Below are 57,671 nucleotides of genomic sequence, written 5' to 3'. Positions count from 1 at the left end.
GCTCGGGGCCGGCGCTCTGCCAGAGAGTGACCGAGCGGCGCACGCTGAGGGTCAGCGAGAGCTTGCGCAGCTCGGCGGCGGCGGGCGAGCGCAGGACGATCTGGGCGGTGCCGCCGGCGCGTCCGGGGAGCTGCTTGCGCAGCGCAGCGAGCAGCGGCTCGCGCAGGTTGAAGCTCGCGCCGGGCGGGAGCAAGGCGGCCTCGTGGTGCACGACGGTCGCCGGTGCGAGGCTGACGGTGAGCGCCGGGGGTCGCCGCGCGCCGGTCAGGGTGACCGCGGTGATCGTGCTCGCGGACGGGACGTAGTCCTCGGGGCTGTTGGGCGACGCGGGCTTGGTGACCGGCTCGATCATCAGGCGGCTGGCGGCGAGGCCGGGCAGCTGCACGCTGGCGCTGAGGCTGGTGACCGGGACGATCGCGGCTGGCGTGGCCAGCAGCCACGGGCCCGCGTCGGCGACCCGCAGGCGCAGGAAGGTCGCGGGTGCGCCGGCCTTGAGGGTGACGGTCAGCTTGACCAGGGCCCGGCGCGCGCCCCAGTCGAGCGTGAGCCAGGTGAGGTCGCTGGCCGGCGACCAGGCGCCGGTGCTGGCGATCAGGGTGGCGCCGCTGTGCAGCGCGATCGGGTCGCTGTCGTCGGGCACCTGGACCGTCAGGTTGGCGGCCTGCAGCTCGAGGCCAGCGGGCAGCGTGAGCTCGACGGCGGTGCCGTCATCGGCGACCGGCACGACGGCACCCAGCGCGAGCGGCACGCCGTTGCGGACGAGCTTCGTGGTGATCGTCGGCTGGGTCATGGTGGCCTACTGAAACAGCGAGGTCTCGAACAGGGTGGTGTCGAAGAGGCCGCCGAAGTACAGCGGGTCATTCGTCTCGGGAAGGGTCTCGACGATGTGGATGCCGGCGGTCGGCGCTGGCACGACCTCGCCGATCGGCTGCGCCTCGGCGAGCGGCAGGTCGACGCGAAGGCCCAGCGCGTCGCTGAGCTCGAGGGCCTCGCTGACCTGCGGCAGGGCGAGCTCGACGCGGGCCCGGATGCCGGCGGCGCGCCCGTAGTTCAGGGCCCACTCGAGCTCGCGCACGAACGCGGCGAGGCGCCGCTCGGGGCCGAGCTCGCCCTCGATCTCGAAGGCGTGGGGCACGTGGTCGGCCGGCACCCGCAGGGCGACCGACGCGGGCACGGACTCGTCCCAGCGCAGCTCGATGTCGGCGTCGGGGGCGGCCGGGACCTCGTCGGCGAGGGTGGCCAGCTTGACCAGATTGGGCCACGGCGACAGGAACGCGGCGAGCTCGTTGCGGGCCATCGCGTTGTAGATCCACGTGCTCTCGCCGGGCACGAGGCTCGGCATGCTCGAGTCGCGCTCGGCGACCGAGAAGCGGGCGCCGACGTGGTCGGGGCCGGTGAAGCGCGAGGTCTCGCCGTCGAACACGAAGGGGTTGGTGAGCAGCACCGGGGTGCCGGGCTGCGGGATGCCGTTGATCAGCGCGGGCCGCCGGTGGCGCAGCGTGAGGGTGTCGCCGTCCTTGACGACGCCGACGTAGATCAGGCGCAGGCCCGAGTCGCTGTGGATGAACACGGGCACGCGCGCGGGGCCGCTCTGCGGGCGCAGGCGCAGCTCTGGCAGCGCGGGGTCGAGGCCGCCGTTGGTCACGGTGAGCCGGCGGTTCGCCGGGACCTTGGCGAAGTGCACCGAGCTCGGCGCGCTCGGGTTGTCGATGAGGTCGACACGGACCTCGCGACGCTCACCGCCGGGGCCGCGGGCCATGAAGGTGGCGCGCGCGCTGCGGTCGGCGATGTTCCAGGTGATCGTCGGTGTGGCCTCGGCCTGGTACACGAGGGCGACGAGGCGGAGGATCGCCGGCGCGGTGGTCAGGCCGGCGCGGTGGATCGCCACGAACTCGACGAGGCGGCGGCGGAAGGCGTCGACCTGCTCGGCGCGGGCTGGCGGGAAGCCGAACAGCGCGCCGATGCGGCCGAGCTCGCTGGCAGCGCGGGCCTCGGGGGTCGGCGTGCGCCAGCCCTGCGCCAGGCTGTGCCAGCGCGAGCGCAGCAGGCGGCTGACGCCGTACTCGATCGCGCAGTCGTCCGGCTCGCCGCTCATCATGCGGGCGAGGTGGGAGCAGAGCTCGCCGAGGTTCGCGCCCTCCTGCAGCAGCAGGGGCAGCGAGGCGAGCATCTGGCGCTGGCGCTGCTCGCGGTTCACGCGATGACCTCCACGTCGCCGAGCGCGACCAGCTCGTCGGCGGCGAGCTTGATCTTCTTGGCGTCGCCGGGACCCTCCGTCGCGGTGACGCCGTCGCGGGTGGCGCTGAGGGCGGTGATGGTGATGCCGAGCGGGGTGAGGCGGCTCTGGAGGTCGACGAACAGGAAGTCGGCGGTGCCCTTGCTGCGGATGAAGGCGTTGTACTGCTGCACGACCTCGCGGACGCTGGCGCGGATCGAGTCGGCGTTGCCGGCCTTCTGGACCACCAGCTCGGTGCTGAGGGCGGGCCGGGTGAACCAGGTCAGCTTGATGTCGGCGGCCTCGAGCACGGCGGACTCGTAGGCGTCGACGTAGAGGTCGCCGCCGGGGAGCTGCGGGCGGGTCGCGAGGTCGACGCCCCGCAGGCCGAGGGTGCAGCGCTGGACCGCGGCGACAGCGACGTGGCTGAGCAGCGGGCCCTCGATCTTCTGCCGGCGCACGGCGGCGCCGGGCGAGAGGCCGCGGGCGGCGGCGACGAGGATCTGGCGCAGCTCGTCGGCGACGCGGGTCCGGGCGCGGTCGTCGAGGCCGGCGTCGACCAGCTCGACCTCGATCTGGGCGGTGATGTAGAGCGAGCGCTGGAACTCGAGCAGCACGCGCACGCCGGCCGGCTTGGCGTTGCGCAGGGTCTCCTCGACGCGGGCCCGGGCCTCGAGGTCCTTCTCGAAGCCGGGGTCGCTGATGATGACGCGCAGGACGCCGGGCGGGAGGTCGGCGGGCTCGCGGACCTCGACGTTGACGACGCCCTGCTCGCGCACGGCGGCGGCGATCGCCGGGGCCGTGCCGCGCTGGCTCTCGCGCAGGACGGTGCGCGCGCGGGCCCGCAGCTGCTCGTCGCTCTCGTCGGCCTGGCGCTGGCGCAGCGGCTCGATGTTCCGCACGGTCTCCACGCCGAGCACGGGGCGCGGCATGATCGTGAGGGTGTCGGGGTTGAGCAGCTGCGGCGCGGGCGGGCTGCCCTCCTCGCGCACCTCCTGCACCTCGGCGATTACGTGGGTCTCGCCGCGGGCCAGGACCACCTCCTCGACGGTCTCGAACAGCGGCAGCGGCTTGTCGGCGAGCACGCCGGTGACGCGGCGCCCGGCCGGGATGACGATGTCCTGCTGGGCCGGCACGGCGCGGCTGAACTGGACCTTGCCGGCGAGGCGACCGGCGCGGGCGCGCGTGACCCCGAGGATCGCGACGACGTTGTCGAGCGCGCTGGCCTCGGCGGTGTCGAGGAAGCCGGCCCGGTGGGCGGCGTCGAGGGTCGCGTAGAAGATCGCGAACTCGCGGGCGACGGCCTCGAGCAGGGTGCGCGCGACGCCGCCGACGGCGTCGCCGGGGCGGCCGGCGAAGCCGAGCAGCCGCTCGACGACGCCGGCGAAGCTGGTGTCTTTATCGTCGTAGATCGCGCTCATGAGGCCCTCGCACGGGTGCTTAGAAGTTGAGGTCCCACGACAGCAAGAGGCTCATGTTGGGGCCCTTGTTGATCACGGGGAAGGTGACGCGGTTGAACACGACCGGCGCCTCTTGGCCGACGCGGACCAGGATGCCGGCCTCGGTCAGCGGCAGCGGGTTGTCGGCGGTGCCGCCGTCGGCGATGGTCGAGCGGACGTTGACCCGCACCTGACCGCTGATGACGAAGGGCTCGGTCATCTCGGCCTTGGCCTCGCCGAGCTTGGTCGCGAGCCCGGGGTCGTCCGGGGTGGGCGCGGCGGTGCCGGAGCCGACGCCGATCGCCAGGGTGATCGCGCCGTTGGTCTTGCCGCCGAGCAGCTGGGCCAGCAGCGACTTGCCGCGGTTGGTGATCAAGTTGTGGACCACGTGCCGCTCGAGCAGCGCGCCGGCCGGGTCGCGCAGCTCGAGGGTGAGAACGCCTTGGATGCTGGTGTGCTCGCTGACCATGATGGGCTCCTCAAACGCTCACGCGAGGTCGACTGCGACCTCGATCTGGGTGATGGCTCCGGTGCGGGCGCGGACGGTCGCGGTGACCTGCACGGCCCCGGGGTAGGCGGCGATCGGCTCGACCTGCAGCGACTCGACGGCGGCGACGCGCGGGTCGCCGAGCAGCGCGTGGCGGACGTGGCGACGCAGCAGGTCGAGGTTGGGCCGGTCGAGGGTCTGACCGATGAGCTCGTGGATCCGGCTGCCGTAGCGCGGGTGGGCCAGGCCGCGCAGCTCGCCGCGCTGCACGAGCAGGCGCAGCGTCAGCGCCTGCGCGAGGTTGTCGAGGCCGGTGACCTGCTCGAGATCGTGGTCGCTCCAGACGATGTCAGCGCGGCCGTCTCCGGTGAAGATGACGCGCAGGTCGCTGCCGAGCTGGAGATCCTTGCTGCTGGCGTCGCTCATAGCAACCTCCCGGGGCCGACGGTCGCGCCCGGCGATGCGGGGATGCCGGGCGCGACCAGGGCCCGCTGCATCAGCTGGGCGAGCGCGTCGGCGATGGCCTTGCCGAGCGCGCCGGCGAGGTCCGGTGCGTTCTCGCCTTGCAGCTTGTTGCCGCTGCACAGACCGCTGGCGACGCCCTCGATCGCGCTGGCCTGCGGCGCGGCGCCGGTGAGGGTGCCGGGCGCGCTGGTGACGAAGCCGGAGATCGCGATCCCGGGGCTGACCATGACCTGCGCGGTGAACATCTGGATGCCCTGGGCGACGGCGCCGGCGATGACCTTGGCGAGGTCGGGGGCGTTCTCGCCGCGGATGCCCTTCGCGCTGAGGAAGCCGGCGGCGATCGGCTCGATGAGCGAGGCCCCGGGTCCACCCGCGGGCGGCGGCGCGAGCTGACCGGGACCCGCGGTCGCGCCGGCCCCGGGCGGCGGCGGAGCGGCGGCCGGGATGCCGGGCATGACCATGGCCTGGCCCATGAACAGCTGCAGCGCGGCGCCGCAGGTCTCGCCGATCGCCTCGCCGAGGTCGGGCGCGTTCTCCCCCTGCAGCCCCTTGGACTGCAGCGCCGACTTGGCGAAGCTGGTGATCTCGGAGCTCTGGGGCGCAGGCATGGCTTATCCCTTCGCCTTGACCGTGATGGAGCCGACCAGCGGAGCGCCGGTGAAGTAGCACTTGTGGGTCTTGTCGGTGATGACGCCGCCGCCGCCGGTGCCGAGGTCGACGTCGCCGGAGGCGTCGATCTTGGCGTTGGTGCACTTGATGTTGACGTCGCCCTTGACCTCGATCTTGAGGTCGGCCTCGCCGGTGATCTCGATGACGTCGTCCTTCTTGATCGTGACGATGTTCTTGCCGGCGGTGAGGACGATCGACTGGTCCTTGTCGATGGTCAGCGAGGCTTCGCCGGCGAGCGGCGACTCGACGCGCCACTCGCCCTCGGCGTGGATCGGCGGGCTGGCCTTGTCGGAGTAGAGGCGGCCGACGACGATCGGGCGGTTGGGGTCGCCGCCGACGTAGGAGACGTAGACGAGGTCGCCCTCGCGCGGGGCGCTGGCCATGCCGATGTGCGGCGTGGCGATCGGGACCTTGCGCAGCTCGAGGCCCTGCTCGCGCAGCTTGACGTTGCACTCGTAGTTGTGGGTGTCACCGTCCGCGTGCGGCATCGTGGCGGTGACGACGGCGATGTCGCCGAGGCGCAGGGCCTTGAGCTCCTCGCGGACGACGGCGCGGAGGATGTGCATCAGGTCGCTCACGGCGGGGCGCCTCCCTGGACCTGGTCGCGCAGGGTCCCGGCGGTGGTGACGAGGCCGGCGAGGGCGTCGCGCACGGGCACGACCTCCTCGGTGTAACGCGGCAGACCGGCGAGGACGCGGCCGACGGCGGCGGCGATCTCGGAGGCGGTCATGAGGATCGATCCGGCGGCGGGCGGGAGCCGCAGCGCCGGCTTGCTGCCGGTGGTGCCGAGGCCGACGATGGCGTCGATCAGGCCCTTGACGGTGTTGGCGATCCCGAGCGCCTTGGTCAGCGGCTCCTCGAGCTTCGAAAGCCACTGGTCGGCCTGCTGCAGCGCGGCGATGAGGCCGTCGAAGGCGGTCGTGAGGGCGCCGCCGATGCCGAACTGCTGGGCGAGGTCGGCGAGCGCGGCGACGGTGTCGGTCTTGAACAGCTCGTCGACGGCGACGATGAGCTCGTCGACGCTGCCGACGACGTCGCGCGGGGTGGTGCCGTTCGGACGCAGGAAGGGGGCGGCGCCGAGGCTGGGATCGAAGCCGGCGATCACGCCGCCGAGCTCGCTGGCGCGGCGACCGACCTCCTGCAGCTTGGCGAGGAAGTCGCTGCCGCCGGCGATCGCCTTGATGAGGCTGGCGGCGGCGCCGAGGTCGACGCCGGTGAGCTCCTCGAGCAGGTCGATGCCCTCGCCCGCGAGCTTCTCCATGAAGTCGCCGAAGCTGTCGGCGCTGGCGAGGTCGGTGATGACCGAGACGAACTTCTGGGTGTCGATCTGGCCGAGCGCCCGCATGACGCCGGCGAAGTCGCCGCCCGAGAGGGCGCCCGCGGCCTGCTGCAGCACGCCGCCGATCTCACCGGCGCTGAGCTGGGCGAGCAGACCGGGGTTGTCGGCGACGGCGCTGGCGATCGAGCTCGGGTCCTGCAGCACCGCGACAGCCCCGAGAGCGCCCTCGTTCCAGGCCGCGGCGTCGGCGTCGATGCCCGCGTCGACATCGGCCAGGCTGGCCCCGGCGGGCTCGGGCGGCTCGGTGTACTCGCGGACGCGGAGATAGAAGTGGTAGCGCTCGCGGTAGCCGGAGAGCTGGCGGACTTGCAGGTCCTCGATGAGCACGTCGGTCAGCGCGGCGCCGGCGATCGCGTCGGCGGCGAAGGCCAGCGGGCGCGCGTCGGTCTGGGCCTGGCGCAGCTCCTCGAGCGCGGCGTGCGGATCGTCGCCGAGCAGCAGGCCCTCCATGGTGACGACGACGGGCTCGCGTCCGAGGTCCTGGGCGACGCTGCCGGCCTGGCCCGGGCCGCGCTGCTGCACGAGGCTGCGGGCGTCCTGGGTGCGGATGTCCTGCAGGCCGGTGAGCTCGATGCTGCCGATGCGTACGGGCATGCCTAGAACTCCAGCCTGGTGGTGAAGCCGCGGACGCCGTCGAGCTGGTGACGCACGCGGCGGACACGCAGCGTGCCCCGCTCGAGGATCGCGGCGAGCGGGTGACCGTCCGGCAGCGAGGACAGCGTGATGGTGTCGGTGGGGGCGACCCGGGCGAGGCCGATGGCCTCGATGACGCCGCGCAGCGGTCGGTCGAGGGCGGCGGCGCGGCCCTTCGCGGCGTCGCCGACGGCGCTGCCAGTGCGCAGCGCCCCGTCCTGCACGAAGGCGGTGCGCGGTCCGCTGCTCGCGTAGCTGCGCGCGCTCGCCACGGTGGCGCTGCCCTTCACGCCGCCCAGATCGTCGGGTAGCCAGTGGGCCTTGTCGCTGCCCTGGGTGCTCGCGGCGCCCTCGCCCCACACCTCGACGCCCGCGCGGACCGAGCCGGAGCGCTCGAGCGCGGCGGACAGCAGATCGACGCCGTAGCGCAGCTCGACGCTGGCGCCCTGCTGATCGCCAGCGACGAAGTTGGCCTTGCCCTTGGCGTCGATGAACAGGTCGGCGCCCATGAGCTCGGCGAGGCGCTCGATGTGCCGCAGCACCGAGAGCTGGGGGAACACGACGTAGCTGGCGAGCTCGGGGCCGTCGGCGGCGCTGCCGACCTGGACCTTCGCCTGGCCGAGCAGGTCGCGGACGATCTTGCCGGGGCCCTGGGCCTCGTAGCTGCCGGTGAGGTAGGTGCAGGCCAGGCGCGCGCGGGCGTCGCTGGCGACGACGCGGACCCAGCTCTCGCCGACCTGCACGGCCTCGATCTCGCCGCTGAACACGTCGGACTCGCTGCCGTCGAGGCCGAGCGCGACGGTCAGCGGCTGGCCCGGCGCGGGCAGGCTGGCGCCGGCGGGGACGATGAGCTCGAGCTCGCAGACGCCGACGCCGTCCATGCCGGTCTCGCAGCGCACGCGCAGGAGCAGCAGCTCGCTGCTCGCCCCACCGAGCGCCTGCTGGTCGATCCGGATCGTCGAGGTGGGGACGTTCTGCGGCATCAGACCTCGACCCCGTGGCGACGCGCGGCGGCGCGGAGGATTTCGACCAGGACGTCCTCGAACTGGTGGCGATCGATCGCGGCGGGGAGCGACGCGGGGCCTCACGCCGCGGGCTCGGCTCAGCGGGCGTGGCCGGGGCCTGGGCGCCGCTGATCGGGACCGCGGGCGTGGCTGTCGCAACGGACATGTCGCTTGTGACATGTCCTTCGGGACTGGTAACGGCGGGCTGCGCGAGCGCCTCGAACTGGAGGGCGCGGCGCGGCGGCGCGACCTCGCGGGCCTGCAGGCGCAGCGGCGCGGGTGGCGATGGCTCGGGGCGAAGGGTCGCGGACGGACCCGGCGGGGCCGCGGGCGCGACGGGGGGCAGCAAGGCGATCGCGGGGGTCGCGGGGGTCGCGATCGCGGGGGGCGCGGGCGGCGAGGCGCTCACCACCGACTCGGCGAGGTTCGCCACGGCTGCGGATGTGAGGGTCGACGCGACGCTCGCGGTCGCGGGTGCAGCGGCGACGGAGGGCGGCGCGGCCGGGGCCAAGTCGACGCGCCGTGCGGGCGGAGGTGAGGGCGCGGCGCGCTGCAGCGGACGGAACAGGGCGGGCCGCGCGACGACGCTGTCGGCGGCCGAGGTCGCTACGGGAGCCGGGGCCGGCGCGAGCGCGGGGGGAGCCGGTACCTGCGTCGACGAGATCGACGCGGATGCAGCGAGCGGCGGCGCGGCGAGGGCCGCGGGCTCGGCCGACGACGACTCGCGGGGCAGCGCCGGAGCGGCGGCGGCGGACGCCGGCCGCAACGGCGCGGCGGGGCTGTGGACTGTGACCGACGACGCGACGGTGGCGGGCGACGTGACAGCGGGTGCCGGCGCAGCGAGCGACGCCGCGGCCGCGATCGACGACGCGATCGGTGCTGCCGCGACCGACGACGCGGCCGCTACGACGGGCGGCGCGATCGGTGCCGCCGCGACCGACGACGCGGTCACTGCGACGGGCGGCGCGACCGGTGCTGCCGCGACGGGCGGCGCGGCCGGTGCTGCCGCGACAGCCGGCGCGACCGGTGCTGCCGCGACAGCCGGCGCGACCGGTGCTGCCGCGACAGCCGGCGCGACCGGTGCTGCCGCGACAGCCGGCGCGACCGGTGCTGCCGCGACAGCCGGCACCGACTCACGCCGGTCGAGCGCCGCGGTCGACGCGGACGCGGTCGCTGCCGGTGCCGCGGCGCTCGACCGGATCGGCGACGCGGGCCCAGCCGCGACCTCGGATGGCGAGGACGCAGACGCCGAAGCACCGGCGTGCGACGGCCCGGAGGGCACAGCCGCGGCGAGCTCGGGCGGTACACCCGGCCATGCGCCGAGAGCGACGCGGAGCGGCCGCTCGAGGCGATCGAGCAGCTCCTGCGAGGTGACCGCGATCATCCTTCGCCCACCTCGATGATCACGGCGTCGGGGTACGCCGCGAGGCCGCCACGCCGCTGCGCGGGCGCGGGCGCGGGCGCAGGCGCAGGCGCAGGGGCCTCGAGGCGGTCGAGCAGCGCGAGGACACGATCGACCTCGGCCGCCGGGGCCGACCACACCTGCCCCGGCGTCCAGCCGAGCGCGCGACACAGGCGCAAGGTCACCTGCGCCAGCGCCTGCGAGCCTGGCCCTTCGGACATGTCGATCGCGGGCGTGTTGAGCTCCGTGACGGCGTCGAGGAGGGCGAGCGACGCGGCGGCGGGCGGCGCCTCGCGGGTGCTGGCGGCGATCATGGCCCGCAGGTAGCTGCCGAGCGCGAGCCGGCCGGTGGCCGGGTCGGTGCACGCGTCGAGGGCACGCGCGCGGTCCAGGCTGGACCACGCGCGCAGCCCGGACGGCGCCGACGCGGGCACCGGCGAATCGCCGCCGCTCGCCCACCACAACGCCAGCGGCGCGAGCTCCGACGCCGATGCGGCGTCGAGAGGCGGGTCGCTGGTGCGGGCGAGGATCTCGGCGGCGAGGCCGTCGGGATCGAGTCGCGGCGCCTGGCCGTCGTGGTGGGCGTGGCGGTCGAGCGCGGAGAGGTGGTCGTCGAGACACCAGGGCCGGAGCCGGACGCGATCGGTCGGCGATCGCTCGACCTCGAGCGCGGGGCCAGCGGCAGCGGCGACGCGCCGGACGGCGAAGCGCCGGCCGTCGATATCGACCGTCTGCCAGCCCTGGTCCAAGCCTTACTCCTCGCGGGCGCGGGTTGCCGTGAAGGTGTAGGTCGTGCTGACCGAACCACCCGAGCTCAGGCTGAAGGACTTGCCCTCGATGAAGCAGTCGTCGAAGGACAGGGTCCGCTTGGCACCCTCGGCCTCGTCGCGCTTGAGGTTGGCGACGATCTGGAACTTGCTGCGGTCAGTGAGGTGGGTGTCCAGCTCGGTGTTGGCCGACTGGACCACCAGCTCGCCCTGCACGGTGCGCAGGCCGAAGATGACGTCGACGCGCTCGTCGGTGCCGATGGCGCGGACATCCTGGCGCTCGGTGACGACGCGGTAGACGAGCGATTGAAGGCCCTCGATGGCGGTGCCATTGACGAGGACGCTGCTGCGATTCGCGGAGTAGATCGTGGGCATGGCGGTCGCTCCTCGTTAGACCTGGACCAGGACGGTGGCGTAGATGTAGTCGATGGCGCGCACGGGCCGGACGGCCATGTCGACGCGCACGATGCCCTTGGAGAAGTCCTCCTGCGACGAGTAGACGTCGACCTTGAAGGCGGGGTCCTTGCCGTCGGTGGAGGGCACGATGGCGCCCTCGCGCTGCATCTGCAGCAGCGCCTCGATCAGCTTCTGCTTGAGCGCGCCGCGGCCGTCGGCGTTGTTGAGGCGGCCGATGAACAGGTCGCCGATCATCTTCATGGTCCGCACGGCCCGGTCGGCCACGCGACGCACGCTGATCTGGTCGCCGTCGGTGGTGAGGCCGCGGACCACGATCGTGCCGCGGCCGCGCTCGGTGGCCACGGGCACGATGAAGGACTTGAGCAGCTCGGTCTGCTCCTCGAGCTTGAGCGCCCGCGCGAGCGGCCCGAGGCCGGCCAGCGCCTTGAAGGTGGGCGACTGGAAGTACGAGAGGTTGCCGACCAGGCCCGCGACGGCGCCGACGACCCCGTTCGGGGCGACCAGCGCGAAGCGGTCGCTGACCAGGTTCTCGACCGCCTTCTTGGCGTCGGCGACGGTCCACTGGGGCCCGACCTGACCGAAGCCGATGCGGCCCTTGGCGTCGCCGCTGAGGTTGTTGCAATGGGCGATGACCGAGCTGTAGATCGACACGACATCAGCCTGCTTGCTGAAGTCCTGGACCGCGGCGAGCACCGAATCGACGTCCGACTCCTCGATCAGGGCGTCGAGCGCCGTCTGGTAGTCGGCGACCGCGGCGTCCTTGCCCCCGGTGAGCGGGTAGGTGCCGGCCTTCGGCAGGCCGTCGGCGGCGCCGTCGAGGGCGACCAGCGAGAGGCCGTTCAGGGCCGCGGCGAGCTTGTCTGCGGCGATGTTGCGCAGATGCTCGATGGCGTCGCCGGCACCGCGGCGAACGATCGCCAGGTCGACCGCGACCACCGCGCTGTTCGCCGTCCGCTCGGTCACCACCACGTCGAGCGAGTTGGCCCACAGACCGCCGGCCCGGGCCTTCAGCTTGATCGCCGCCTTGTTGACGTCGCCGTTGCTGAGCGACGCGCCGGCCGTGAAGTTGGCGTTCGGCAGCGAGACGATCACGAGCTCCGACACGCCGTTGTCGATGGCTTGACGCGCCTCCGGGAGGCTCAGCGCCGTGACCTCGCCACACAGCTCGCGCACGCGATTCCAGCTGGCGGCGCGCACGGTGCCGACGCCGCCGGCCGCTCCCGTGAATCCTACGAGGCCGAGCACGCCGGACGGGGCGAGCTGCTGGGGTAGCACTTCCTTGACCACCGAGACCGACACACCTGGGATGATGAGAACCTTGCCCATGGACCCTCCAGCCTGACCACCGCGCAGCATCGGGTGCGCGCCCGCTCATTCCTTGCTCGCCTCACGTCGATCGTGAGCGCGAAACTACTGACAATCGAACGGTCGCAAGATAGGCCCGGAGCCGTCGCAGCGTCAATAGAAAATCGCTGGGTCGGTATGGGTGAATCTGCGCGGCGACTACTCTGCGCATATTCGCCTGGACTCATTGCGCGCATTCGCGGCGCGGATCGGTGCATGTCACAACATCAGGACACCGGGCTGCTGCTGCGAATCGCGCGGAGCCGTGAATGTGACATCGTTCGCCGCGCGTACCGACGCGGCTGGGCGAGCCGCCCCCGACCAAACGCACAGCCGATCGATCGCCACCTGCTCACGGCCCGACCTCGGACCGCCCCTGGCACTGGCCCCACTGGCCCCACCCCTCGCCCCACTGGCCCCACGTGAATCGCCGCGCCACGGAGCGGCTCCGTGGCGCGGGCGAGGCGGTTGCTACGAGGCAGCGGCCTCGGACTTCAACATCTCCTCGAGCACCTGGATCGCGCCGCCGATGCGCAGCAGGGTGTCGCGGACGTCTTGTTGGCGGGCCTCGAGGTCCCGGAGGACCTTCTGGCCGGACTCGAATTCGGACTTGAGCTGGTTGAGGCGCTCGCTGAGCTGATCTCGCATGGATACTCCTGAGGGCGGCACACTACCATGATTCCTCGCCGCCGCGGACCCGCGGGCCGGGGGCGAAGGTGAGCGGCACGGGGCGCAAGACCCTGCTCGCGACCGAGCCGCCGGAGTTGCGACCCCGACGGCTCACCCGCGCCGGCAGCGATGGTTCAGTTGGTCCGGCCGATGACGACGAGCGTGGCGAGTACGGTGTTGTCGCCCGAGGCGTTGGGGTCTGATTCGGAGCAGAAGGTCTTGACCGTCGCGCCGCTGGTGCCGTAGCTGACCACCGTGGCGAATGCGTGCTGGGGGATGCAACCGACGCCCTGGGCGGCGCCCCAACTGTTGAAGTTGACGTTGCCGTTGTTGTTGAAGAGGCTAAAGCCGTTGAACACGACGAAGGCCGAGAAGACCTGCACGAAGCCCATGCCGGCGTAGTTGACGAAGGTGTCCCGCGGCTGCGCGCCGTTGTTGATGGCGGCGAAGGTGTATTGATAGAATTGGATGTTGTAGGCGCTCGCGGTGACCTTGCCGGAGACGGCGAGGTGGCCGTTCACCTCGAGGCGATCCCAAACGCTGACGCGGCGGACGTTCGGGTCGTTCGATCGGTTGCCGATGATCATCAGCGTCTTGTAGGTGGCGGTGTCGTTGGAGATCTCGGAGCGGTTGGTGCCGCTCGCGGGGAAGTCCGACCAGCCCGACGTGAAGCGAAGGGCGTTGGCGTTGCTGCCGACCTCGACGAAGGTGTCGCGCACCGCCAGCACCCCGGTGAAGGCCGCGGACTGGCCGCCCTTGCCGTAGCCGAGGCTGGCGCCCTGGAAGCCGAACACATCGACGCAGTCGGTGCCGGAGTTCCAACGCAGTTGGTCGTACTGGTCGCTGACGCTGGCCCGCAGGTAGATCGGGTTGCCGTCCATGTGCAGGCCGCCGCCCTGGATCTGCACGCGGTTGAAGGGCTGCAGCGGGGTGCTGCCGACCTGCAGGCCCTTGACGGCGACGATCGGCTCGCTCACCGACAGCGCGCCGGTGATGTTGACCGGGCCGCTGTTGGTCGTCCCGGTCACCTTGAGCGCGGCCAGGTTGGCCTGGGTAGCGACGTTCAGGGTGGAGCTGCTGAGGTCGCCGAGGGTCTTGAAGGCGGCGGCGTCGACGAGGCCGTTGACGGTCAGACCTGCGTCCTGGCCCGGGCCGACGACGAGGCGCCCCATCACGTCCACGCGGTCCCACAGCGCGACCTTGCGGACACCGCCGGCAGATCGGTTGCCGACGATCATCAGCGCCTTGTAGGTGTTGGTGTCGTTCGAGATCTCGGACGCGTTGGGCTTGGTGTCGGTGAAGCCGGACCACAGCGAGGTGAGCCGGAGCGGGTTGCCGCCGCCGCCGGCCTCGACGTAGCCGTCGCCGGCGACCAGGCTGTCCTTGCCAGCGGGGCTGGCTCGCAGGACGCCGGAGACGACGGTGGTCCCGCCGACGCTGAGGGCCGGGCTGCTCGGCGGCAGCTTGTCGCCGGTGATGCCCAGCGTGCGGACCGTGTAGTCGGAGCCGGCGTCGACCTTGGCGCCGGTGACGGCGCCGTCGGCGATGCGGGCGGTGATCACGGCGTTGTCGGCGAGGCCCTCGGAGGTGAGCGGAGCGCCGGAGAATTGGCCATCCTTCCACTTCCCGTTGTGACTGTGCTCGATGTGCTCCTTGCGGAGCGCGAGCTGCATGTCATTCCACCGCTGCGCCGTGATGGGTTCGTTCGGCTTCGCCTCATTAAGCGGCTTGTTCTCGTTGGCCATCAGCTCCTCCGCTCAAACCTACGATTCACTCCGCCGCACGAATGCAGCGATCGGGAGGGAGGATAGAGCCGGACTTCCGCCCCAGGCAAGCGATACGTCCGCGCATCGATCGCGCGCGCGGCTCGATATCGTATGTGCAATGACGTGCATTGATGTGCATGGCTGCGCATGGGCGCGCGCCTCAGCGCGTGTGGTGATCAGCCGACATGGCACGATTCCGGGCCCTGAGCGACCACGCACTCCGCCGAATAGTGGATCCCCGGGCGGCGCGGACCTTCGCGCAGGATCTTGAACTCGAGGTTCTCGCCGTCCTGGCCGCACGCGGCGATCGCCTGGCCGTCCGGACCCGGGACGAGGGTCATGTCGTCGCCCTTGAAGTCGCTGCGGCCGCCCGGGTCGACCAGCGTGTAGAAGCACGCGTCGGCGTCGGCGGGCACGGCCCAGCCGTCGCCGGCGCGGACGCAGGCCGGGACCTCGACCTCACTGGCGTCGGGGAGCTCGGCGGTGACGAGGCAGTCGGGCTCGAGCAGCTCCGTCTCGGGGTCGCTGTCGGCGACGCAGGCCCCGGCGCACGCGGGCGCGAGCGCCTTCTCGATGCTGCGGGCGATCTGCTCGAGCGCGGGGCTGTAGTCGTCCTGGCAGATCGAGAACAGGTTGCGGGCGCCGTCCTCCCCGGCGAAGGCCTCGGCGACCTCGCGCTCGCGCACCGGCGGGATCGCGGTGCTGTTGCTGCCGTCCTCGCTGTTGGTGCAGCCGGGGGCGATGCCGAAGTTGATCGCCTGCTCCGAGCCGGGTTCGGCGGCGTGGTACTCGATCTCGGCCTCGCCGCGGTCGTAGCCGACGGGCACGCCGGTGATCAGCGAGACCAGGACATCGCGCGCCGCGGCGCCGCCGTCGCCCGCGGGCTGGCCGGTGGGCTCGCCCGAGGTGCCGCGCAGGCCGGCGAGGAAGTCGATGTAGCGGTCGACCGGGTGGAGCACGGCGTCGTCGTCGGCGCCGGGGCTGCCGTCGGCGCTGTAGTCCTCGGCGTGGCACTCCTTGAAGTCCGGGCCGGCGCCGCTGCAGGCCGTGCCGGCGCGCCAGCAGGTGGCGCTGGTGCGCTGCGGGGCGACGTCGTTCTGGAAGGTGGTGTTGGTGGTGAAGATGTCCTTGTGCGCGGGGTTGCTGCTGCAGTCGGCCTCATCGGTGACGAGCACGACCGAGAGCAGGGCCTCGTCGCGCATGAAGCCGTTGCCCTCGGGGCCGCGGGCCTTCGTGATCGCCAGGCGCATCGCCTCGAGCGGGGACTCGTAGCCGCAGCCGTCGATGCCCTGCGGGCCGAAGCAGGCGAAGGCGTCGGCCATGGCGACGCCGGGGGCGAGGTTCGCCTGGCCGCCGATCGACTCGAGCCAGGGGTGGAGCTCGCCGTCGTAGACCGACGGCTGCTGGCGCAGTTCGTCGGGGCCGAGCTTGCACTGCTCGGTGCAGGCGTAGGCGGCGTCGAGGTCGTTGAAGACGAAGGCGCCCTGGGCCACCGCGTCGAGGCAGCTGCGCAGCACCAGCGCGCCGTCCTCCGGGGTCGCGCCGCTGCTGCAGCCGGGGTGGGCGACGTCGGTGGTCGTCACGCCGATGCGATAGTCGGCGCGCATGCCGTCGAGCGCGGCGATGAAGGCGGGGAAGTTGCGGGCGAGGCGGGCCTGCTCCTCCGCCATCGAGCCCGAGTTGTCGATGACGAAGAGGATGTCGACGTCGCGGTTGAGGTCGAGCCGCAGCGGCTCGCGGACGATGTCGACCTTGTCGTAGACGACCTCCTTGACGGGGTGCCCGAGGCAGCCCCCGAGCAACGCGGCGACGGTGAAGGTGAGTACAGTGTTGGCAGTGCGGGTGGCGGGTCTCATGGGTGCTCCTGGGGTGTTCGGGTCTTCGCACCTGGATTGCAGCTCCCGGACCATATGGAATCATTGATATTATTCAGATTGTGCGTTCACTCGCGGTCTGGAGGCGACAACGGCGATGGCTGTTTTGGTGGCGGGCGACAACAAGGTTGACACCCCGGAGGCAGGGCACGTAGCGTGGCGCGGCTTGGACACCTGGGACCTGATCGTCATCGGCGGCGGACCGGCGGGGACCAGCGTCGCCGCCTGTGCCGCCCGCGGCGGGCTGCGGGTCCTGCTGCTCGAGGCCGACGTCCACCCACGCGTGCACGTGGGCGAGAGCCTGCTGCCCGGCATCATGCCGATCCTCGATCGCATGGGCGCGCTGGCGGAGGTCGAGGCCGCGGGCTTCACCCGCAAGAGCGGCACGACCCACTGGCAGTGGGGCGCCACGCCGCGCTGGGACCTGTGGTTCTCCGACACCGACGCGTACGAGCACGCATACCTGGTCGACCGCGCGCGCTTCGACGAGATCCTGTTTCACGCGGCCGAGCGCGCCGGGGCGGTGTGCCACACGCACGCGGCCGTGCGGGCGCCGCTGTGGGACGGCGATCGCTGCGTCGGCGTGCGCTGGCGTCGACGCGGCGAGGAGCACGAGCACGAGGCGCGCGCGCGCTGGACCGTCGATGCGTCGGGCCAGGCCGCGCTGCTGGCCCGCGAGCTCGGGCTGCGCGAGACGATCGCGGGCCTGCAACACCAGGCCTCGTGGGCCCACTACGAGGCCGCCGGCCGGCTGCCGGCGCCGCGCGAGCGCCAGGCGCTGTTCGTCGCGGAGCGGGACCACTGGCTGTGGCTGTTCCCGCTGACGCCGACGCGGGCGTCGATCGGGATGGTGCGCCTCGATCCCGGCGATGACCGCGAGAGCGAGGCGACCCGCGGCGAGCGCTTCGCGGCCGCGGTCGCTGGCAGCACGCTGCTCGCGGGGGTGCTCGGCGCGGGTGCGCAGCGGGTCACCCCGGTGCGGACGCAACGCGACTGGAGCTACCGCATGCGCCGGGTCGCGGGCCCAGGCTACCTGCTGGTCGGCGACGCGGCGGGCTTCATCGACCCCGTGCTGTCGACCGGGGTTTTCCTGGCGATGCACGCCGGCTTCCACGCGGCCGAGCTGCTCTGCGGCGAGCTGCGCGGGGAGCACGACGCGGCGGCGGTGCTGGAGCGCTACCAACGACACCACGCCGAGCTGTTCGGCGACCTGCTGCGGATGGTCCGCTTCTACTACCAGCAGACCCTGACGCGCGACGACTACTTCTGGGAGTCGAAGCGGATCTTGCTGCGCGAGGACACCGAGCTGCGGCCGCAGAAGGCGTTCCTCATCCTGACCAGCGGGCTGGTGCGCAACCTGGCCTACGCGGCGGTCAGCGACGCGGCGCAGGCCCGGCGCAGCGCGGCGCTGGGGCGCGACGAGACGACGCTGCACGATCCAGAGCAGCTGGGCTTCGTGTGCTGCCAGCTCGAGTTTCGGCCCGCCGACGGCGCGGAGGAGCCGGCGCAGCTGTACCTGCTGATCGAGCCGCGCCGCGTCGCCGAGCCGACCCTGTTTCGCACCCGCAACTGGCACATCAACTGCCTCGCGCCGCGCTACGCCAACGACCCGATCCGCGAGCCCGCGCTGGCCGGGCCGCTGCGGGCCCTCGCGGGTCAGCTGCAGGCGCTCGACGACGTCGAGGGCGAGGCGCTGGCGAGCTTCTGGCGCCGCCGTCGCGCGGCGCTGGTCGCCGCGCTCGCGGCGATGGGCCCGGGCTTCGCGCTCGCGCGGGTGTTCGGCGAGTGAGCGTCGGCGAGTGAGCGTCGGCGAGTGAGCGTCGGCGAGTGAGCGTCGGCGAGGGCGGCTCGCCGCGCCGCGAAGGTGCTTGCGCCCGCGGTGGATCGTGCCAGGATGCCGGCCATGTCGCGCCCTGCCCTGCTCGCCCTCCTCCTGCTCACTGCCCTCCCCGCCTGTAAGGAGCAGGCTGGTCCCGCCGGACCCGGCGACTCCGGGGGCGGCAAGGTGTGCACGCAGATCGGCTGCATCAACGGCTTTCGCGTCGAGCTGAAGAAGGCCACGGCGTGGACGCCCGGTGTCTACACCTTCGGCTTCGAGCTCGACGGCAAGGCGCTCGAGTGCAAGGGCTCGCTGCCGCTGCAGGCCTGCGACGCCGGTCCCTCGCTGAGCTGCACGGAGGACGGCAAGGTTCAGATCGGCGAGTCCGGCTGCGCGCTGCCGGCGGATCAGCAGGGCTTCTCCGACATCCAGATCTCCGGCGAGCCGCAGCGGGTCAAGCTGACGATCAGCCTGGGGGACAAGCCCCTGCACAGCGCCGACCTGACGCCCAACTACATGACGACGCAGCCGAACGGCGAGGGCTGCGGCCCGACCTGCCGCAACGCCGCCGGCGAGATCATGGTGCCGTGAACGAGTGAGGGCCGCGCCCTCGCGGGTGCGGCCCTGCTAGTGTCGCTGGCGTGAGCAGCGGGCGATCGATCAGGCCGCCGTCTGGTCGCCCATGTGGGCGATGATCGCGTCGCCGAACTCGGAGCACTTCACCTCGTGGGCGCCCTCCATCATGCGGGCGAAGTCGTAGGTGACCTTCTTGGCGAGGATCGCCTGCTCGATGCCGCGGATGATCAGGTCCGCGGCCTCGTGCCAGCCGAGGTGGCGGAGCATGAGATCGCCGGAGAGGATCACCGAGCCGGGGTTGACCTTGTCCTGGCCGGCGTACTTCGGGGCGGTGCCGTGGGTGGCCTCGAAGATCGCGTGGCCGGTGTCGTAGTTGATGTTGCCCCGGGGGCGATGCCGATGCCGCCGACGCAGGCCGCGAGGGCGTCGGAGATGTAGTCGCCGTTCAAGTTCATCGTCGCCACGACGTCGTACTCGGCCGGGCGGGTCAGGATCTGCTGGAGGAAGGCGTCGGCGATCGCGTCCTTCACGACCACGCGGTGGCCGTCCTTCTCGAACACCATCCACGGGCCGCCGTCGAGCAGGGCCGCGCCGTAGGCAGACTTGGCGAGCGCGTAGCCCCAGTCACGGAAGCCGCCCTCCGTGAACTTCATGATGTTGCCCTTGTGGACCAGGGTCAGGCTGGGCAGCTTGTGGGCGATCGTGTAGTCGAGCGCGGCGCGGACCAGGCGCTCGGTGCCCTCCTGCGAGACCGGCTTGATGCCGAAGCTGGCGGTGTCGGGGAAGCGCACCTTGGTGAAGGGCTTGGGGAAGTTGTCGCGCAGGAGGTCGCGGAACTTGTTGCCGTCCGGGGTGCCGGCCTGGAACTCGATGCCGGCGTAGATGTCCTCGGTGTTCTCGCGGAAGATCACCATGTTGGTGTCCTGCGGGCGCTTGATCGGGCTCGGCACGCCCTCGAACCAGCGGACCGGACGCAGGCAGGTGTAGAGGTCGAGCTCCTGACGCAGGGCGACGTTGAGGCTGCGGATGCCGCCGCCGACCGGCGTGGTCAGCGGGCCCTTGATGCCGACCAGCTGCTCGCGAAACACCGTGAGGGTCTCGGGGGGCAGCCAGCTGCCGGTCTTCTCGAAGGCCTTCTCGCCGGCCAGGACCTCGCGCCACGCGATCTTGCGGCTGCCGCCGTAGGCCTTCGCCACTGCGGCGTCGAACACGCGGACCGAGGCCGCCCAGATGTCGGGGCCGATCCCGTCGCCCTCGATGAAGGGGATGATGGGGTGGTTGGGGACCGTAAGGCCCTGCGGAGTCATCTTGATCGTATCGGCCATCGGCGCCCGTATACCACGGCGCCCGCGTGGCCAAGCCGCGGGCGCTGACACTGCGCCGACGCGGGTGCGTGAGCCGCCTCGTCATTGACGGCGATCGGACCCGCGCGATAACGTGATTGGCGCTGTACTGGCCGTGACGGGCCATGACGGGCCATGACGGGCCATGACGGGCCGTGACGGCCGTGCTGGCCGTCGTGCGTGCTGGCCGTCGTGTTGGCGCCTCAGGGGCTCGGGGTCGCGGCCGGGGGAACACCGGTCTCGCCCGCGGCGATGCTGCCGGGGCTGCGCTCCACCTTGAACTCCTTGCCGTCCCACGTGATCGTCAGGCGCGTGTAGCCGACCTCGCGATCGAGCGGCACGCCGAGGTGGCGGACGAACATCGGCGTGAGCGCGCCGGCGGGGGCCTGCAGCGCGAACAGGCCGGTGGTGCCGGCGTCGATGGCGTCGCCGGCCAGCGGCGTCGGCGGGTCGGAGCTGAGGGTGAGGCGGGCCTCGAGGTCGTCCCACACGACGACGGTCCAGATCGCGGGGGCGTCGAAGAGTTGAAGGCGACCGAGCTCGCGGGCGACACTGGCGATCGGGGTCTTGCCGTCGTTGTCGGCGAGCAGGCCGGCGAGGTAGACGGCGGCGTGCAAGCGGGCGAAGCGGCGCGGGTCGTCGGCGCCGGGGCGGCCCTCGCCGGCGGCGACCTTGCGGAGGATCCGGAGCGCCTCGTCGGTGCGCCCCTGGCCGGCGGCGGCGCGGGCCAGGCGGATGATCGCCAGCGCGTCGTCCGGTGTCATCTCGACCAGATCTTCGTACTGCCGATAGGCGCGGTCGAACCAGTGGTGGCGAAAGAAGATGTCGCCGAGCAGGCGCCGACTGCCGGGTGAGCGTGGGTCGAACTCGACGATCTCCGAGAACACGCGCTGGGCCTGGTCGGGCTGGTTGTGGGCGACGAAGACCTCGCCGATCTGCTGGGCGAGGATCGGGGTCATGAGGCCCTGCTCGCGCAGGCGACGGCCGCGGGCGATCGCCTCCTCGAGCTTGCCCTGCTCGGTGAGCAGGCGGATCATCCGGCGCTCGCCCTGCGGATCGCCGGGGCTGCGCAGCAGCGCCTGTTGCACGATCGCCAGGCGCTTGTCGGCGGCGCCGGGCTCGATGACCAGGAGGAGCTGGCGATCGACGTCGCGCCAGTCGACGCCGCCGCCGAACATCGCCGTCTCGACCGCGGCGAGCAGCGCGGGGTCGACGAGGCGGCGCATCAGGCCGCGCGCGAGGTAGCTGCGGGCGTCGTTCTCACCGGCGAAGTGGCCGAGCAGCACCGCGATCTCACCCTCGGTGTTGACGCGCTCGTGCAGCAGCTGCAGGAACACGCGCTGGTCCTTCCAGCCGCCGACCTCGCAGCTGCCCGCGGCGGCCTCGTAGGCGTTGAGGGCGGCGTAGATCGAGTCGGCCTCGGCGAGCCGCTTCTGCCACAGCAGGCGGCGGTGGGCCAGGCCGCGGGCGGCGGCGTCGGAGCACGGCAGCTTGAGGCCGCGGGCCACACCCGAGTTGATGATCACCGGCGGCCGGGTCTTCAGCACGGAGCCCTCCTTGTCGGCCACAGAGAACGGGTCGGCGGGCCGCGAGGGGGCCTTGCTGGCCTTCTTGGCGTAGCCACCTCCGCCGCCGTCACCGTCGGCGCCGCGGGAGATGCCGGAGGACGGGCCCGGGCTCGGCTTGGCGAGCGGCGGCGCCTCGGCGACCTTGGCGTCGTCCGTCGGGGCGCGCGCCTCCTCGGCCGGGCTCGCGGCCGCCTCGGGTTCGGGTGCCGGTGGCGGCGCGGGGGCGTCGAGGTTCTTCTCGGTCTGCGGGGTCGCACCGACCGGGGCGGCCGCGGTGGTGGTCGGGGTGGTGTTGGTGGCGGGGCTCGGGGCGGACTCGGCCCGCCGCTCGCTGCGGTCGGCGCTGGTCGGCGCGCTGCCGGCGTTGCAGCCGAAGGGCGCCGAGGCGGCGGCGGACAGCATCGCGATCACGCTGCCTGGGCGACTCTCGGCGCCGCGGGTCCAGGCCGAGTCGGCGGTGAGCTTGACGCCGCCGAAGTTGCGATGGCGCCGCTGGATGTTCTGCTGGGCGTACGCGCCTTCGCTGTCGAGGGCGAGGAACGAGGTGAAGGGGGTCATCATCCCGTACTCGAGGCCGAGCGAGAGGATCTTGCCGCGGACCGCCTCGACGCCGCGGCTGTCGCCGAGCAGGCGCTCGACGAAGGCGTGGGCCCACAGGCGCGGGACGATCTGGTCGAGCACGCCCCGGTCGCGGACCAGCGGGTACTTCTGCTCGAAGCTGCCGCCGGCGAGGCGGCCCTTCACGGTGATCGAGTCCGGGAGATCGTGGTGGGTGCGGGCCAGCACGACCATCTCCTGCCCGCGCGACAGCTTGCCGCCGGTCGAGATGAACAGGTCGTCGAGGCCCTCGCCGAGCTCGACCTCGAGGTCGGTGATCGTCGGGGTCTTGAGCGCGCCGGACAGCTCGAGCGCGCGGACCACCGCCTGCTCGGGCGCGTCGACCCGCAGCGACTCGCCGCCGCCGACGCGGGCGAGCCGGCCGAGCATCGCCGCGTCGACCTCGGCGCCGACGCCGACGGTGAACAGGCGAGCGCGCGAGCCGGTCATCGAGCGACGCAGGCGCTCGGCGAGGGCGTCGCCGCCGCGTTCACCCGAGGTCGCGAGGCCGTCGCCGATGTACACGACCGCCGGCTGCTCGAGCCCGTGGACCCGCGTCAGCGCCTGCTCGAAGATCGCCCCGAGGTCGGTCGCGCCGCCGGCGGCGTGCTGGGCGACCTTCTCGAGCGCCTGCGAAATTGCGTCCGGGGAGGCCTCCGCGAGGCCCTCGGGCGGGTAGAGCACGGTCGCCGTGACATCGGCGCTCATCACCGCGAAGCGATCGCCCGCGGACAGGCTGCGCAGCAGCGCCTCGGCGACCGCGAGCTTGGTCTGTTGCTCCGACGGGTCGCCCGCGGCCGAGGTGTCGACCACCACCACCACCTCGCCGGTCGGCATCGCCACCTTCGAGAAGTCGAGGTCGGGCGCGTAGCGGACCATCACGAAGCGGGCCTGGTCGCCGCCGGGGTCGAGCAGGTTGTAGCGCAGCGGGGTGCGCGGCACCTCGGGCTTGCGCGTCAGCTCGATCTCGAAGTCGGCGCGCGGCGTGTAGCCAGAGCGGCGCATCGTCACCCGCTTGTTGTCCGGCTCGACCCGGGCCTCGCCGAGGGTCGCCAGGGTGTAGCGCTGCTCGAGGCCGTCGCGCAGCTGGACCTCGAGCGAGAACTCCTCGATCGTGGCCGCGTCACGCCCGGGCGGGCCCGAGAGCGGGTAGCGGTAGCGCAGCTTGCCTTCGCTCTCGGTGAGCAGCTGCTGGTAGCGCAGGACGATGCGGCGCTCGCCGAGCGCCGGCACCGGGTAGATGCGGGCCCGCACGGTGCGGCCGTCGATCCACTCGAGCAGCGCGGGGTCGTTGTCGCGGCGGATCGCGGCCTCGTAGGTCGCGGCGGCCTTCTTGCGCTCGACGATCTCCCCCTCGACGAGCTGGCCGTTGGTCTCGAGCGCGAAGCTCACCAGCAGCGAGTTCTCCGGGATCGTGAACCAGTACCAGCCCTCGACCGGGGCGCTCGCGGGGTTGAAGAAGCGCTGGTCGACGAGGGTCTCGGCGAGGTCGCCCTCGACCGCGATCTTCACCGTCTGGCGCTGGATCGTCAGCGGCAATGCGGGCGCGCCGGGCGGGCCGCTGCGGTCGACGGCGTAGAGCGCTCCAGAGCCGACGCCCGCGCCGACACCACCGCCGCCGCGGTCGCCCATGCCGCCGGTCCAGTCCTCCCAGAACGCGACCGGTTCGACCTTCGGCGCGCCGTCGGCCCCGACGATCGCCTGCTCGCCCGCCTTGACCTCGGCCCGACCGCCGCTGCCGCTGACGATCGCCAGGCCCTCGGCGACGTAGATCTGGGCGGTGCCGGCTTGCAGCGACAGGCTCGCGCCGCCGTCGCTGAGCGAGACGGTGTGCTCACCTACGTGGTGGGCCGCGGCCTCCTGGCCCTCCTCGAGCGGGGGGGCCTCGAGCCACAGCTGGCCCTCGGTGAGGGTGACGCCGCCGCCGAGGGTCACGCGGGTGCCGTCGCGGAGGAACACGCGCGAGCCGTCGCCGAGGCGGATCATCGCCCGCGCCCCGGCGCCGGTGCGGACCACCGCGTCGGCCGGCAGCGGCGTGCCGGAGAGCAGGCGCGAGGTGCCGCCGTCGCGCTCGAGCAAGACCTCACCGGCGGCCAGCTCGAGGCTGCTGCCGAGGCGCTCGGTGCGGACCGGCGGCGGCTTCTGCCACGGCTTCACGATCGCCACGGTCACGCCGCCAGCGAGCAGGGTGAGCAGACCGGCGACGATCCAGATGCGGGAGGAACGACGACGGGCGGGGACGGGCGGCGGGATCGAATTCACAATCACCTCACATGCAACGACGCGAACATGCAACGACGCGAACGCGGGAGCATCGCACGCCTGCGCCGCGATGATCTACAGCGACGCCGCTGGGGCTCGCCGCAGCGGGCCTCGAGTCGTCGCGGCGAACGTAGTTCATCGCGCGGCGCGCAGGCGCCCGTGCTCTCGCGGGGGCAGCGAACGCCCGACTTCCGCGCCCGGTCTGGCGAAGCTGCGACATGTCCCAAGGGACCGGTCGGGCCGCGACCCAACGCGGGCCTCAGCGCGAGCCTCGGCGCGGGCCTCGGCGCCTCAGCGCGGCGCCAACGCGCCAGTCAGCGCAGCTCGCGAGCGCGGTCGATGATGTTTCGCAGCTTCGAGACGACGAGGTCGAGGGCGACGCGGTTGTCGCCACCCTCGGGGATGATGAGGTCCGCCCGGCGCTTGGAGGGCTCCACGAATTGGAGGTGCATCGGCCGCACGTGGCGGTAGTACTGCTCGCGGACCGACTCGAAGGTGCGGCCGCGCTGCTCGATGTCCCGGCGGATGCGGCGAAAGATGCGGATGTCGGGGTCGGTGTCGACGAAGATCTTGATGTCGAGCTCGGCCCGCAGCTTGGCGTCGACCAGGGCCAGGATGCCCTCGACGATCACCACCGGCTTGGGATCGAGCCAGCGAGGCTCATCGGTGCGGCGGTGGGTCTTGAAGTCGTAGACCGGCACCGCGACCCGCTTGCCGGCCTTGAGCGCGATGATCTGCTCGACCAGCAGCTCGGTCTCCAGCGACTCCGGGTGGTCGAAGTTGAGCTGGCAGCGGTCCTCGAAGCTGAGGTCCTGGCGGTCGCGGTAGTAGGCGTCGTGCTCGATGATCCCGACGCCCTCGCTGGGCAGCGCCTCGGCGATCTTGCGGGCGATGGTCGTCTTGCCGGAGCCGCTCCCGCCCGCGATGCCCACGATGGTCGCGCTCATTGCGGGCGGACATACCATGGTTCGTCCGCGCGCCTTGCGCTGGCAGGCCGCAAACCAGCGGCCGACCGCTGACGCTCGCGTGAGGATGCCGGCGAGCGTGTGTCCGCGACGTCCGGCGTACCATGCCGACGAGCATGCCGACGAACGGGCCAGGCGAGACCATCCTGCTCATCGAGGACGACGACTCGGGCCGCGAGCTCGGGCGCTTCAACTTACGCAAGGCCGGCTACGTCGTCGACGACGTCGCGGACGGCGAGGCGGGCCTCGCTCGCTTCGCGCCGGAGCGCCACGCGCTCGTGATCACGGACCTGCAGATGCCCGGCATCGGCGGCATGGAGGTGCTGCGCCGCGTCAAGGAGCGATCCCCGGAGACCCCGGTGCTGGTGATCACCGCCTACGGCGACATCGAGGTCGCGGTCGCGGCGATGAAGGCCGGCGCCTTCGACTTCCTCGGCAAGCCGTTTCACCGCGACCACCTCGTGCTGACCGTGCAGAAGGCGATCGAGCGGCGGAACATGGCGCGGGAGCTCGAGCGCCTGCGTCGCCAGGCCGCGGGCGTGGAGCGGCCGATCGTCCACGCATCCGCGGCGATGGCCCGCGTGCTCGAGATCGCGGAGCGCGTGGCCCTGAGCGCCGCACCGGTGCTCATCACCGGCGAGAGCGGCACCGGCAAGGAGCTGGTGGCCCGCAGGATCCACGCGCGCAGCCGGCGATCGTCCGGCCCCTTCGTCGCCGTCAACTGCGCGGCGATCCCCGGCGAGCTGCTCGAGTCGGAGCTGTTCGGCCACGTCCGCGGCGCCTTCACCGGGGCCGTCCGCGACCGACCCGGCCGCTTCCGTCAGGCCAGCGGCGGCACCCTCTTCCTCGACGAGGTCGCCGAGCTGCCGCTCCCGCTGCAGGCCAAGCTGCTGCGCGTGCTGCAGGAGCACTTAGTCGACGTGGTCGGCGGCGACAGCCCGGTCGCGGTCGACGTGCGCGTGCTCGCGGCGACCAACCAGGACATCCACGCCCGCGCCGCCGCGGGCGCGCTGCGCAAGGACCTGCTCTACCGCCTCAACGTCGTCGAGCTGCCGCTGCCGCCGCTGCGCGAGCGGCGGGAGGACATCCCGGCGCTGGTGGCCCACTTCGTCGCCGGCCTCAGCGACGGCCGCGACATCGAGGTGCCGGCGGCGGTGCTCGACGAGCTCGCGCGGCGCAGCTGGCCGGGCAACGTGCGCGAGCTGGCCAACGCCTGCGAGCGGGCCGTGATCCTGTGCCGCGGCGACGCGCTGCGGGTCGAGGACCTGCCGCCTGCGCCCGCCAGCGGCCCCGGGGCGGCCGGCGGATCGTCGCTCGCCGACCTGCTCGGCGCGCTGCCCGAGGAGGGCCTCTCGCTGGTCGACCTCGAGACGCGGGTGATCGAGCGCGTGCTGCAGATGAAGCGTGGCAACGTCAGCCAGGCCGCCGCCTACCTGCGGATCCCGCGGCACGTGCTGGCCTACCGCATGGAGAAGCATGGCATCCGTCGACCCTGACCTTCAGGGCATGTCCGATGCGACAGGTCTCTCAGGCCAGGCCGAGGCCCGCATGTTCGGCGGGCGCACGACCCTGCTGGTCTGGCTGCCGATCGCCGCGATCACGGCGCTGCACTACGGCACCAGCCACGAGCTTGACTGGGCCCACGACGTCCTGCGGCGCATGTACTACCTGCCGATCGTCGCCGCCGCGTTCCGCCACGGGCTGCGCGGCGGCCTGGGGGCGGCGCTGCTGACCTCGCTGGTGTACTTGCCGCACGCCTTCGCTATCGGCCAGCACCACCACGACCCCGCGGGCGGCCTCGAGAAGGCGCTCGAGATCCTGCTCTACAACGCGGTCGGCGGGACCGCGGGCTACCTCGCCGAGCTCGAGCGACGACGCCGACGCGAGCTGCAGGCCGCGCTGCGCGAGCAGCAGCGGCTGGTCGCGCAGCTGGTCCAGGCCGGGCGCCTGAGCGCGCTCGGCGAGGTCGTCGCCGGCATCGCCCACGAGATCAAGAACCCGCTGCACGCGCTCGCCGGCACCGCCGAGGTGATCGACCCGCTGATCCCCGTCGAGGCCGAGGAGCGCGGGCTGTGGGAGATCCATCGCAAGGAGATCGATCGCCTGTCGCGGATCTGCGAGCGCTTCCTGTCGTTCGCGCGACCGGGCCCGAGCGAGCTGGTGCGCCTCGACCTGCGCCGCGTCGCCGAACGCACCGCCGAGCTGACCCGCGCCGAGGCGGCGCAGAAGCAGGTCCGCCTCGAGCTCGCGCTGCCGCCGGAGCCTGTGCTCGTGCGCGGCGACGCCGACCAGCTCGCCGGGCTCGCGCTCAACATCGCCGTCAACGCGTTCAAGGCGCTCGGTCCCCGCGGCGGCGTCCTGCGCGTCGCGGTCGCGGTCCGCGGCGGCGAGGCCAGCCTGATCCTCGAGAACGACGGCCCGCCGCTGCCCGAGGTCGAGCGCGCCCGCCTGTTCGCGCCGTTCTACAGCGACAGCCAGGGCACCGGCCTCGGCCTCTCGATCGCGGCCCGCATCGCCGAGCAGCACGGCGGCAGCATCGTCGCCGAGAACGCGGGCCTCGGCGTCCGCTTCACGCTGCTGCTGCCCGGCGCGGATGCCTGAGCAGGCCTGAGCAGGCCTGCTAAAACGGCCGGGTCGCCCGAGGGCGGCGCCGGCCGTTGCAGCACACGCGAGTCAGCGCGCCTACTTCAGCTTCTTGACGTAGGCCGCGATCGCGTCGATCTCCTCGGCCTTGAACTTGTCCTTGAAGGCCTTCATCTTGGTGCCATCGATGCCGTCGGTGATGGCCTTCACCACCACGGCCTTGCTGTGCTTGCCCTGCCAGCCCTTGTCGCTGAGGTCAGGGATGTTGTTCTTCTTCATCGCCTCGGTGCCCTTGCCGTCCGCGGCGTGGCACACCTTGCACTTCGCCTCGTAGAGCGGCTTGCCGTCGATCGCCGGCGCCTTGGGCGTGGCGGCCTTCGGATCGGGCTTGGTGTCCGCGGGCTTGGTGTCGGCGGGCTTGGTGTCGGCAGGCTTCGTGTCGGCCGCGGCATCCGCGGGCTTCACGTCCGCCGCGGCACCCGCGGTGTCGGCCGCCTTCACGTCGCCCGCGGTGTCGGCCGCCTTCACGTCGGCGGGCGGGTCGGTCTTCACGGGCTCCGTCTTCACGGGCTCCGTCTTCACGGGCTCGGCCGCCTTCACCGGCTCGGCCGCCTTCACCGGCTCGGCCTTCTTCGCGTCCTTGGCGTCGCTGGCACCGCTGTCACACGCGGTTAAGCCCGCCGAGGAGACGAGTACGGAGGCGAGTCCGGCGACGCGGACCCAGGCAAATCTGCTGCGGAGGTTCATGGGGTTTCTCTTTCGTGCGGCCGCCGAGGGCCAGCGGGCCGAGTGTAGGGGAAAGCGCGCGGGAGCGACAGGAATTGGTGCCCTCGCAGACGACTGCCGCGAGCTTACGAACGAGCTTTGCCCGCGGTCTCAGTCCACAAGCGCGGCCGCCGATGCACACGGCAAAACGAGCAGCGCCACCGCCGGCACAGCCGGGCAGTGGCGCTCTGGAACCCTGCGTGCTCGAAGGCACCGGGACGGCTGCTATTGCACGAGGATCGTGAACTCGATGCGGCGGTTCTTGGCCCGACCCGCAGCGGTCTTGTTGGTGTCGACCGGCTCGTCCGGACCCGCGCCGCGGGTCTCGATGCGGGCCGTCTCGACGCCGTGCTCGACCAGGTAGCGCTTGACCGAGGCCGCGCGGCGACCCGAGAGGTCCTTGTTGTACGCGACCGAGCCGGTGCTGTCGGTGTGGCCGCTGATCTCGATGCGGATGGTGTTGAACTCGTTGAGCACAGCCACCGCGCGGTCGAGGACCGGCTTCGACTTCGGCTTGATCGTGTCCTTGTCGAGGTCGAAGTAGATGCCCTTGATCGTGCCGGTGAACTTGGCCAGCTGCATCGGGATCTCGTCCGGGCAGCCGTCCTCGTCCTGATAGCCGTTCTTGGTCTCGGGCACCGTCGGGCACTTGTCCTCGGGGTCGAGGATGCCGTCGCCGTCGGTGTCGGGGATCGGGCAACCATCGGGCTCGACACCCGGGTCGTCCGGGCACTTGTCGACGCTGTCGAGGAAGCCGTCGCCGTCGCGGTCCTTCTCGGGGCAGCCGTCTGGCGCGATGCCGGGGACATCCGGGCACGCGTCCTGGCTGTCCATGAAGCCGTCGCCGTCGCGGTCGCGCTCCGGGCACCCATCCGGCGCGATGCCGGGCTCGACCGGACACGAGTCGGCGTTGTCGAGGAAGCCGTCGCCGTCGCTGTCCTTCTCGGCGTTCGGCAGCGGGCGGCTTGCGGTTCAGCGTCAGCGAGAAGCCGAGCAGGACCTCGGGATAGTTGGTCGCGCCGGCGTCGACGCGCAGGCGGGCCGCGACCACGTCGCGCACGTCGAGGCGCATCATGAAGCGGTGGGTGATGTAGAACTTCACACCGCCGCCGAAGTGCGTCGCCGGGTCGACGTCGCTGCCCAGCGCGCCGCTGGTGCCCAGCAAGCCGCCGCCGACGAGGATGAACGGAGCGATCCGCCAGAACGGCAGCTGGCCGATCACGTGACCGCGGAAGTTGAACAGCGTCGCGCGACCGCCGGCCGAGCCGTCGGGCGGCACGGTCATCGTCGGCATGACGCCGCCTTCGATTTCACCGCCGAGGAAGGCGAGCGGGTACCAGGCGAAGCGCAGGCCGATCTCCGGCGCGACCTTCTTGTACGGCTTGTAGAACTCCTGCGCGCCCGGCTCCCCGGCGTTGATGGCCCGGATCGAGTCCCGCTGCTGCTCCGCGTCGAACAGCTCGTGAGAGCCCGGGGGGCCGTCGTTGATGCCGCCCTTGTTGAGCACCAGGCCCGAGGCCGGGAACATGATGCCGCCAAAGATGCCGAGCTCGAACATGTTGCGCTCGGGTCGGCAGCGGCGGATCCACTTCTCGTCGGTTCGGTTCTGGCACTTATCGGTGCCCGAGCGGACCGTGCCGCCCATGCCGACGCCGCCGCTCTTGTCGGCCTGCGCGTTGGCCCCGTCGGTGCCGACCTCCACAGTGGCGCCTGCCGCCGGACCCTCTGGGGTGGGCGCTGGCGCCGGAGCGCTGGCATCGGCGCCCGCTGCGGGTGCCGGTGTGCCTGCTGGTGCGCCTGCTGGTTCGGCCGCCGGAGGCGGAGCCGCACCCGCATCGCCGGGCGTCTGCGCCGCCGATGCCGGCAGGGACACCAGCCCTGCGATCAGTGAAGCTCCAAGTCCAACACGAAAGCTGCTCATTGTCGTCTCTCCTCGGGGGAAAAGTCGGAACACGGGACGCGACCCGGACGTGTGCTCCGTGCGTGGATCCGCGGGAAGGTGGATCCGCGGAAGATGGATCTGCGGGAAGATGGTTGGGACGTCGCTTCGCTGCGGTTCAGCGAAGCTTGGGGGTCTTGCCTGCCTGTGAGCCACGGGGCCCACGCGCGCCCCTTTATGGCACAGCGCCGCCCGAAGTGAAACCTTCGCTCGCCTCGGTCGAGCGCCGCCGCAGGCCGCACCGCCACACTTCCCACAAACCGTGGCGGACCGCGAGGATTTGACGAAAACCCTGGCCCGCACTCCCCGGACAGCCCCAGGCCTCCGCCGCAAACACCGTTATACGGGCAACGATGGGCCCTTTCTCGCCATCGCTACCGATGCGAGGAAAGCCCCGATCCGGCCGATTCGCGAAGCCCACGACGCAATGCTGTCGCCGCGACTCGAGTGATCGCACGAGCCGCGTCGGGCCTCGATGACGATCCGCAACAACCATGGGGGACCCGGGCCCCCGAGATCACACGCAGGTCGCGCCCTCCAAAATATTACGGCCGGCGCCAAAGAAATCTCGCGTCGCGGCCCCCCAGACCCCGCGCCGACCCGCGATGCCTCACCCGTCCCTTGGGACAGGTGCGCTCCGCCTGTCGCCCCACCGCATCGTGTCCGACGTCGCGTCGCGATCACGATGCCGATGCGGATTCGCTGGTCACCCGCTCGCGACTCACGACATGCAGCGAGCTCGGTGTGCATGTCATTTCGCCCCCGACCTCGGGCATTGCTCGAGCAGCACGCGGCCGCCTGGCCTCACTCGCGCGCCGATGTGGGGCCTCGCGCGCGGGGTCTCGCGGCATCGCTGCACATCACGCGCGCCTCCTCGCTGCGGTCTCCTCAAGCTCGTCGCGCGCGCGCCGCTGCGACCCCGCAAGCCACAGCCCACTTCACGAGGGACACGCGGCGCGCGTGCACGCCAGGCGCGCCACGGCCCGCGCCGGCGCGCCACGGCGCAGTGGTTGGCCGGCCGGCACGGGTGTTTCGTTCGCCCGGCCCGCGTGAGCCGTGATATTGAGGCGGCATGCGCCGTCTTCGTTACGTCCCCCTCCCCCCGCTGCTGGTATCGCTGTTGGTCCCCGTCACTGCTTTCGCCGCGCCGTGGAAACAGGACAACGCGTTCTTCACCGAGAACGCCAGCTTGCTGTCGAGCAAGGTCGACGCCGCGGACCTCAACGGCGACAAGCTGATCGACGTCGTGTTCGCCAACGGCGCCGGCTACGACAAGGGTGACAACGCGTCGGACCAGGCGCAGCAGGCGTTCATCCAGGACGCCGGCGTGATGACCGACGTCAGCAGCAACATCTTCGGCGTCGGCGCCACCTTCAACGGTCGCGCGGTCAAGATCCGCGACATCGACTACGACGGCGACAACGACATCGTCCTCGGCACCACCTGGGTGCAGCAGAGCCAGCTTTTCCTCAACGACGGCGGCGGCGCCTTCACCAACGTGACGGACCCGAACCTCCCCACGAACCTGCTCAGCATCGGCGACGTCGAGGTCGGCGACGTCGACTACGACGGCGACCTCGACATCCTGCTGGCCAACTGGGGCACCGACGAGGGCTCGGTGGCCCAGACCGAGGGCGGCATCACCCGCCTGTGGTCGCAGACCGACAAGCCCGGCATGTTCGGCGAGCCCGGCACCGGCATGTTCGAGGACGTGACCCTCGCCCAGATGCCCAACGTTCACGTGCGCTGGTCGTGGGAGCTCGAGTTCGTCGACGTCGACAACGACTGGGACCTCGACATCCTCGTCTCCGCCTACGCCGGCGACAAGGCGAGCCTGTTCCTGTTCACCAACGACGGCAACGGTACCTTCGTGGACGCGACCGCCGGCAACATCACCCAGGGCAAGTACGCGCTCGACGTCGAGGCGATCGACCTCACCAACGACGGCTTCATGGACCTGCTGACGCTGCACGACGGCGTCTCCGGCCGCAACCGCCTGCTCATCAACGACAAGAAGGGCAAGTTCACCGACAGCACCGACGTGCTGTGGCCGAAGCTGGACAACCCCTCCAGCTTCGACTTCTCGGCCGGCTTCTACGACCACGACTCCAACCACAAGGTCGACTGGGTCATGGGCGCCATCGAGACGGCGCAGATCAAGTACCCCGACCGCCTGATCTACGAGTCGGGCGGCAAATACGCGGCGAACAAGACCGCCTTCGAGCAGATGCCCGCGTCCGCCGGCACCTACTCGATCGTGCTCGCCGACTTCAACCAGGACTTCAAGCTCGACGTGGCGATGGCCCAGAACGAGAACGCGACGCAGAAGAAGATCCTGCTCGCGACCGACGAGATCCCGGTCGACTCGGCCGCCCCGATCTTCCCCAACTACGAGAAGCTCCCCGACATCGACTACCCCGGCACCGAAGTCATCCGCGTCCGTTGCCACGACAACAAGTCGCCGCTGATGCAGCACGACTTCCAGGACGCCGAGAAGGGTCAGGACGGCCGCCCCTACCTCGAGTCGTGGGAGGACGACCTCCCGCCCGATCCCAACATGACCCCCGGCAAGATCTCGCTCCCCGGCCAGTGGTACGGCGAGTACCTGTGGCGCGTCCGCTTCGAGGTGCCCGACGCCGACGTGCTGTACTACCGCCTGTGTGCCATCGACGCCGCCGGCAACAAGGCGTGCACGAAGGTCGAGGAGACCAACATCATCGGCGGCTCCGCGACCGAGAGCGACTCGCAGAGCGCCACCGAGACCGACACCGCCACCGCCACCGCCACCGACACCAACGCCACCGACTCCGGCGTCACCGTCACCGCCTCCGCCACCGACTCCGACTCGATGTCGGCCTCCAACACCGACACCCAGGGGACCATCTCCGCCACCGAGCCGACCGAAAGCGCCAGCGCCTCCGACTCGGTGACGGCCTCGGACACCGTCCCCACCGAGACCAACTCGGCCAGCGACACGGCCACCCCGGGACCGCCTCCGCCACCGCCACCGCCACCGAGTCCGACACCATCGAAAGCGCCGACCAGCTCGACGACGACGGCTGCGGCTGCGACGCCGACAGCTCGCCCGCCGGCGCGCTCGGCTCGCTGGCCCTGCTCGGCCTGCTCGGCATCCGCCGCCGCCGCAAGGCCTGAGCGGCCCTCGTGTGAAGGAAAGACGCAGCGGCCGTGCAAGCGGCCCCTGCGTCTTTTCGTATGTCGATGGCTCGAGTGAACGAAGGCCGCAGGGGCCCCCGCGTCTCTTGTATATAGATAGAGGACTCAGCCGCCCGAGTCCGCGTCCTCGAGCGCCGGCGGCGTCGCGTCCTCGAGGTCGTCGAGATAGCCGTGCGGCAGGCTCACGCCCGCCTGCGGCGAGCCCTTGCCGCGGACCGCCCGCAGCGCCGCGACCGGGAACGGCTCACCGCGATCGGCCTCGGCCCCGAGCGCCCGCAGCTGCGCCAGCGTCTCGACCTGCATCAGGCGCCCGCGCAGCTCGCCGGGCAACCCGAAGCCCAGCGTGTACCAGCCGGTGTGCTTGCGAAACGCCCGCATCGCCGACCCCTCCCCGAGGAACTCGCACAGCGCCTGCGCGTGCAGCAGCATCGTGTCCCACACCTCGCCGAGCGCCGGCGGCGTGGGCGGGACCTCGCCGCGAAACACCGCCGCCAGCTCGCGAAACAACCACGGCCGCCCGAGGCAGCCGCGACCGACGATCACCCCGTCGCAGCCGGTGCTCCGCATCATCCGCAGGGCATCGCCGGCCTCCCAGATGTCGCCGTTGCCGAGCACGGGGATCGTCCGCACGAGCTGCTTGAGCCGGGCGATCGCCGACCACCGCGCCTCGCCGCCGTAGCCCTGCCTGGCCGTGCGCGCGTGCAGCCCGACCGCGGCGCAGCCCTCGTCCTCGCCGATCTTCCCCGCCGTCTCGAAGGTCACCAGATCGTCGTCGACTCCGATGCGAAACTTCATCGTCACTGGCACCGAGCCCGCGGCCTGCACCGCCGCGCGAACGATCGCCCGGAGCAGATTGCGCTTGACCGGGATCGCCGCCCCGCCGCCCTTGCGCGTCACCTTGCGCACCGGACAGCCGAAGTTGAGGTCGATGTGATCGACCCGCCCCTCCCCCACCAGCCAGCGTACCGCGGCGCCGATGTCGACCGGGTCCACGCCGTAGAGCTGGAGGCTCCGCGGCGCCTCGCCCGGGCCGAAGTCGGCCAGCCGCCGGCTCACCGCGTCACCCCGCACCAGCGGCCGCGCCGTGATCATCTCGCTGACGTAGAGCCCGGCCCCGAAGCGCCGGCACAGCGCCCGAAACGGGTAGTTGGTGATGCCGGCCATCGGCGCCAGCACGACCGGCGGCCACACCCGCAGCGGGCCCACCTGCAGTGGCGCGAACTCCCCCTCGCGCGCAGGCTCCTCGGGGTCCACGCGGCGAGAGACTGCCCGCCTCGCCGCCCCGACGTCAAGCGACGTCAAGCGACGTCAAGCGCCGCGCGGGCCAACTGAGCTGGCGTCCGACCGCCGTGCCGTGCCGTGCACAAGGGAGTAACGACCGCTGCCCTTTCGATCACGCCGATGTCCGTGAGCTCGGGCCGCGCACGCCCGCTTGCGTGCTGGCGCGCATCGGCCGTATGAGCAAAACGTCGCTCCGTCTCGCCACCGATGAGGATCTTGATCATGCAGCGTTCGTCCCACCTGTCCCGCTCCCCCTTCCTGGGCCTCCTCACCGCGCTCGCGCTCCTGACCCCTGGCTGTGATGACGGCGACGGCGACGGCGACCCTGGGGCCGCGGGCGACACCCCCGCGGTCATCGATCCCGACGAGGCCGCCGAGCCCGGCGTCGAGGAGGCCGAGCCGCTCGATCCCCCGACCCACGACCCCGGCTTCGAGCTGGGCGGCATCGACGGCGAGTTCGCCGACGCCGCCGACGAGTTCGGCGTGCCCGCGCAGCTGCTGCAGGCGATCGGCTACGTCGAGAGCCAGTGGCAGATGGTCGAGGGCCAGGTCGAGTTCGAGGGCCAGGCCCAGGCCTTCGGCGTGATGGCCCTGCGCGGCGATCGCCTGGCCCGCGGCGCCGAGCTGGCCGGCGTCAGCGTCGAGGCCGTGCAGACCCAGCGCCGCGCCAACATCCGCGCCGGCGCTGCGCTGCTCTCGGCCGAGGCCGACACCCTCGGCCTCGATCGCAGCAAGCTCGGCGCCTGGGCCCCCGCGGTCGCCAACTTCAGCGGCATCGCGGCCGACCTCCTCGACGTGCAGGCCAGCTACGTGCACAACGACGTCTACGCGCGCATGCGCGACGGCATGACGGTGACGGACAGCGCCGGCCACACGGTCGCCACCATGCTCCCGGCCGACGCCGTCCCCGAGTTCGTCAACCCGCCGAGCGCCTCCCCGGGCCCCGACTACGCCGGCGCCGTGTGGCACCCCTCACCGAACTACAGCAGCCGCTCGGGCGGCCTCGCCGGCACGGTGAAGATGGTGATCATCCACAGCTGCGAGGGCGCCTACGCGGGCTGCTGGGGCTGGCTGGTCAACAAGGCCGCGGGGGTCAGCGCGCACTACGTTGTCAAGGAGGACGGCTCCGAGATCTCGCAGCTGGTCAAGGAGGCCAACAAGGCCTGGCACATCGGCGCCAGCTACAACTGCAAGCTCAACAGCAGCAAGGAGTGCAACGTCAACGGCTACAACGCCAACGGCTTCACCGTCGGCATCGAGCACGCCGGCTTCGCCAAGCAGAAGTCGTGGAACGCCAAGCTGATCGACAACTCCGCCAAGCTGGTCTGCGACATCAGCAAGGCCCACAAGGTCCCGCGCGACAAGTACCACATCGTCGCCCACGGCCAGCTGCAGCCCTACGACCGCATCGACCCCGGCCCGAACTGGCCGTGGGCGACCTACCTCGCCAAGGTCAACAGCCACTGCGGCGTCCAGCCCCAGCCCGATCCGCAGCCCGAGCCCCAGCCCGATCCGCAGCCGGACGCCAGCATCGTCGTCGACAGCAACAACGCCAAGAACGACCCCAACAAGGCCAAGATCGCCGTCTCCGGCAACTGGAGCTCGACCTCCGCCACCGCCGGCTACTACGGCACCGGCTACTTCTACGCGACCACCTCGCCAGTCTCCGACGCCGCCGAGTTCTCCTTCTACATGTCCGCGGCCGGCACCCGGACGATCGACGCCTGGTGGACCGCCGGCACCAACCGCTCCGCCACGGCCCCCTTCGTCGCCTTCGACGCCGCCGGCAACAAGCTCGCCACCTTCCACGCCGACCAGACCAAGAGCGGCGGCAAGTGGGTCCAGCTCGGCAGCGCCAAGTTCACCAAGGGCTGGAACAAGGTCGTGCTGTCGCGCTGGACCACCGAGGGCAAGGTCGTGATCGCCGACGCCGTGCGCCTGCGCTGATACAGCTGATACAGCTGACGCACCAGCACCTGTCCCTTCGGACAGCCATCGATCGCCCGCAGACCCTCGCGTCGGCGGGCGATGTCCGGTTTAATGCGCTCGCCGTCATGCTCCGCCTCGCCGCCCTCGCCCCGCTCATCGCCGCCTGCAGCTCGCCCGCCACCCCGGCCGGCGCCGTCACGCCAGGGGCGCTCTCGGGGCGCCTGGTCTTCCTCGCCGAGGACCCCGGCGGCGCGGAGGCGGCGATCGTCGCCATGCGCCCGGACGGCAGCGGACGCGTCGAGCTGCTGCGCGGCAGCGGCATCTACCCCGCAGCGATCGACCGCGCCGGCACCACGCTCGCCGTGATCGCCGTCGACGAGGCCGAGGGCCACCAGGAGCGCGTCCAGCTGTTCGCCCTCGGCGACGGCCCGCTCGCCGCGCCGCTGTGGCAGAGCCTCCCCGGCGCCCAGGTCCGCAACCCCAGCTTCAGCCCCGACGGCCGCTTCCTCGTGTTCGAGTCGTCGGCCGCGAGCTTCCGCGACATCTACCGCCTCGAGCTGCCCGCCGGGCCGCTGCTGCGCCTCACCGACAACGAGGAGGGCAACTACGAGCCGGTCTACGCGCCCGACGGCCGCGCGATCGCCTTCGTCTCGAGCCGCGACGGCAACGCCGAGGTCTACCGCATGAACCCCGACGGCGGCGAGCCGCTGCGCCTGACCTCGTTCGACCTCGACGACTGGGGCCCGCAGTGGGCCCCGGACTCGCAGACGATCGCGTTCCTCAGCAACCGCGAGCAGATCGACCGCATCTTCCTGATGCGCCCCGACGGCGGCGACCTGCGCCGGCTCACCAAGGATCGCAGCGCAGCGCCCGGCGACGGCGCCCCGCTCGGCACGGAGCCCCACGAGACCGAGCCCAGCTTCGCCCCCGACGGCCAGGCGATCGTCCACGGCGTACGCAGCGGGCCAAAGGGCACCGGCCTGCGCGTCACGCCACTCCCGGGCGCTGGCGGCACTGGCGTCGCGCTCAGCGACGGCGAGGCCAGCGACCGCAACCCGGTGTGGTCCCCCGACGGCGCGCACCTGGTGTTCGTCCGCGATCAAGGCGGCGGCGAGCTCGAGCTGTACCGCATCGGCCGCGACGGCCGCGATCGCGTGCGCCTCACCGAGCGCCCCGGCGCCGACTGGCTGCCGCGCTGGTCCTCGCGCTGAGCCGCGGCGACCTGTCCTAAACGCCAGGTCGACGTCCAGCTCAGCGGTCGTCGGCGACCCGGACCACGCCGCTCTGCAGCGTGAGCCCGGCGAGCGCGCCCAGCTCGCGGAGGTCGGCGAGCAGCGCCATCTCGTCGCCGTAGCGGCGCTCCGGGTCCTTGTGATGCATGCGCCGCAGCACCTCCTGCAGCAGCGGCGGGGCCTCCACGCCGAGGCTCGCCAGCGAGGGCGGCAGCTCGGACAGGATGCGGTGCACGCCGACGTAGAAGTCGTCGAACTTGAAGGCGGGCGCGCCGGTCAACATCTCGAAGAACACGCTGCCGAGCGAGAACTGGTCGGCGCGGTAGTCGACGCCGCCGCCGCGGAAGCTCTCGGGCGCCAGGTAGCGCGGCGAGCCGAGCAAGGTGCCAGGCCGGGTGAGGCCCGCGTCGAACTCGCCGTCGGCGAGCTTGGCGACCCCGAAGTCGAGGATCTTGGCGACATCCTGGTCGGTGACGAGGATGTTCTCCGGCTTCACGTCGCGGTGGACGATCTGGTGCCGGTGCGCGAACTCCAGCGCGTCCATGACCTGAAACACCAGGGCGGTCGCCCGCGACCACGGCAACCGACCCGCGGCGGCGATCACGGCCGCGAGCGAGCGCCCGGCGACGTACTCCATCGCCAGGTGCACCGGGCCGCCGCGCGGGTCGTCGTGGTAGTCGTAGACCGTGACGATGTTGGGGTGGTTGAGCATCCCCGCGGCCTGGGCCTCGCGAGCGAAGCGCTGCAGCAGGAGCTCCCGGTGGACCTTGCGGATCGCCGTGATGGCGACGACCTTGACCGCCACCGTCCGCCGCAGCGCCGGATCGAAGCACTTGTACACGGTGCCCATGCCGCCGCTGCCGAGCTCGCCGAGCACCTGGTAGCGGCCGATCGCGGTCGGCGTCTCGAGCTCGGCCGCCGCCGCCTCGTCGACCTGCGGCTCGCTCGCAAGCAGCACCGACTGCGGGCGCGCCAGCTCGGCGCCGCGGTCGATCGTCATGGTCGTGCGACCCGCGCTCAGCTCGAGCTCGCGGTGGCGACGCACCCGCATCACCGCCCGCACCTCGCTGGTGAGCAGCTCGAGGTCGACCGGCTTGACGAGGTAGTTGACCGCGCCGAGGCGCATCGCCTCGACGGCCTTCGCAACCAGGCCGGTCGCCGAGAGGACCAGCACGTCGGGCGTGAGCTTGTGGCTGCGGATCGCGGCGAGCAGCTCGAGGCCGCTGACCTGCGGCATGTTGAGGTCGGTGATCACGAGGTCGACCGGCCGCAGCTGGACCTTGCGCAGCCCGTCGGCGCCGTCGACCGCGGTGTCGACGACGTGGCCGAAGTCCGCGAGGTAGTCGCGCAGGGTCTCGCGCGTGTCCTGATGATCCTCGACGATCAGGATCGTCCCGGTGTCTGCGTCGTCCACCATCGTTGCCCCGCGGCAGCCATAGCGGACCGGCGCGCGGGCGACAAGGCGCCGGACTCACACACCAGGCGCCGCGAGCTGGCCGCTCGCAGGCCGCGCCTGGGAGCACTACGCGCATGCGCCGCGGATCGCCACAGGGGCCCTCTCTCGGCCCCGCAGAGCCTCAGTCGTCGCCGCCAGTGAGCGCGTGCAGGGCCTGCTGCACCGCCCGCGCGTGCCCGGCGTCCTCGTCGCGCACGCCGAGCCCGACCTCGACGGCCCGCCGCAGCAAGCTCTCCGCCTCGAGCAGGCGATGGAAGATCGCGGCGCGCTCGTCCTCGAGACCCCGCAGGCGATCGAGACCGAGGAGCAGGTCGTGGCGACGCTGGGCCGGCTCGTCGCGGGCCTCGCTGGCCGCGAGCGCCCGCATCAGCTCACCCTCGTCGAGCCCGGCGAGCACCTCGTCGATCTCCCGCACCCGCGTCACCTGGGCGACCACCAGATCGACCAGCGGCGCGACCGGAGCCGTCAGCGCGTCGAGCTCGACGCGGGCCCCCGGCGACGCGGCGCGGTGATCGACCAGCCGCTGCACCGCGAGCGCGAGGCCGCCGACCAGCTCACGCAGCTCGGGCCGGGTGCCAGGTCCCAGCAGCGCGGCGAGCCGCGCCACCAGCGGATCGGAGGCCGGCAGCGCGGGCGCACGGCGCAGGCGCAGCAGCGGCGCCTGCCGCTTGCGTCGACGCCCGCGCAGCGCCGCCTCGACCACCGCGCCGGTGAACGCCGCCACCGCGAACAAGATCGCGATCACGAACAGCGGCGCACCGAGCACGAGACAGAGGACCGCCGGGATCGCAAACCCGACCCCGGTCCACAGCATGACGGCGCGCCGGGTGCTTCGCTGGCCCGACCCGGAGTCATCGACGATGCGCACAGCGAGCCCACTCCGCTGCAGGCGCGCGACCAGGCGCTCCGCGGTGCCCCGCGTGAGCCCGGCGAACAGCGGCGCCGGCAGCCGGATCCGCCGCTCGAGCTCGGCCTTCGAGTACATGCGGGCGTCGCCGATGACGAAGTTCAGCGCGGGCACATCGCCGGCGTGCAGCGGGCTCAGGGTGTCGTAGAGGCGGGCGAGGAACGCGGTGTCCTCCTTGGCCGCGCGCAGCTCGACGGTGTGCCCGCCGCGGGCCCCCAACTCGTCGGCCCCCGATCCATCGGCCCCGGACTCATCCGCAAAGTCGACGGCGACCCGCCCACACGCGAGGCACAGGCGCTGGCCGAGGCGCAGCGGGGCGCTGCAGTGCTGGCAGACCACGCGCGTCCGCGGATCGCCGTCGGGCCCGATCTCGCCGCGCAGCGCCGCGACCAGCTCGCGGGCGCTGGCCGGGCGGGCGCTCGGATCGATCTCGAGGCAGCGCAGCACCAGGCGGTCGAGCGCGGCGGACAGCCCGGGCCGCAGGCGGACCGGCGGCGCGACCGGGTCGTCGACGAGGAAGGCCGGGCCGTCACCCCGCGGCAGCAGGCCGGTGAGCGCACGATAAAGGATGACGCCGATCGGGTAGAGGTCGGCGCGCGGGTCGAGGGCGGTGCGCTGCAGCTGCTCCGGCGCGGCGTAGGGCGAGCCCTCGAGCAGCAGGCTGGCGGCCGTGCGGGTCGAGAGGATGTCGACGCGGCCGAGCCCGACGTCGCCGAGCCACAGGCGATCCTCGCCGCGGATGACCAGGCGCGGGTGCAGGTCGCGGAGCACCACGCCGCGCTCGTGCAGCGGGGCCAGCAGCTCGGCGAGATCGATCGCCAGCTGGGTCGCCTCGTCCGGCGGCAGCGGGGCGCGACGCACCAGCCACGCCTCGAGCGTCTCGCCCGGCGGGTCGAGGCGCAGGCGCCACGGCGGCGCGGCATCCGGAGCCGCAGCGTCGGGCTCCGGCCCCAGCGCCAGCAGCGGCGCCACCCCGGGCGCCCCACCCTGCGCGCCCAGCTCGCGCAGGCGCTCGAGGTCGCGGACGTAGCGGCGCCGCAGCGCCAGGTCGCGGGCCAGCTCCGGCGCCAACCGGGCCAGCAGCGCCGCCCGACCGTCGGCCAGACGCACCCGCCAGCGCTGCTCCGACCCGACCCGCTCGGGCCCCGAGAGCACCACCGCGCCCGCCGGCAGGCCCAGCTGCTCGCTCACGCCGACCTCCCGTGCCTGGCCGCGGGGACAGGTCGCAACGGACATGCGGGCCTGGCCGCAAAGACATGTCGCAGAGGACATGCAGACCTGGCCGCATGGACAGGTCGCAAAGGACATGCAGACCCAGCCGCAGGGACAGGTAACCGATCGGTCGCGTGGGTCATCGCATTCATGGGCCGCGCTGGACCTCCTCGAGCGCTTCGACCTGCGCGCGCAGCTCGCGGAGCGCCGCCTCATCGCTGTTGCGGGCGGCCGCGCCGACCACCCGGACCTGGAAGGCGTCGAGGGCCGCGGTGAGCGAGAGCAGGCGGGCGGCCCAGGTGTCGCGCTCGTGCAGGAGCGCGCGGCCGGCGTCGTCGGAGCGCTGCATGTCGCCGGCCGCGAGCGCCCGGTCGAGGGCCTCGAGGCGACCGGTGGCCGCCGTGGCCGCCGTGATCGCCTGGGCCAGCTCCTCCTGCGCCCCGGCGTCACCGGCGGGCGCGAGGGCGAGGCTGCGGCGGACCACCGCGCGCAGGCCGTGACGGTGCCGGGCCGTGGCGATCGCCGGCAGGACCCGCTCGACCCCCGCGAGCGCCTCGCGCAGCGGCGCCGCCAGCTTGCCCGGCGTCAGCGCCCGCGAGCGCGTCACCTTGCGCACCGCCCCAAAGGTCGCCCCGCCGGCGGCCGCGAGGATCAACAGCGGCAGCAGGAAGATGATGTAGCGGTTGTTGAAGACGCCCGCGCACGAGGCCGCGACCACCGCGAGGGTGCGGCCGATCAACGCCCCGGCCTTCTTGCGCATCCGTCGCGAGCGCAGCGCCCCGCCATGCACGAGCTCCGCCTCGAGGCCGAGGCGCTGCAGCGCCGCGACCACCCCGCGGCCGCTGGCCTCGGACACCCGCGTGAGCAAGGTGAAGGGCACGCGGGGGATCGCCCGCTCGAGGTTGCCCGCGACCACGCAGAGCCCCGGGTTGCCCGCGATCCAGCCGATCAGGCGCGCTCGCAGGGCGCTGTCCAGCTTGTCGCCCGGCTCGCCCGGCCCGGACACCAGCACCGTGCAGCGACCCGCCTCGACCCGCGCCACCTCGAGGCCGCAGTGCATGCACACCGCGAGCTCGACCACCAGCGGCTGCCCGCAGCCGGCGCAGGCCGGACCGCTGACGCCCGCGGCCGGCAGCGCCAGCGCGACCGCCTCGCCCGCAGCGATCTGCTCGAGCAGCGCCGCGACCTGGACCGCCGCCTGCGGCCGGTCGGCGGGCGACTTGGCGAGCAGGCTGGCGACCAGCGCCCGCAGCGGCGCGGAGAAGCTGTCCGGCAACCCCGGGATCGCCGCCCGCCGGTGGGCCTCGATCACCCCGAAGGCCGTCGCCCCGGTGAAGGGCGGCCGCCCGGTGGCCATCTCGAACAGGATGCAGCCGAGCGCGTAGAGGTCGCTGCGCACGTCGACCGCCAGCGGGTCGAGCGACTCCGGGGCCATGTAATCCGGCGTCCCGAGCACCGTCAACGCCGAGCGCTCGACGCCCGCCAGCGAGGTCGCGCGGGCCATCCCGAAGTCGGCGATCTTGGCCCGATCACCGACCGCGACGAGGATGTTGGCCGGCTTCAGGTCGCGATGGATCACGCCCGCCGCGTGCGCACGCGCCAGACCGCGGGCCACCCCCGCCGCCAGGCGGGCCAGCCGCGCCTCGCCGAGCGGCGCCTCGCGGGCGATCAGCTGCGCCAGCGTCGGCCCCTCGACCAGCTCGAGCAGCAGCAGCGGCGCCCCCTCGACCTCCGCGACCCCGTACACCGCGACGATGTTGTCGTCGCGGATCCCTCGCAGCAGCGCCGCCTCCTGGGCGAAGCGCTGCGCCGCCGCGCTGTCCTGTCCGTGCGACTCGTGCAGCCGCTTGCCCGCGAACACCCGACCGTCGGCCGCCTCGACGCGCAGCACCGTGGCCACCGCCCCGCTCCCGAGCACCGCGCCGAGACGCAGGCCAGCGGCTTGCGTGGGGTCGCCCGGCTCCGACATGCCGGCGCATGATGCCCCAAGCTCGCCGCCAGCGACAGCGCCGCCTGCTACCCCGCCGCGGCCCGCCGCAGCCGATCCATGATCGCCGCCCCGATTCCCTGCTCGGGCACCGCCTCGACCACGATGCGCTCGATCCCCGCCGCATCGAGCGCTCGCAGCCCCGCGAACAGCTCGCGCCCGAACGCCGCCAGGTCGCCCGGCAGGCGCAGCAGCAGCGCTTGCGTCTCAACCTCGCGCCGACACACCAGCGCGACCCGCTCGCCCGCCGCCAGCGCCCGCTCCACCGCCGCCTCGCCCGCGCCCTCGGCCACCAGCAGGACCCTCGCCCGCGGCGCATAGTGACGGTGGCGCAGCCCCGGCGAGCGCCGCAGCGCCGCGGCATCGGACTCGTCCAGCGCGTCCACCGGCCCCAACAATTCCCGCAGCTGCTCGAGCGTCGCCGCCCCGCGGCGCAGCAGCAGCGGCCGCGGCCCCGTCAGGTCGAGCACGCTCGACTCGAGCCCGTGCAGCGTCGGCCCGCCGTCGAGGATCAGCGCCACGCGCCCGTCCAGATCTGCGAGCACGTGCTCCGCCCGGGTCGGGCTCGGCCGCCCCGAACGATTGGCCGACGGCGCGGCCAGCGGGCGGCCGCAGGCCCGCAGCAGCGCCAGCGCCACCGGATGCGCAGGCACCCGGAGCGCCACCGTGTCCTGCCCCGCCGTGATCACATCGGGCACTGCCTCGCCGCGCGGCAGCACCAGCGTCAGCGGTCCCGGCCACATCGCCGCCGCCGCGCGCTCTGCAAGCGCCGGGAAGCTGCGCGTCAGTCGACGCGCCGCCGCCACATCCGCCACGTGCACGATCAACGGGTTGTCCGCCGGTCGATCCTTCGCCGCGAAGATCCCCGCCACCGCCGTCGCTGACAGCGCGTCGGCGCCGAGCCCGTAGACCGTCTCGGTCGGGAAGGCCACCAGCCCGCCCGCCCGCAAGATGTCCGCCGCGCGGGCGATCGCCGCCGGGTCGTCCCCGGCCAGCAGCGTCGTGATCATCGCGGCCTCACCCGAACTTGGCCAGCTCGCCGAGCGCTTCCTTCATCTGCGCCGCGTCGGCGAAGCGCTGGTGCGCCTGCTTGCCGCAGCTCTTCTCGAAGAAGGCGTCGATCGCCCGCGCCTTGGCGGCCGGCACCGAGTCGGACAGGAAGTGGCTGACCGGCAGCGGGTCGCGCTCGCGGTGGGCGACCAGCAGCTTGCGCGGGTGGCCCTCGAACAGGTCCTCGAAGGGGTGGCGACCGCCGGTGACGAGCTCGAAGAAGGTCATGCCGAGCGCGTAGATATCGGCCCGGTGATCGATGTAGTTGCCGGGGATCGTCTGCTCCGGCGCGATGTAGCGCGGGTCGCCCATCACGTGCCCGGTCGAGTGCGACGACAGATCGCTGAGGTCGCGGGCGACCCCGAAGTCGAGCAGCTTGACCACCCGCAGCAGCGGGTCGTGGGAGTCGCGGGTGACGAAGATGTTGGACGGCTTGATGTCACAATGGACGATGCGCCGCAGATGCACGTAGCGCAGCGCGTCGAGCACCTGCGAGAAGATCTCGCAGATCACCGGGATCGACATCGAGGTCCCGCTGTCGACGAACCAACCCACGTCCTTGCCGCGCAGGTACTCCATCGCGAACCACAGCAGGTCGAACTCCTCCGTGGTCCCGACCTGCATCACGTGCACGAGGTTGTTGTGCATGAAGCTCGCGCACATCCGGGCCTCGCGGCGAAAGTGCCGGTGGGCCCAGTCGGGCACGTCGTTCTTCATCACCTTCAGCGCCACGTAGCGGTTCATCAGGCGGTCGAAGGCCTTGTAGACCTTGCTCATCCCGCCCTCGCCCAGCCGCTGCACGATCTCGAACTGCGACCCGCACGACACCACCGTCCCCGGCGGCAGCTCGGTCCCCTGATAGCCCTCGTACTGCGACTGCGACGCGGGCGTGATGCCGGTCGTCATCGTGTTGCGGGTGCCTGCGTTTTGGTCCTGAGTCGACACGAGGGGTGGAATCCGCGCGGTCCTGGCCCGCGGCGAAAACGGCTGTTCTTGCCGTGGGGTAGGCTACGCAAGCTACACCACCTGTAGCCACTCGTCAGCATCCCAGGCTCGGACCACGTAGCCCCCAACGGGGCCTCCTCCGACCCCGTGGAGCCTCGCGGCGACCCCACACACCCTCTCCCGCCTGCGTTCGCGCGACCGCGCGCCCACCCGTGTGCTTGCTCCGCCAGAAAACGCCGTTATCCCAGGGTCGCCTCGCCCTTCTGCCAGTCGCAGGGGCACAGCTCGTCGGTCTGCAGCGCGTCGAGGGTCCGCAGCACCTCGGCCACGTTGCGACCGACCTGCAGGTCATGGACGCTGACCCAGCGGATCACGCCCTGTGGGTCGACGATGAAGGTCGCCCGCAGCGGCACCCCGTCGGTCCGGTGCAAGATCCCCAGCGCCGTCGACAGCTCGCGCTTCGTGTCGGCCAGCATCGGGATCGCCAGCTCGCGCAGGTCGGGGTGGTGGTTGCGCCACGCGAGGTGCACGAAGTGGGTGTCCGTGCTGGCCCCGAGCAGCTGCGCGCCGCGGTCCGCGAACTCGCCGGCCTGCCTGCCGAACGCCGCGATCTCGGTGGGGCACACGAAGGTGAAGTCCATCGGCCAGAAGAACAGCACCAGCCACTTGCCGGGGTACGAGCCCTCCGAGATCTCGGTGAACTCCTGGCCCACGTCGCGGCTCACGACGGCCTGGAGCTTGAAAGCGGGGAATGTGTCGCCAACGGTCAGCATGGCCGGCCACACAGCAATCCCGGCGCCAGCGACCAGGTTCAATGATCTCAATATTTTGGCCAGCCCAAGACACCGACATTTCGCTGTACACCGATATTTCGCTATCCGTACACTGGCATTTCGGTGCCATCCAGCCCATCCTGGCCCCGCATGAGCCCCGCGGATCTCCCCCCCAGTGCCGCCGACCTGCGCTCCCTCGTCGACCTCGCTGGCGACGCCGCCCTCGATGACCTCCTGCGCCGCGGCCTCGACTGGGTCGCCCGCCTCGCCCCCTACGACCTCGCCACGATCTTCACCCTCCACGACCAGGCCCTGGTCGTCCGCGCCGCGCGTGGCCGCCTCGCCGGCAAGGTCCGCGAGCACAGCCTCGAGCTCGCCGACTTCCCGAGCCTGCGCGAGGCCCTCGAGACCCGCCGCGCCCGCGCCTTCACCGAGGACGACCACCGCCACGGCGACGGCGACCCCTTCGACGGCGTCCTCGACCTCCCGCCCGGCCACGCCTGCATGGTCGTCCCGCTGCACGCCGCCGGCCGATCGCTCGGCGTCATGACCCTCGACCGCACCACCTGCGAGACCTACTCGCAGCCCGTCGTCGAGCTGGTCGAGACCTACGGCCAGATCCTCGGCCTCGCCCTCGAGAACGCCGAGCAGCGCCTCACCCTCGAGCAGCTGCGTCAGCAGGAGCAGCAGCACGCCCGCGTCCTCGACGCCGAGGTCGAGGTCCACGGCGTGCTCGAGCGCTCGCACAGCCCCGCGATCCAGGCCCTCGCCGCCCGCGCGCGCCAGGTCGCCGTCACCGACACACCCGTGCTGATCCTCGGCGAGACCGGCACCGGCAAGGAGCGCCTGGCCCGCGCGATCCACCGCTGGAGCCCCCGCGCCGACCGCCCCTTCGTCGCCCTCAACTGCGCCGCGATCCCGCCGAGCCTGCTCGAGAGCGAGCTGTTCGGCCACAGCAAGGGCGCCTTCACCGGCGCCACCCAGGCCCGCCCCGGCCGGTTCCAGATGGCCCACGGCGGCACCCTCCTGCTCGACGAGATCGGCGAGCTGTCGGTCGACGTACAAGCCAAGCTCCTGCGCGTCCTGCAAGAAGGCACCCTCGATCCGGTCGGCAGCGACCGCAGCGTCAAGGTCAATGTCCGCATCCTCGCCGCCACCCACGTCGACCTCGAGCAGGCGATCGCGGAGCGGCGATTCCGCGAGGACCTCTATTATCGCCTGCATGTATTCCCATTGCGACTACCACCATTGCGCGAGCGCCTCGTCGACCTCCCGCAGCTGTGCGCCGCCATGCTCGCCGAGCAGAGCCAGCGCACCGGTCGCGCCGGCATGCGGGTCAGCGACGCCGGCCTCGCCCGCCTGCGCCAGCACGCCTGGCCCGGCAACCTGCGCGAGCTGGCCAACGCGCTCGAGCGGGCGACGATCGTCACACCCGGCCGCGTGCTCGGCCCCGAGAGCTTCGAATTCGCGGTCCGCACCGCCAGTCCTGCGGGACAGGTCAGCGAGCCCGCGAGCGCCGAGGGCCCGCAGCTCACCCTCGATCAGGCCCAGGCCCAGCACATCCGGCGCGCCTTGCAGCGCACCCACGGCCGCATCTACGGCCCCGGCGGCGCCGCGGAGCTGCTGGCCGTCAAGCCGTCGACGCTGCAGAGCAAGATGAAGAAGCTGGGGATCGGGCGAGCCTGATGCCGTGACGGCGCCACCTTCCAGCGGCCCGCTTCACCCCACCGGCAGCGGCAGCGCGACCCAGAATAGCGAGCCCTTGCCGACCTCGCTCTCGACCCCGATCTGCCCGCCCATCGCCTCGACCAGCCGCTTGCACAGCGCCAGCCCCACCCCGCTGCCGCGCCGATCGCCGCCGTCGACCTGCGCGAAGGGCCGAAACAGCTGCGTCAGCCCCACCCTCGAGATCCCCACGCCGGTGTCCTCGACCTCGACCTTCACCTGCCCGACCGACCCGCTCGTGCGCAGCACCACCGATCCCGCCTGCGTGTAGCGCAGCGCGTTGGCCACCAGGTTCACGATCACCTGGCGGATCCGCGGCGCGTCGCCGACGCGCCGGGTCGCCAGATCCGGCGCCAGCTCGAACCGCAGCACCACCCCCGCGGACGCCTGCCCGCGCAGCAGCTCGACCACCGACTCGAGCAACGCGCCGAGCTCGAAGGACGCCGCGCGCAGCTCGAGGTGCCCCGCCTCGATCCGCGAGATGTCGAGCACCTCGTTGATCAGCGCCAGCACGTGCTCGCCCGCCAGCGCCACCCGCTGCAGGTCCGCCGCCGCCTCGGGATCGGCCGCCACCGCCGGCACCTCGCGCAGCAGCGCCGTATAGCCGAGGATCGCGTTCAGCGGCGTGCGCAGCTCGTGGCTCATGTGCGTCACGTAGGCCGTCTTGTTGGCGTTGGCCGCGTCGGCCTCCGCCCGCGCCGTCTCGACCGCCGCCAGCGCCTCGGCCAGCGATCGCTGCAGCGCCTCCGCCCGCCGCTGCCGCCACGTCGCCACCACCAGCAGCGCCAGCGCCGTCGCGGCCGACAGCAGCGCCGCCAGAGTCAGCACATACAGCGCGCTCCACCGCTGCCCCAGCCGCTGCGACAGCTCGGCCGTCTCGCCGCGGACCGCCCGCACGAAGCCGTCGATCGCCTCGCGCCGCGCAGCCGCGTCGTCGCTCGCCAGCGCGGCCTGCAGGGCGGTCTGAGACGCTCCGCCGCTGGCCGCCGTCGCCTCCGCGAGCCGCCGCAGCTCGGCCTCGATCGACCCGCCGCGCCCGAGGCTCTGTTGCAGCGCCTGCGCCTCGCCGAGCCAGCCGACCCGCTCCGCCACCTGCGCCCGCTCCTGCTCGACCGCCCGCACCAGCCACACGCACCACACCGCGAAGCCGAGGATCAACGCCAGCGCCAGCCAGAACAATCGCGGCAGGCTGCGGTTCTCCTGTCTCGACGCCACCCCCACGGCGCGGAGTATAGGCCCGTCCCGCGCTGGCGTCCCGGGTGCGGCCGCGGGTATCGTCGCCGCGCGACCGCCATGCGACGACCCGACCTCGCGCGCGCAGGCTCCGTCCTGGCCCTCCTCGCCTACCTCGCGCTCGCCCGCGCCGCCGGCAATCTCTACCCCTTCTCCAGCTTCAACATGTACTCCACCGAGCGCGTGCACTCGGCGAGCCGCATCGTCGCCCGCGACGACCAGGGCCGCGTCCACGAGCTCGACGAATACACCGCCTGGGACTGCCCCAAACCGCCGGACATCCGTCCCGACGCATGCCCTGCGCAGTGGCCGTTTTATTACATCCCTTACCTCGATCGCGAGGCCGCCGCCCTGCTCGCCGCCCGCCAGACCACGCTCCCCGACGCCGCGCCCGTGACCGTGATCCGCAGGGTGTTCCGCCTCCACGAACAACCCGGCGATCCGTCGATCGAGGACTGTTCCCTGCAAACCTGCCGCGCGGTGCAACCATGACGCACACCCCGCGTCGACCCGACGATACGCCCGAGCATGCGGCCGCCCGCGACGCCCCGGCCGCGTCGCGTCGCCACCTCCGCCTCGGCCTCGCGCTCGTCGCCGCCGTCGACCTCCTCGCCGTCGCCCTGCAGGTCGCCAGCACCGGCGCCGGCCCGCGCTCCCACCCGCTCGCCCCGGCGTGGCTGCTCGCCCCCGGCGGCCACTCATTCCTCGTCGCCGCGGTCGCTATCCCCGGCCTGCTCGCCCTCCTCGCCTTCGCCCGCGCGTGGCATCCCCTGCGCAGCGGCGCCCTCGCCCTCGCGAGCCTGTGCCTGCTCAACGAGTCCCACGCCGCCCTCATCCACGGCCCGAGCCGCCCCTACTTCTTCTCGGGCGCCCTCCTGCTCGCCTGGCTCGCCGGCACCGCCCTCGCCCGCGCCCTCCACCGCGGCGAACCCCGATCGCTCGCCCGCGACGAGCGCCACGCCGAGGCCGCCGCGCTCGGCGTGCTCGCTGCGATCTACGTCAGCGCCGGCCTCAGCAAGCTCCTGCACAGCGGCGTCAGCTGGGCCGACCAGCAGACCCTGCGGGCGATCGTCCTGTCGCATCACCGCGTCGCCGACACCTCTCTCGCCGGCAGCTACGCGCATTTCATCGCCGCCCGCCCGCTGCTCAGCCAGGTCCTCGCCACGCTCACCCTCGTCGTCCAGCTCGGCGCCCCGCTCATGCTCGTGGGTCCGCGCCTGCGCGCCGCGTGGGGCCTGCTGCTGCTCGGCTTCCACGTCCAGGTCACCCTGCTCACCGGCATCGGCTACCTGCAGGCCAAGCTGCTGGTGCCCCTCTTCACCCTCCCCTGGCCCGCCCTGCTCGCCCGCCTGCGCCGCGGCGGCCCGCCCCCGGACCCCGCCCCCGCCGTCCCGACCCGCGCCCGCCGCGTCCTCACCCTCGCCGCCCTCGCCCTCGCCCTCCTCGCCGCCATCACCTGGCTGTCCCCGCTGCGCCAATACACCGACCTGCACCACGCTGAGCGCGGCCGCCAGCGCGACGTTCCATAATCCACGTACATGTCTAAAAAGCCATGAACATAGCATATCGCCACAGCCAGCATGTCCCGACGGTCATGCTGTCCCCGCGCACGATCGCGCGACCACCTGTCCCGGGAGCCAGCCCGCCGTGCCGTGATACCCTCGCCGGCGTGCGCCGCGTCCTGGTCTCACTGCTCTGCCTCGCCGCCTGCACCGCGCCGCCCTCGGCGGTCGACACCCCGTCCGCGCCCGCCAAGGCCACGCCGCCCGCCGCCCCGAGCATTCGCCCGCTCGACGCCCACGCCGCCGGCGAGCTGAGCCAGGCCCTCGACACCGTCGCCCCCGAGTACCGCAGCACGATCGCCGCCCGCGGCCTCGCCGAGCTCGAGCGCGGCCGCCTCGGCGACCCCCTCGTCGACGCCCTCGACGCCCTCGCCGCCGCCGACCCGGTATCGCGCAGTCAGCTCATCGCCCAGGGCCTCGACAGCCCCGACGCCCGCGCCGGCTGGACGCAGCGCTGCACCACCCCCTTCGAGGCCACCATGAACAGCCTCGCCACCATCGCCCCCGCCGACCGCACGCGCTTCCTCCTCGACACCTGCTCCGCCGGCCTCGCCGACCTGCACCGCGCCGACGCGGCCACCGCCCCCGACCCCATGGCCCTCCTGCTCGCCCTCGTCACCCTCGGCGCCCTCGAGCGCGCCGGCGCGGTCGACCCCGCCGAGCGCAAGGCGGTCACCGCACTCTTCACACCTGTCCCCGGGGACAGCCCACCGCCGTGAGCCACACTCACGGCGGGCGCAGCCTTTCGCGGTAGCTGGCCTTTTCGCGGACTGGTACACGCAAGCGGCCATCGCCAGGCGTCGGCTTGCGCGGCGATCGGCGCCCACTACACTGGCCGGCCCTGGCATGCCCAAGCTCTCGCATGAAGCGCTGGTCCACCTCGTGCGTGCCGCCCCCGAGGTCATCGTCGGCCTGTTGCAGCGCGAGCTCGGGCTCGAGTTGCCGGCGATGGCTCACCCGCGCATCACTGCGGCCGAGCTGGTCGACCTCAACCTCGCCGAGTATCGCGCTGACGCGGTCATCACCCTCGGCCCCGATGACGCGCCTACTGAGGCCTTCGTGCTCGAGGCGCAGAACGACGTCGATCTCCGCAAGCGCCGGAGCTGGCCGCTGTATGTCGCCGGCCTGCGCGCGCGCCTGGGCTGCCCGGTCACCCTGGTGGTCGTCGCCCTCGATCCACGGGTGGCGGCCTGGTGCGCCGAGCCTATCGACCTCGGCCGTCAGCGCGGCACGATCCACCCGCTCGTGCTCGGTCCGGCCCAGATCCCCGTCATCATCGATCTCGAGGAGGCCTGCCGCGCCCCCGAGCTCGCCGTGCTGTCCGTCGCCGCCCACGGCCGCGAACCGGGCGCCGAGTTCATCGCCCTCGCCGCCCTCACCGCCGTGCGCGGCCTCGACAGGGACAAGGAGCTGTTTTACCCTGACTTCATCCACGCCGTGCTCGGCGAGGTCGCACGCGCCGCCCTGGAGCAGCTCATGAACAAGGCCACCTACGAGTACCAGAGCGAGTTTGCCCGCAAGTACATCTCCATCGGCAAGGCCGAGGGCAAGGCCGAGGGCAAGGCCGAGGGCAAGGCCGAGGGCAAGGCCGAGGGCAAGGCCGAGGGCAAGGCCGAGGGCCAGGCGCAGATGCTCCTCAAGCTGCTGCGGGTCAAGGGCTTCACCGTCTCCCCCGCGCTCGCGGCTCGCGTCGAGTCCTGCCAGGACCTCGAACAACTCGACCTCTGGGCCGAGCGCGTCCTCACCGCGACCTGCCTCGACGACATCTTCCGGGCCTGAAGCGCCCACGCGATCGCCCGGAGTTGACGACAGCGTGGGCGCCAGCGCCACCGCCACCGCCGTGAGCCGCGCTCACGGCGGGCGCAGCCCCTATCGATACAGCAGCTTGCCGGCCTGACTCCACGTCAGCCCGGCCTCGTCGAAGGGCTTCGCCGGGTCGCTGCCCACGATGTAGTTGACCCCCAGCATGCCCGTGCCCCAGCCGTTGTGGATGAACACATCCGTGAGCGCGTCGGTGATGAAGTCGACGTTCGGGTCGCCGATGTCGCGGCCGCGGGGATGGAAGTCACCGAGCACGAGCTTGTCCCCCGCGCCGATGTTCCAGCCGTCGATGCTGTTGATGAAGTTGTGGTGGATCTTCATCGCCCCGTCCTTCCAGAACGCCACCGCCGTCCGCCCCGCGCGCCACAGCAGCAGGCCGTCGCGGTCGGGCCGGAAGCGGCCGCTCTGGATGCGATCGCCGGCCTGCAGCGGCCAGTGGTGCTCCGCGGCCCCGCCGTCGTGCTCGAGGTTGGTCTGGCGGATCCACAGCAGGTGAAAGCGGTCGCCCGACCACTTGAGCAGGCCCGCCCACTGCGGCGAGCGGATGAACACCTCGTCGAGGCCGTCGCCGTCGAAGTCGCCGACGCAGTGCCAGTCGACGCCGCCCATGTTCCAGCCGTCGACCCAGTCGTTCTGGATGCTGGCGAGGGCCAGGCGCCGCGCGCCGTTGTCCCAGCGCAGCAGGCCGATCCACTCCGGCGAGCGGATCATGATCTCGTCGGCGTTGCGCTGGCTGAAGCGACCGACCAGCTCGGTGTTGTCCTGGCCGAGGTGCCATTGATCGATCCACTCCTGCTGGATCGACTGCAGGCGCAGCTGGCCGCTGACCAGCTTGAGCACCCCCGCCCAGCCCGGGCTGCGGATATACACCTCGGCCCGGCCGTCGCCGTCGAAGTCGCCGATATGCTCCCAGTTGTCGCCCCCGAGGTTCCAGCCGTCGATCCAGTCGTTCTGGATCGAGACCGTCTGGAAGGCCCCGCGGTCCCACTTGAGCACGCCGGCCCACTCCGGACTGCGGATATAGATCTCGTCGCGCCCGTCGCCGTCGAGGTCGCCGACCAGCTCGCGGTTATCGGTGCCGAGGTTCCACTGCCCGATCCAGTCGTTCTGCACCGCCACCACGTTCCACTGCGCCTGCACGTGGGTGAGCAGCGCGGCGTTGTCGGCGTTGCGGATAAACACCTCCTCGCCCTCGGTCACCGACTCCGCCGTGAAGCGCCCGGCCAGGGCCCGGTCGCCCGCCCCCACCGTCCAGCCGACCCGCGGATTGCCGTCGATCTGCAGCGTGAAGCGCAGCTCCCCGCCGACCACGCGAATGTTGGTGATGCTGAGCCCCGACGGGCGCTTGCCGTAGAGATCGCTGGACGGCACGCTGGCCCGCGTGAACGCGTTGCGCACGCCCCCGCCGCCCGCGGCGGGCTGCGGGAACAGCTTGCCGCGCAGGTCGTCGTGGCCGGTCCAGCGCGTGCTCGCGTGGTCCGAGGCGTCGGCGAACTCGGGGTCAAAGTAGGGCGCGTCGCGCAGCAGCCACAGGCGCGACGGCAGGCCCATGCGCTCATTGATATGCAGCACCAGCAGGCCCTCCTCCGGCAGCGCGCCGTCGGGGCGCCAGACCTCCTGCCCGGTGGCCTTGCGGTACTCGAGCAGGAAGTATTCGTGCGGCGTATTGATCGGATCCGGCACCACCTTGAAGGCCTCGCCCGTGGTCGTATACGGCTTCAGCGCCAGCTCGGCCGCGGCGACGTGGGGCCCCGAGATCACCTGCTTGTAGGCGAGCCAGCCGGCGCGGAACTTGATCGCCGCGCACACCTCCGACATGCGGCCGGGCGGCGTGTTGTCACCCAGGATATCCCAGTACCCGGTGCAACCCTGGGGCCCGTAGAGGTCGTAGAATTCGAGGAAGTTGTGCGAGAACTCGTGGCACAGCGTGCCCCAAAAGCCGCGCCCGACCTTGGCCGGCGCGTCAGGCGGCGACCAGCGATCGAGGCCGTAGGTGATATGCGTGTAGTCGCCGACCAGGTAGACGTGGCCACCGACGCTGCGCTCGAAGCCGCCGAACCACGCCGACGCGTGCACCGAGTAATGCTGGACCAGCACGATCGACGGGATCCAGCGCTTGCCGTCGCGCGTGAGGCTGCCCGCGGCCTGCCAGATCGCCTCGGCGCCGGCGTCCACGCATTTCTCGACCAGCTGCTCCCACGCCTGCGCCCCGCCGGCCGGCGGGTCGACCTCGAGCACGATCGGCCGGCGACTCGCGTCGCGCGGCGTGTTCATACCGAAAGCCAGATGCCCGTACGACACCGTCCGCCAGTAGCGGTACATGAATTCGGAGATCCCCGGGTGGCAGGGGTCGGCCCCCTCGTCCAGCCAGTTCAGCGCGTCCTGCACGGTCGTGTTGACATAGTCCCCCGGCCGACCACTTCGCAGATTGAAGAAGATCGCCACGGAGTACCACTGCGGCGCCATTCGATCCGTGAGGTCCGGCCGCGGCAGCTTGGCGAACATGTCGCGCAAGGCCGGCGAGATCTCGGCGTGGACCACCGCCTTGCCCTCGACGTCGGGCAGCAGGTGGCGCTCGAAGGGGTCCTTCGGCGAGCGGTGCATGAACTTCGTCAGCTCGGACCACGCCACCCGCTTGTCACGCCCGAGCGCCACATCCGGCGCGACCTTCGGCTTCACAACTTCGGGGACATTCACCAATCTCGAACCAATGCGCTTGATCGTCGGCAACGGAGCACCTCCTGCGAGCCCGAACGTAGGCCGCCTCTGCCGACCCTGGCAAGTGCAACGATCGCGCGCTCCCGAACCTGTCCCCGGGGCCAGACTCGCGCCCCGTGATATCCTCGCCGCCATGGCCAAGACTTCCGCCCTCGCCCTCCTCGCCGCCCTCTGTGCCTGCGGCGACCCGACCAGCGAGCGCCCGCTCCCCGCCGCGCCCGGGACCTGCAGCGAGCGGCCGCCCGCGACCCGCCGCGACGAGCTCGTCGAGGAGCTCCACGGCACCCCCGTCGCCGACCCCTACCGCTGGCTCGAGGACGCCAGCGACCCCGCCGTCCAGGGCTGGATGCGCGCCCAGGACGACCACGCCCGCGGCCTGCTCGCCGCGCTCCCGGAGGGCCCCGCCCTGCGTGCCCGCCTCGCCGAGCTCCTCTACGTCGACGCCATCTCCGCCCCCGTCCGCCGCGGCGACCGCATCTTCTACACCCGCCGCCACAAGGATCGCGAGAAGGCCATCTATTACGTCCGCGACGGCGAGGACGGCGACGAGCGCGTCCTCCTCGACCCCAACACCCTCTCGCCCGACGGCAGCATCTCCGTGCACGGCGTGTTCCCCAGCTACGACGGCCGCCTGCTCGCCTACAAGCTCAGCATCAACAACGCCGACGCCTCGACCATGCACCTGCGCGACCTGGACAGCGGCCGCGAGCTCCCCGATCGCATCGACAACGCCCGCTACGCCAGCCCCGCCTGGACCCCCGACGGCCGCGGCTTCTACTACGTCTGGCTCCCCGCGGACCCGACCATCCCGCCCGCCGAGCTCCCGGGCCGCGCCGAGGTCCGCTTCCACCGCGTCGGCGATGCCGGTGACCACGACGATATCATCGCCGCCGCCACCGGCGACGCCTCCCGCTTCGTCGGCGTCCAGCTGTCCCGCGACGGCCGCTTCCTCACCATCAGCCACCAGCACGGCTGGAACAGCACCGACCTGTATTTCAAGGACCTGAGCGAAGGGCCAGCCAGCGATCCACCTGTCCCGAAGGACATCCCCGCCCCCGGCTTCCGCCCGCTGGTCGCCGGCCGCCCCGCGATCTTCGACCTCATCGCCTGGCGCGGCGCCTTCTATGTCCACACCAACGACGGCGCCCCGCGCTACCGCGTCTTCAAGGTCGACCCCGCCCGCCCCGCCCGCGCGCACTGGCGCGAGCTGGTCCCCGAGTCCGACGCCACCCTCGAGGGCGTCCAGGTGATCGGCGACCGCCTGGTCCTCAGCTACCTCCGCGACGCCCACAACGAGCTGCAGCTCCGCGACCTCGAGGGCGCCCCGATCGGCCCCATCGCCCTGCCCGGCCTCGGCAGCACCAGCGGCCTGGTCGGCGAGCCCGACGACCCGCGCGCCTACTTTCACTTCACCTCCTTCACCCAGCCCGACCAGATCTATTCGACGGACGTCCAGCGCGGCGAGACCCACCTCTGGCGCGCCATCGAGGTCCCGGTCGACACCAGCCGCTTCACCGTCGAGCAGGTCCGCTACCCGTCGAAGGATGGCACCCCGATCTCGATGTTCATCGTCCGCCGCCGCGACCTCCCGCTCGATGGTAAGCGCCCGACCCTCCTCTACGGATATGGCGGCTTCAGCGTCAGCCTCACCCCCGCCTTCTCCGCCCGCGCCGTCGCCTGGCTCGAGCACGGCGGCGTGTATGCCGTCCCCAACCTCCGCGGCGGCGGCGAATACGGCGAGGACTGGCACCGCGCCGGC

43 protein-coding genes and 2 pseudogenes (2 of these 45 running past the window's edge) are annotated in these 57,671 nt (G+C 72.2%); 15 read left to right on the top strand and 30 right to left on the bottom strand.

The annotated features are described in order from the left end of the window. The 9 genes in view from IPJ59_RS23800 to IPJ59_RS23760 are tightly spaced (at most 19 nt apart) and all read right to left on the bottom strand, a layout consistent with a single transcriptional unit that may run on beyond the window. Positions 1-790: the 5' end (the start) of a hypothetical protein gene (locus IPJ59_RS23800; RefSeq protein ID WP_293273421.1), read on the bottom strand. It extends 845 nt beyond the left edge of the window; 790 of the gene's 1,635 nt are visible here — the first part of the coding sequence; its start codon is at positions 788-790; the stop codon falls past the left edge of the window. A 6-nt stretch (positions 791-796) separates the two neighbouring features. Further along, positions 797-2,197: a hypothetical protein gene (locus IPJ59_RS23795; RefSeq protein WP_293250811.1), complete on the bottom strand. Its 1,401-nt coding sequence runs from the start codon at positions 2,195-2,197 to the stop codon at positions 797-799. After that, on the bottom strand, positions 2,194-3,636 hold the full coding sequence (locus IPJ59_RS23790) for a baseplate J/gp47 family protein (protein WP_293250809.1): 1,443 nt from the start codon (positions 3,634-3,636) through the stop codon (positions 2,194-2,196). The genes IPJ59_RS23795 and IPJ59_RS23790 overlap by 4 nt, the downstream gene beginning before the upstream one ends. A gap of 19 nt (positions 3,637-3,655) precedes the next feature. Then, the gene (locus IPJ59_RS23785; RefSeq protein WP_293250807.1) at positions 3,656-4,123 is read right to left on the bottom strand and encodes a hypothetical protein; all 468 of its coding nucleotides are present in this window, start codon (positions 4,121-4,123) and stop codon (positions 3,656-3,658) included. An 18-nt stretch (positions 4,124-4,141) separates the two neighbouring features. Continuing rightward, positions 4,142-4,567, bottom strand: a complete 426-nt coding sequence (locus IPJ59_RS23780) for a DUF2634 domain-containing protein (RefSeq protein WP_293250805.1) — start codon at positions 4,565-4,567, stop codon at positions 4,142-4,144. Beyond that, positions 4,564-5,214 carry a hypothetical protein gene (locus IPJ59_RS23775; RefSeq protein WP_293273420.1) on the bottom strand — a complete coding sequence of 217 codons (651 nt, stop codon included), beginning with the start codon at positions 5,212-5,214 and terminating at the stop codon, positions 4,564-4,566. The genes IPJ59_RS23780 and IPJ59_RS23775 overlap by 4 nt, the downstream gene beginning before the upstream one ends. A gap of 3 nt (positions 5,215-5,217) precedes the next feature. Beyond that, positions 5,218-5,853 carry a phage baseplate assembly protein V gene (locus IPJ59_RS23770; RefSeq protein ID WP_293273419.1) on the bottom strand — a complete coding sequence of 212 codons (636 nt, stop codon included), beginning with the start codon at positions 5,851-5,853 and terminating at the stop codon, positions 5,218-5,220. Further along, positions 5,850-7,208, bottom strand: coding sequence for a hypothetical protein (locus IPJ59_RS23765; RefSeq protein WP_293273418.1), 1,359 nt, complete (start codon positions 7,206-7,208; stop codon positions 5,850-5,852). Before IPJ59_RS23765 ends, IPJ59_RS23770 begins: the two co-directional genes overlap by 4 nt. A gap of 2 nt (positions 7,209-7,210) precedes the next feature. Continuing rightward, positions 7,211-8,230 (bottom strand): hypothetical protein, encoded by a 1,020-nt coding sequence (locus IPJ59_RS23760; protein WP_293273417.1) that lies wholly within the window; start codon positions 8,228-8,230, stop codon positions 7,211-7,213. 14 nt (positions 8,231-8,244) lie between these two features. Here IPJ59_RS23760 and IPJ59_RS23755 point away from each other — a divergent pair, with 14 nt between their 5' ends. Next, positions 8,245-9,654: a hypothetical protein gene (locus tag IPJ59_RS23755; RefSeq protein WP_293273416.1), complete on the top strand. Its 1,410-nt coding sequence runs from the start codon at positions 8,245-8,247 to the stop codon at positions 9,652-9,654. Here IPJ59_RS23755 and IPJ59_RS23750 read toward each other — a convergent pair. From IPJ59_RS23750 to IPJ59_RS23725, 6 genes are all read right to left on the bottom strand, one after another. Beyond that, the gene (locus IPJ59_RS23750) at positions 9,632-10,402 is read right to left on the bottom strand and encodes a hypothetical protein (RefSeq protein WP_293273415.1); all 771 of its coding nucleotides are present in this window, start codon (positions 10,400-10,402) and stop codon (positions 9,632-9,634) included. The two genes, IPJ59_RS23755 and IPJ59_RS23750, sit on opposite strands and share 23 nt — an antisense overlap. 3 nt (positions 10,403-10,405) lie before the next feature. Further along, positions 10,406-10,795 (bottom strand): hypothetical protein, encoded by a 390-nt coding sequence (locus IPJ59_RS23745; protein ID WP_293250789.1) that lies wholly within the window; start codon positions 10,793-10,795, stop codon positions 10,406-10,408. Positions 10,796-10,810: 15 nt separating this feature from the next. After that, on the bottom strand, positions 10,811-12,163 hold the full coding sequence (locus IPJ59_RS23740) for a phage tail sheath subtilisin-like domain-containing protein (protein WP_293273414.1): 1,353 nt from the start codon (positions 12,161-12,163) through the stop codon (positions 10,811-10,813). Between the two features lie 489 nt (positions 12,164-12,652). Then, positions 12,653-12,829, bottom strand: coding sequence for a hypothetical protein (locus tag IPJ59_RS23735; RefSeq protein ID WP_293250785.1), 177 nt, complete (start codon positions 12,827-12,829; stop codon positions 12,653-12,655). Between the two features lie 155 nt (positions 12,830-12,984). Then, on the bottom strand, positions 12,985-14,595 hold the full coding sequence (locus IPJ59_RS23730) for a hypothetical protein (protein WP_293273413.1): 1,611 nt from the start codon (positions 14,593-14,595) through the stop codon (positions 12,985-12,987). Positions 14,596-14,792: 197 nt separating this feature from the next. After that, a complete protein-coding gene (locus IPJ59_RS23725) occupies positions 14,793-16,472 on the bottom strand; it encodes a vWA domain-containing protein (protein WP_293273412.1) in 1,680 nt (559 codons plus the stop codon). Positions 16,473-16,656: 184 nt separating this feature from the next. Between IPJ59_RS23725 and IPJ59_RS23720 the strand changes: the two genes are divergently transcribed. Both IPJ59_RS23720 and IPJ59_RS23715 read left to right on the top strand, forming a co-directional pair. Further along, positions 16,657-18,279, top strand: coding sequence for an NAD(P)/FAD-dependent oxidoreductase (locus tag IPJ59_RS23720; RefSeq protein WP_293273411.1), 1,623 nt, complete (start codon positions 16,657-16,659; stop codon positions 18,277-18,279). A 114-nt stretch (positions 18,280-18,393) separates the two neighbouring features. Further along, positions 18,394-18,900, top strand: coding sequence for a hypothetical protein (locus tag IPJ59_RS23715; RefSeq protein WP_293250775.1), 507 nt, complete (start codon positions 18,394-18,396; stop codon positions 18,898-18,900). A gap of 69 nt (positions 18,901-18,969) precedes the next feature. Here IPJ59_RS23715 and icd read toward each other — a convergent pair. The 3 genes and pseudogenes from icd to udk form a co-directional block, all read right to left on the bottom strand. Continuing rightward, positions 18,970-20,210 (bottom strand): annotated as a pseudogene (gene icd / locus IPJ59_RS23710) (NADP-dependent isocitrate dehydrogenase). 221 nt (positions 20,211-20,431) lie between these two features. Continuing rightward, complete coding sequence (locus tag IPJ59_RS23705; RefSeq protein ID WP_293273410.1) at positions 20,432-24,655, bottom strand: VIT domain-containing protein; 4,224 nt, start codon at positions 24,653-24,655, stop codon at positions 20,432-20,434. A 314-nt stretch (positions 24,656-24,969) separates the two neighbouring features. Continuing rightward, positions 24,970-25,602 (bottom strand): uridine kinase, encoded by a 633-nt coding sequence (gene udk, locus IPJ59_RS23700; RefSeq protein WP_293250766.1) that lies wholly within the window; start codon positions 25,600-25,602, stop codon positions 24,970-24,972. Between the two features lie 134 nt (positions 25,603-25,736). Here udk and IPJ59_RS23695 point away from each other — a divergent pair, with 134 nt between their 5' ends. Continuing rightward, a complete protein-coding gene (locus tag IPJ59_RS23695) occupies positions 25,737-27,116 on the top strand; it encodes a sigma-54-dependent transcriptional regulator (protein ID WP_293273409.1) in 1,380 nt (459 codons plus the stop codon). Positions 27,117-27,126: 10 nt separating this feature from the next. After that, entirely contained in the window at positions 27,127-28,221 is a 1,095-nt protein-coding gene (locus IPJ59_RS23690; RefSeq protein WP_293250760.1) for a sensor histidine kinase, read from the top strand. 81 nt (positions 28,222-28,302) lie between these two features. On the opposite strand, the gene IPJ59_RS23685 is transcribed toward IPJ59_RS23690, so the two are convergent. Further along, a complete protein-coding gene (locus IPJ59_RS23685) occupies positions 28,303-28,950 on the bottom strand; it encodes a c-type cytochrome (RefSeq protein ID WP_293273408.1) in 648 nt (215 codons plus the stop codon). A 243-nt stretch (positions 28,951-29,193) separates the two neighbouring features. After that, positions 29,194-29,925, bottom strand: coding sequence for an OmpA family protein (locus IPJ59_RS23680; protein ID WP_366524670.1), 732 nt, complete (start codon positions 29,923-29,925; stop codon positions 29,194-29,196). Positions 29,926-31,979: 2,054 nt separating this feature from the next. On the opposite strand from IPJ59_RS23680, the pseudogene IPJ59_RS38060 reads away from it, so the two are divergent. Together IPJ59_RS38060 and IPJ59_RS38055 are read left to right on the top strand one after the other, a co-directional pair. Next, positions 31,980-32,858, top strand: a pseudogene (locus IPJ59_RS38060) (FG-GAP repeat domain-containing protein); the annotation flags it as partial. A 95-nt stretch (positions 32,859-32,953) separates the two neighbouring features. Further along, on the top strand, positions 32,954-34,060 hold the full coding sequence (locus tag IPJ59_RS38055) for an MYXO-CTERM sorting domain-containing protein (protein WP_366524669.1): 1,107 nt from the start codon (positions 32,954-32,956) through the stop codon (positions 34,058-34,060). A gap of 126 nt (positions 34,061-34,186) precedes the next feature. Here IPJ59_RS38055 and dusB read toward each other — a convergent pair whose 3' ends face one another. Then, positions 34,187-35,335: a tRNA dihydrouridine synthase DusB gene (gene dusB / locus IPJ59_RS23665; protein ID WP_293273405.1), complete on the bottom strand. Its 1,149-nt coding sequence runs from the start codon at positions 35,333-35,335 to the stop codon at positions 34,187-34,189. A 44-nt stretch (positions 35,336-35,379) separates the two neighbouring features. Then, the gene (locus IPJ59_RS23660; RefSeq protein ID WP_293273404.1) at positions 35,380-35,586 is read right to left on the bottom strand and encodes a hypothetical protein; all 207 of its coding nucleotides are present in this window, start codon (positions 35,584-35,586) and stop codon (positions 35,380-35,382) included. Between IPJ59_RS23660 and IPJ59_RS23655 the strand changes: the two genes are divergently transcribed. Further along, the gene (locus IPJ59_RS23655) at positions 35,585-37,309 is read left to right on the top strand and encodes a golvesin C-terminal-like domain-containing protein (protein ID WP_293273403.1); all 1,725 of its coding nucleotides are present in this window, start codon (positions 35,585-35,587) and stop codon (positions 37,307-37,309) included. The genes IPJ59_RS23660 and IPJ59_RS23655 overlap by 2 nt on opposite strands. Positions 37,310-37,416: 107 nt before the next feature. Then, positions 37,417-38,502 (top strand): TolB family protein, encoded by a 1,086-nt coding sequence (locus IPJ59_RS23650; protein WP_293250740.1) that lies wholly within the window; start codon positions 37,417-37,419, stop codon positions 38,500-38,502. Between the two features lie 40 nt (positions 38,503-38,542). Here the strand turns inward: IPJ59_RS23650 and IPJ59_RS23645 are convergent, their stop codons facing one another. The 6 genes from IPJ59_RS23645 to IPJ59_RS23620 form a co-directional block, all read right to left on the bottom strand. Beyond that, on the bottom strand, positions 38,543-39,940 hold the full coding sequence (locus tag IPJ59_RS23645; protein WP_293273402.1) for a protein kinase domain-containing protein: 1,398 nt from the start codon (positions 39,938-39,940) through the stop codon (positions 38,543-38,545). A gap of 160 nt (positions 39,941-40,100) precedes the next feature. Beyond that, entirely contained in the window at positions 40,101-42,077 is a 1,977-nt protein-coding gene (locus IPJ59_RS23640; protein WP_293273401.1) for a protein kinase domain-containing protein, read from the bottom strand. Positions 42,078-42,246: 169 nt separating this feature from the next. Next, positions 42,247-44,067 (bottom strand): serine/threonine-protein kinase, encoded by a 1,821-nt coding sequence (locus tag IPJ59_RS23635; protein WP_293273400.1) that lies wholly within the window; start codon positions 44,065-44,067, stop codon positions 42,247-42,249. Positions 44,068-44,114: 47 nt separating this feature from the next. Beyond that, the gene (locus IPJ59_RS23630) at positions 44,115-45,095 is read right to left on the bottom strand and encodes an L-threonylcarbamoyladenylate synthase (RefSeq protein WP_293273399.1); all 981 of its coding nucleotides are present in this window, start codon (positions 45,093-45,095) and stop codon (positions 44,115-44,117) included. 7 nt (positions 45,096-45,102) lie between these two features. Further along, a complete protein-coding gene (locus tag IPJ59_RS23625; protein ID WP_293273398.1) occupies positions 45,103-46,041 on the bottom strand; it encodes a serine/threonine protein kinase in 939 nt (312 codons plus the stop codon). A 278-nt stretch (positions 46,042-46,319) separates the two neighbouring features. Beyond that, positions 46,320-46,853, bottom strand: a complete 534-nt coding sequence (locus tag IPJ59_RS23620; RefSeq protein WP_293250722.1) for a peroxiredoxin — start codon at positions 46,851-46,853, stop codon at positions 46,320-46,322. A gap of 150 nt (positions 46,854-47,003) precedes the next feature. On the opposite strand from IPJ59_RS23620, the gene IPJ59_RS23615 reads away from it, so the two are divergent. Next, entirely contained in the window at positions 47,004-48,539 is a 1,536-nt protein-coding gene (locus IPJ59_RS23615) for a sigma 54-interacting transcriptional regulator (RefSeq protein WP_293273397.1), read from the top strand. 33 nt (positions 48,540-48,572) lie between these two features. On the opposite strand, the gene IPJ59_RS23610 is transcribed toward IPJ59_RS23615, so the two are convergent. After that, positions 48,573-49,793: a sensor histidine kinase gene (locus IPJ59_RS23610; protein WP_293273396.1), complete on the bottom strand. Its 1,221-nt coding sequence runs from the start codon at positions 49,791-49,793 to the stop codon at positions 48,573-48,575. Between the two features lie 78 nt (positions 49,794-49,871). On the opposite strand from IPJ59_RS23610, the gene IPJ59_RS23605 reads away from it, so the two are divergent. From IPJ59_RS23605 to IPJ59_RS23590, 4 genes are all read left to right on the top strand, one after another. Continuing rightward, positions 49,872-50,303: a hypothetical protein gene (locus IPJ59_RS23605; protein WP_293250713.1), complete on the top strand. Its 432-nt coding sequence runs from the start codon at positions 49,872-49,874 to the stop codon at positions 50,301-50,303. Further along, entirely contained in the window at positions 50,300-51,340 is a 1,041-nt protein-coding gene (locus tag IPJ59_RS23600; protein WP_293273395.1) for a hypothetical protein, read from the top strand. The genes IPJ59_RS23605 and IPJ59_RS23600 overlap by 4 nt, the downstream gene beginning before the upstream one ends. 140 nt (positions 51,341-51,480) lie before the next feature. After that, positions 51,481-52,092 (top strand): hypothetical protein, encoded by a 612-nt coding sequence (locus IPJ59_RS23595; RefSeq protein ID WP_293273394.1) that lies wholly within the window; start codon positions 51,481-51,483, stop codon positions 52,090-52,092. A gap of 127 nt (positions 52,093-52,219) precedes the next feature. Next, the gene (locus tag IPJ59_RS23590; protein WP_293273393.1) at positions 52,220-53,152 is read left to right on the top strand and encodes an RpnC/YadD family protein; all 933 of its coding nucleotides are present in this window, start codon (positions 52,220-52,222) and stop codon (positions 53,150-53,152) included. Between the two features lie 90 nt (positions 53,153-53,242). Here IPJ59_RS23590 and IPJ59_RS23585 read toward each other — a convergent pair whose 3' ends face one another. After that, positions 53,243-55,924 (bottom strand): hypothetical protein, encoded by a 2,682-nt coding sequence (locus tag IPJ59_RS23585; RefSeq protein ID WP_293273392.1) that lies wholly within the window; start codon positions 55,922-55,924, stop codon positions 53,243-53,245. Between the two features lie 121 nt (positions 55,925-56,045). On the opposite strand from IPJ59_RS23585, the gene IPJ59_RS23580 reads away from it, so the two are divergent. After that, positions 56,046-57,671 carry the 5' portion of a prolyl oligopeptidase family serine peptidase gene (locus tag IPJ59_RS23580; RefSeq protein ID WP_293273391.1) on the top strand. 537 nt of this gene lie beyond the right edge of the window, so the window shows 1,626 of its 2,163 coding nt (coding positions 1-1,626); its start codon is at positions 56,046-56,048; its stop codon lies off the right edge, out of view.

It is taken from the genome of Nannocystis sp. (assembly GCF_016714285.1).
Classification (GTDB): Bacteria; Myxococcota_A; Polyangia; order Nannocystales; family Nannocystaceae; genus Nannocystis.
The sequence above is the reverse complement of the archived record's forward strand: the minus strand, read 5'-3'. Positions and strand labels throughout refer to the sequence as shown.

Coding starts and splice junctions, on each gene's coding strand:
- IPJ59_RS23790 (WP_293250809.1), bottom strand. CDS start 3,636: ATGAGCGCGATCTACGACGATAAAGACACCAGCTTCGCCGGCGTCGTC.
- IPJ59_RS23785 (WP_293250807.1), bottom strand. CDS start 4,123: ATGGTCAGCGAGCACACCAGCATCCAAGGCGTTCTCACCCTCGAGCTG.
- IPJ59_RS23780 (WP_293250805.1), bottom strand. CDS start 4,567: ATGAGCGACGCCAGCAGCAAGGATCTCCAGCTCGGCAGCGACCTGCGC.
- IPJ59_RS23775 (WP_293273420.1), bottom strand. CDS start 5,214: ATGCCTGCGCCCCAGAGCTCCGAGATCACCAGCTTCGCCAAGTCGGCG.
- IPJ59_RS23765 (WP_293273418.1), bottom strand. CDS start 7,208: ATGCCCGTACGCATCGGCAGCATCGAGCTCACCGGCCTGCAGGACATC.
- IPJ59_RS23760 (WP_293273417.1), bottom strand. CDS start 8,230: ATGCCGCAGAACGTCCCCACCTCGACGATCCGGATCGACCAGCAGGCG.
- IPJ59_RS23745 (WP_293250789.1), bottom strand. CDS start 10,795: ATGCCCACGATCTACTCCGCGAATCGCAGCAGCGTCCTCGTCAATGGC.
- IPJ59_RS23740 (WP_293273414.1), bottom strand. CDS start 12,163: ATGGGCAAGGTTCTCATCATCCCAGGTGTGTCGGTCTCGGTGGTCAAG.
- IPJ59_RS23735 (WP_293250785.1), bottom strand. CDS start 12,829: ATGCGAGATCAGCTCAGCGAGCGCCTCAACCAGCTCAAGTCCGAATTC.
- IPJ59_RS23730 (WP_293273413.1), bottom strand. CDS start 14,595: ATGGCCAACGAGAACAAGCCGCTTAATGAGGCGAAGCCGAACGAACCC.
- IPJ59_RS23725 (WP_293273412.1), bottom strand. CDS start 16,472: ATGAGACCCGCCACCCGCACTGCCAACACTGTACTCACCTTCACCGTC.
- IPJ59_RS23715 (WP_293250775.1), top strand. CDS start 18,394: ATGTCGCGCCCTGCCCTGCTCGCCCTCCTCCTGCTCACTGCCCTCCCC.
- udk (WP_293250766.1), bottom strand. CDS start 25,602: ATGAGCGCGACCATCGTGGGCATCGCGGGCGGGAGCGGCTCCGGCAAG.
- IPJ59_RS23695 (WP_293273409.1), top strand. CDS start 25,737: ATGCCGACGAACGGGCCAGGCGAGACCATCCTGCTCATCGAGGACGAC.
- IPJ59_RS23690 (WP_293250760.1), top strand. CDS start 27,127: ATGTCCGATGCGACAGGTCTCTCAGGCCAGGCCGAGGCCCGCATGTTC.
- IPJ59_RS23685 (WP_293273408.1), bottom strand. CDS start 28,950: ATGAACCTCCGCAGCAGATTTGCCTGGGTCCGCGTCGCCGGACTCGCC.
- IPJ59_RS23655 (WP_293273403.1), top strand. CDS start 35,585: ATGCAGCGTTCGTCCCACCTGTCCCGCTCCCCCTTCCTGGGCCTCCTC.
- IPJ59_RS23660 (WP_293273404.1), bottom strand. CDS start 35,586: ATGATCAAGATCCTCATCGGTGGCGAGACGGAGCGACGTTTTGCTCAT.
- IPJ59_RS23650 (WP_293250740.1), top strand. CDS start 37,417: ATGCTCCGCCTCGCCGCCCTCGCCCCGCTCATCGCCGCCTGCAGCTCG.
- IPJ59_RS23645 (WP_293273402.1), bottom strand. CDS start 39,940: ATGGTGGACGACGCAGACACCGGGACGATCCTGATCGTCGAGGATCAT.
- IPJ59_RS23635 (WP_293273400.1), bottom strand. CDS start 44,067: ATGTCGGAGCCGGGCGACCCCACGCAAGCCGCTGGCCTGCGTCTCGGC.
- IPJ59_RS23630 (WP_293273399.1), bottom strand. CDS start 45,095: ATGATCACGACGCTGCTGGCCGGGGACGACCCGGCGGCGATCGCCCGC.
- IPJ59_RS23625 (WP_293273398.1), bottom strand. CDS start 46,041: ATGACGACCGGCATCACGCCCGCGTCGCAGTCGCAGTACGAGGGCTAT.
- IPJ59_RS23620 (WP_293250722.1), bottom strand. CDS start 46,853: ATGCTGACCGTTGGCGACACATTCCCCGCTTTCAAGCTCCAGGCCGTC.
- IPJ59_RS23615 (WP_293273397.1), top strand. CDS start 47,004: ATGAGCCCCGCGGATCTCCCCCCCAGTGCCGCCGACCTGCGCTCCCTC.
- IPJ59_RS23605 (WP_293250713.1), top strand. CDS start 49,872: ATGCGACGACCCGACCTCGCGCGCGCAGGCTCCGTCCTGGCCCTCCTC.
- IPJ59_RS23600 (WP_293273395.1), top strand. CDS start 50,300: ATGACGCACACCCCGCGTCGACCCGACGATACGCCCGAGCATGCGGCC.
- IPJ59_RS23590 (WP_293273393.1), top strand. CDS start 52,220: ATGCCCAAGCTCTCGCATGAAGCGCTGGTCCACCTCGTGCGTGCCGCC.